The sequence below is a fragment of the Rhodococcus sp. IEGM 1241 genome, from assembly GCF_033142365.1.
Lineage (GTDB): Bacteria > Actinomycetota > Actinomycetes > Mycobacteriales > Mycobacteriaceae > Rhodococcus_F > Rhodococcus_F erythropolis.
In genome coordinates this window covers 57,672-115,342 of the sequence record NZ_JAWLSE010000009.1, presented here as the reverse complement: position 1 = coordinate 115,342, position 57,671 = coordinate 57,672, and the positions used below count along the sequence as shown (strand labels likewise).

Here is a 57,671-nt window from a genome sequence, read left to right as displayed (position 1 = left end):
GTGCCTCGAAGACTGGCTCCGGTAGCGCATGTCGATCTACCTTGCCTGTACTCCCCAGCGGCAGGGAGTCGAGCGTCATCAGCGTTGTCGGAATCATGTAGCCGGGCAGGGTGGCGCGCAGTCGTGCCAGAATCGCTGAGCTCTCGATGTCCGAGCCAGCTGCCGCGGTGACGTAGCCGACCAGGTTTTGCTCACCGGTGGCCGACGTCGTGACCGTGACCACCGCATCGCGGATCGGTCGTTCGGCGCGCAACGCTGTTTCGATCTCGCCGAGTTCGATGCGGAAACCTCGGACCTTGACCTGGAAATCTGCACGCTCGAGGTATTCGAGGCTGCCCGCGGCATTCCACCGAACCAGATCGCCGGTTCGATAGAGACGCTCTCCCGTTCCATTCGGGTCGGCGACGAAACGGCTCGAGTTCTGCCCCGCATCCCCGATGTACCCGCGCGCCAGCTGAACTCCAGCGAGATAGAGCTCACCTGCGACACCGACCGGAACCGGGTGAAGCCGCTCGTCGAGTACATGCAGGCGCGTGTTCCAGGCGGGGGTTCCGATCGGCACTACGGCAACGTCTGCATCGCTCGTTCGGTGCGCTGTGACGCTGACCGCTGCTTCCGTGGGTCCGTACAGGTTGTAGACCTGCGCCGAACTCTGCTCTCGCATGTGCTCGGCTGTCTGTATCGGGAGAGTCTCGCCGATGCACAGAATCCTGGTGAGCGAATTCGGCAGTCGGCGCTCGGACACACTGAGCAGCGACAACATCGAGGGGACGGCATGCAGTGTCGTGACGTGCTCACGCTCGATCAGCAGCGTGAGGTACTCGCCGTCCTGCTGTGCCCCTGACTCGGCGAGAATCATGCAGGCGCCGGTTTGCAACGCCCACCAGTATTCCCAAACGGACAGGTCGAAGGTAGATGCAGTTTTGACGAGTACGCGGTCGTGCGCGCCGAGCGGGAATTGATCCTGCTTCCACAAGAGTTGGTTCGTGATCGCTCGATGGGAAATCGCCACGCCCTTGGGCTTTCCGGTGGATCCCGAGGTATAGATCGCGTATGCGATGTTGTCCGGTCGCAGGCAGGCGAGGCGTTCGCTGTCCCGAATCGGTGCTGCGTCGTTTCCGTCCAGATCGAGAGTTTCGATGTCCACGACGTGGAACTGCCCGTCGAGCGAATCGCGGGAAGTGCTCAGAACAACTGCGGGCGCTGCAGATTCGAGGATGTGAGCCGTGCGTTCTGCCGGCTGATCCGGGTCGAGCGGAACGTAGGCCCCGCCTGCCTTCACCACCGCGTACATGGCAACGACCAGTTCGACGGAGCGCCGCAGATTGAGCGCGACAGTCACTTCCGGGCCGATCCCGATTCCGATCAAATACCGTGCCAGGCGGTTGCTTTCGGCGTCGAACTCGGTGTAGGTCAGGCGACGGTCACCGAGAACCAGCGCTTCGGCGCGCGGTGTTCTGCGCACCTGGGCGTCGAACAGATCCGCGAGGGTCGTCTCTGGAACGACAGTGTCGGTGTTGTTCCACGTGTTGACGGTGGCCGCGATCTCTTCGTCGCCGAGCAGAGCGACGTCGCCTACCGGGAGGTCCGGGTTTCGACCGATCGAATCGAGAACGCGAAGCAGACGGTTGGCGAATGTCGCCACTGTGGATTGGTCGAACAGATCCGTTGCATAGGTGAACGACGCCGACATCGACCCCGAGTCCCCAGGGGTGACGGTCAAGTGCAGGTCGAACTTCGCCGTCTCGACTGAGGCGCCAACTGCCGCGATCTGCAGTCCGGGTAGCTCGAACATTGTCGGCGTGAGGTTCTGGAAGGACAGTGCCACCTGGAACAACGGATGGCGGGCCGTCGATCTGACCGGATCGATGATCTCGACGAGCCGCTCGAACGGTAGGTCCGCGTGCGCGAAGGCAGCGAGATCCTGATCGCGGGTGTGGTTCAGCAGGTCCGTGAACGGTGCTGCCGTGTTCACCTGGGTTCGCAATGCCAAGGTGTTCACGAACATCCCCACGAGTGCATCGAGCGACTCGTGCCCTCGTCCCGCGATGGGCGAGCCGATGGTGATGTCAGCACTGTTGCCCAACCGGGCAAGCAGTGCGGCGAATGCCGCGTGGACCACCATGAACAGGCTCGCGCCTGATCCGACGGCAAGATCACGCAGTCGATCGGCGGTGTCCGAGCCGATCGTGAAGTGAATCTCCTTGCCGCGGTAGCTCTGACGGGGCGGACGTTGCCTGTCCGTCGGCAATTTCAACAGGTCCGGAATTCCGGCGAGCGCAGAGGTCCAGAACTGAATTTGTCTCTGAGCATCGACGGAGGGATTCGCATCCGCGCCGAGCAGATCATGTTGCCAGAGCGCGTAATCCGCATACTGCACGGGCAACGGTGTCCACTGTGGAGCTTCGCCGCGAGACCGCGAAACGTAGGCACCCATGACGTCGGCGGCCAGGGGTCCGAGCGATGATCCGTCCGATGCGATGTGATGCATGACGACGGCGAGCACATGTTCGGTCTCGGAGATTCGATACAGAGCGGTCCGCAGTGGTACGTCAGTTGTCACGTCGAATCCGGTGCCGGCAAGAGCAAAGAGCCGCTGCGACGCTTCGGCTTCGGTGACGTCATGCGGAACCAGATCGAGATCCACCGAAGACTCGGGCAGGATTTCCTGGCGAGGACCGTTCGGGGAATCCGGATAGTAGGTACGCAACGACTCGTGGCGTTGGACCACGTCACGAAGCGCGAGAGCCAACGCCGGCGCGTCCAGGGTTCCGCTCAGACGAAGCGCCAGGGGCAGGTTGTCCGTGGCAGCCGCGGTGTCGAATCGATTGAGGAACCACATCCGATTCTGCGCCGGTGAGAGCGGAATACGTTCAGGTCGCGGTCGTGCTTCCAATCGGGGCTGATCATCACGTTCTGCCGAGTCTGCCACCAGTGCAAGTTCTGCGACGGTCGGCGCCTCGAACAGCGCCCGAACCCCGAGTTTGATCCCGAACGTGGCGTTGACTCGGGCAATCGCCCGAGTCGCGCTGAGCGAGTTTCCACCCAGCTCGAAGAAACTGTCTTCTGCGCCGACGGTACCGGTACCGAGAACGTCGACAAAAGCGCTCGCGACACGAATCTCTGCGAGTGTGGTCGGCACCCGGAACATCGCCGAGGCGATGAACTCCGGAACGGGAAGTGCTGCGCGATCAAGCTTTCCGGCCGGAGTCAGGGGTAGCAGATCCAGCAGGATCACGGCACTGGGCACCGAGGCACGTGGCAGCACCGCGGATACGGCTTCGAGGACGGACTCCGCCGACACCGCATCTGTGGTGGTGACGTAACCGACGAGTTGATCGCCGAGAGAGTCATGTCGGTGAACAGTGGCGGCAGCAGCGCTCACTCCGCGAACGGAGGCGAGCGCTGATTCGATCTCCCCCAGTTCGATGCGGAGCCCGCGAAGCTGAACTTGGGCGTCGGATCGTCCGATGTACGCCAGTTCGCCCTGCTCGGTCCAGGCGACGACGTCGCCGGTCCGGTACATCCGCGCGCCCGATGCACCGAACGGGTTCGCCACGAAGCGTTCTGCGGTCAATGCCGCGCGCCGGTTGTACCCACGTGCCAGGCCGGGTCCCGACAGATACAGCTCGCCCCTGACACCGACGGGGACGGGATTGAGGGCGGAATCGAGGACCAGAACGTGTGCGCCTTCGAGCGGAATACCGATCGTGACGGGCGAGAGTGACGTGTGACGGTGTTGCTCGCCGTCACCGACCAGAGCTGCAGTGTCGTGGAGAGCCCCGGTCTTGGTGATGACGATGGTGCTCTCGGTCGGCCCGTAACTGTTGAAGAGTCTTGTCTGGCTGGGAAAACGGTCGAGTAGCTGCGGCGGAAAGACGTCGCCGCCGAGCACGACGACTTCGAGATCCGACAAAATGCCTGCGTCGACGGTGGTCATCGCAGCAGGAGCCGTCACCACATGGGTGACGCGATGACGCCGGATCACGTCGGTGAGTTCCTCGCCGGCAATGACCGACGGAGGTGTGATCACCATCGTGGCACCGGCGGTGAACGCAAGGATCATCTCGAACATGGACGCGTCGAAGCTGGCCGAGGACAGTCGCAGTACCCGAGAGTCGCGCGATACCGCCAGATCAGTGCGGGTCCGAGCGGAGAACACGGACAGTCCCCGGTGAGTGACAGCGACGCCCTTGGGGAGACCGGTCGAGCCTGACGTGTAGATCAGGTAGGCAACATGATCCGCGTGCAATGGGCGGATCCGATCGGCATCGTCGACCTGCGCTGCGAGGTAGCGATCGAGGTCGAGATAGTCGATCTCGATCGTATCGATTCCGTTCGGAAGTGTTGGCGCCGTCTCGGAGTCGGTGATCACGACCAGCGCTGCAGAGTCTGCCAGCATGTGTGCGATGCGCTCGTCGGGATACGTCGGATCCACCGGAACGTACGTTGCTCCGGACTTGGCAACAGCCCACAGTGCGAGGATGGACTGCGTCGAACGTGGAAGAGACACCGCAACAGCTGTTTCGGGGCCTATCCCACGTTCGATGAGGAGCCGAGCCAGCTGTGAGGATCGCACATCCAGCTCGCTGTACGTCATCTCACCGTACGACTCGGAAACGATTGCCACATTCGCGGATTCCGAGTGCAGGGTCAACAGATCTGCCAGGGTGCGAACCGTTGGCGTTGACGGACCGAATGCCGAAGTAAGTCTGGTGTATTCGTTCTCGTCCAGAACGGCGATATCCGCGATTGCCACTTCCGGAGTCTCGACAATCTGCGCGAGAATCCGGTGGAACCGCTGCGCAAATCCGTCCACGGACGTGCCGGTGAAGAGGTCTGTGGCGTATGTCCAGGTGAGATTCAACGAATCTGCGTGCTGGACCATCGTGATCTGGAGGTCGAACTTTGCCGCCGCGACTGCGTTGTCCACGGCTTCGATCTCGAGACCGGGCAGCGTGAACGCAGCGGTTCCCTCTTGCTCCTGAGACAGAGCCACCTGGAAGATCGGCGCGTGGGCCTGGGAGCGAGCGGGTTGCAGTATGTCGATCAGCCGCTCGAATGGTAGGTCGGCATTCTCGAACGCAGTGAGGTCAGTGGCTCGCACCTGCGCCAACAGATCGAGGAACGACATCGCCGGGGTGAGACGGCTGCGTAGTGCCACCGTGCCGACGAACATTCCGACCACGTCGTCCAGCGCTTGTTGGCCGCGTCCGGAAATCGGTGTCCCGATCACCACGTCGTCGGTCGCACCGAGGTTGGACAGGAGCACCGCGAGGGCCGCCTGGAGCACCATGAAGGTCGTGGCGCCCTGTGTGCGGCCCAACTGCCCGAGTGCAGTGACCATCGCGGGCGCCAACACCAGTTCGGTGTTCGCTCCGCGCAGCGACGCAATCGCCGGCCGCGGGAAATCGGCCGGAAGTTCGAGAAGCTCCGGCGCGCCGGCCAACTGGCCACGCCAATACTCGGCCTGCGCCGAAGCAAGACTGGTCTGATCACTTTCCGAACCGAGGACCTGGTGTTGCCACACGCTGTAATCCGGATACTGAACAACCAACGGGGCCGGTGACGGCTCCGTACCCGAACGGCGCGCCGAGTAGGCCAGAACGAGATCCCGTGCGAGCGGCGCCACTGACGCACCGTCCGCGGCTATGTGGTGAATCACGGCGACCAGGATGTGTTCGTCAGCCGAGAGCTCGAACAGGTTTACCCGCAACGGGATTGCTCTGGTGACGTCGAACCCCTCGTCCACAGCGCCGACAATCTGATCGGCAACCTGTTCGGGAGAAACCACCGTGTGACGAAAAGGAACGTCGACGTCGTCGAGAATCCGCTGGAAAGGCCCTTCGGCATCGTCAGGGAATATCGTCCGCAAGGATTCGTGGCGAAGAACGATGTCCGACAGAGATTCTCGGAGAGCCACTGAATCCAGCCGGCCGCGCAGGCGAAGGACGAGCGGGATGTTGTACGCGGGCGAGGCAGGATCGTATCGATTGAGAATCCACATTCGCGATTGCGCCGGCGAGAGCGGGATTCGCTCGGGCCGAGGCCCGGCGGCCAGAGCGGGCCGCGTTCCGCTCTGCGCTGCATCGACTGCCACAGCGAGGGCCGCGACTGTCCTGGCATCGAAGAGAACCCGAACCGGGAGGGTGACTGAGAGTTCGGTGCCGACCCGTCCCATCACTCGGGTAGCACTCAGAGAGTTTCCACCGATGTCGAAGAAGTCGTCCGTGATGCTGACCTGGTCGACTGCCAGGACGTCACCGAAGATCCGGCCGATCAACTCCTCCGTCTTCGTGACGGGTGCGACATACGCATTCCGGCGCATCGTCGGGGCAGGCAGCGCGCGGAAATCGACCTTTCCGGCCGGCGTCAACGGAATTTCCTCGAGAACGATCACCGAGGAAGGAACCATGTGTGCCGGCAGTCGACTGGAGACGAAGGTGCGCACTTCTTCCGGATCCAGATGACCACCGACCACGTACGAGTGCAGTCCGACGGTGTCGTCTGCTGTCGTCACCGCAGTTCGTACGCCAGAGTGCGCACCGAGCACCGCGTCGATCTCACCGAGTTCGATGCGGAAGCCGCGAATCTTGACCTGCGAGTCACTGCGGCCGAGATACTCGAGTTCCGTTCCACGACGTCGCACGAGGTCTCCGGTGCGGTACATCCGCAGCCCCGAACGTGAGGGGTCGGCAACAAATCGAGACGCTGTCAGGTCGCCGCGACGGTGGTAACCGCGGGCAAGTCCACGCCCGGTCAGATACAGCTCACCTGTCACTCCGTCCGGAACTGGACGGAGGCGAGAGTCGAGAACATGTGCGACGGTGCCGCGAACAGGACTACCGATGGTGATCCGATCAGTCGCCGACATGGGCCCCGCGAGGGTAGCCATGACGGTGGCCTCGGTGGGACCGTATGCGTTGAACATCTTTCGCGCCGATGCCCACTGCGCGACCAACGCGGCGTCGCACGCTTCACCGCCGACGATCACCGCACCGAGATCCGGAACCTCTGCCGGTTCGATCGTAGCCAGGGCAGCCGGGGTCACAAATGCGTGACTGATCTTCGACGCCCGCATGAGGGCTGCGAGTTCGCTTCCGCCGTAGATGCCGGTGGGAACAACAAGCATCGCGGCACCGGCACCGACAGCCATGGCCAGTTCGAGCACAGATGCGTCGAAGCTGGGGGAAGCGAAATGCATCGTGCGACTGAGGTTGTCGAGTTCGTATCGGCAAACCTGCTCGTCGACTAGCGCCGCGAGACCCGCATGGGAGACGGCGACGCCCTTCGGAGTGCCGGTCGATCCCGACGTGTAGATGACGTACGCGGTGTGGTCCGTGCGAATCGGTGACGTGCGCTCGGAATCGAGGATTCGCGTGTCACTGACGTCGTCGCGATCAAGCGACGCCACGACTTCTTCCGTCAGCGTCAGGATCGCGCCCGAATCAGTGAGCATGTGCTCGATTCGCTCGGCCGGGTAGCTCGGGTCGACGGGTACGAACGCCGCTCCGGTCTTGGCAACGGCCCAAGTGGCGAGTACAGAAGAGGCCGACCGCGGAATGGCGATCGCCACTACCGATTCAGGGCCGATCCCTCGAGCTACGAGTGCCCGCGCCCACCGATTGGTACGCCGGTCTACATCGTCGTAAGAGAGTTCGAGGTCGCCGCACAGTATGGCCGGACCACCGTTGGATTTGATGACCCCGGCCGTCAGGATCTCCGGCAGCGTCAACTCCGTCAAGGCGACCGAATGGGCAGTTCCCTGACGTTCGATCTCTGGCATCGTCCGCAGATCGAGGTCACCGACCACTGATTCGGGTTGGGCGACAACAGCATCGAGAATGGCGACGAACCGATCCGCGAGCTCGCGCACAGTCGATTCGTCGAAGATGTCGAGGGCATAGGTCCACGTCGTGGTCACCGACCCGTCCCGGCGCGGCGACGAGACATCCAGTTGGAGATCGAATTTCGAGATCGGAGCATCCAACGGGACCTGAGAAACTTCGAGGCCGGGAAGCTTCACGGATGGGGTCGGAATATCGCCGGTCGCGAGTACCACCTGGAAGAAGGGGTGGTGCGCCGTCGAGCGAGGCGGGTCGAGCACCTCGACGAGACGCTCGAACGGAATATCTGAGTGGGCAAATGCCGAGAGGTCGGCGTTGCGGGTCGATTCGAGCAATCCGCGGAACGAAGCCGTCGGATCCACCTGAGTCCGGAGAACCACGGTTCCGACGAACATGCCGACGAGGTTGTCGAGGGCCTGATCGCCGCGTCCGCTGACCGGGGTGCCGATCGCGATGTCGGACTCCCCCGCCATCCGAGACAGCAGTACCGACAACGCCGTGTGCAGCACCATGAACGGTGTGGACCGAGTGCTGCGAGCCAGGGATTCGACGGCGCGGTGCGTCTGCGCCGAGAGGGTCGACGACACCGTCGCACCTCGATAGGACGCGACTGTGGGATGCGGCCGATCCGTCGGGAAATCGAGACGGGTCGGGACGTGCGCCAATGCAGCGCGCCAGTATTCGATCTGGCGCGATGCCTCCGATTCCGGATCGTCCTCGTTGCCGAGAGAATCGATCTTCCAGAGCGTGTAGTCCGCGTAGTGAACGCTCAACGGCGACCACTGTGGCGCGGTTCCCGCGAGCCGTGACGCGTAGGCCGTCATCACATCCGCGGCCAGTGGTTGCATCGACCAACCGTCGCCACTGATGTGGTGGACGACGAGTACAAGAATATGCTCCCGACCAGACGTCCGGAGAAGCGAAGCCCGCACCGGAACCTCGGTGGTGACGTCGAACCCGGCACCGACCAATTCGCCGATAGCCACGACGGGGTCACTGACATCCGCGGGTTCGAGAGCAACTGGCGCGTCGTCGAGAATGCGCTGGTAAGGACCTTGATCCGAATCCGGATAGAGAGTGCGCAGCACCTCGTGCCGGTCGATGACATCGCTGATCGCCTGGCGCAAAACCTGAACGTTCAGGTCGCCGGACAACGAGAGTGCTGCCGCGATGTTGTACGCCCCGGATTCCGGATCGAATCGGTTGAGGAACCACATACGTTGCTGGGCCGGTGAGAGCGGAATCCGGTCCGGTCGAGGGCGCAGTCCGAGCTCGGTGAACCTGGACGGCGCGCTGCCGGCGACGAGTCCGGCCAGCGCACCAACTGTCGGAGCGTCGAACAGGTCTCGGACACCCAGAGTCGATCCCAGTGCCGAGTTGATCCGTGCCACCACCCGCGCAGCCGTCAGAGAGTTGCCACCGAGCGCGAAGTAGTCGGCGGTGAGGCCGATTTCGCTCACACCGAGGAGTTCGACAAAGATCGCGGCAATGGTCTTTTCGGGTTCGGTGACGGGAGCGACGTACTCAGCTGCCGCCGAATCCGGTTCCGGCAGCGCACGCCGGTCGAGTTTTCCGTTGGGGCCCAGCGGCATCGACGTCAAGAACACGAATGCGGAGGGAACCATGTAGGTAGGCAGCTTCGCCTGCGCGTGCGCGCTGAGAAGGGCACTGTCGATTGCCGAATCAGCTGTCACGTAGGCGATCAGACGATCCTGACGTACGACGGTGGCGGCCGAGAGAACTCCCGACAGTTCCAACAGGACCCCATCGATTTCTCCGAGTTCCAAGCGCTGCCCGCGAAGCTTCACCTGGAAGTCGGTACGACCCAGATACTCGATCTCACCGGTGGAGTTCCACATGACGAGGTCGCCGGTCCGATACATCCGGCCGGGACCGAAGGGGTTGGCTACGAAACGATCTGCTGTCAAGTCAGAGCGTTGCACGTAGCCGCGGGCGAGTTGGACTCCTGCGAGATAGAGTTCTCCCGCCACTCCGATCGGGCTCGGCGCGAGGCGGTGGTCCAGCACGTAGGTCTGCGTGTTCCAGACCGGAGCACCGATCGGCACCGGACCTGTTGCGGCGGCATGCGTCTGGTGGAAAGTGACGTCGACGGCAGCTTCGGTGGGACCGTAAAGATTGTGCAGACGTGCACCGAATCGTTCGTGGAAGCGAACGACCGTCGCACGCGGAAGTGCCTCGCCGCTGGCGAACACCTGACGAACGGATCGAAGTTGTGCGAGATCTCCGTCGACGAGGAAGACGTCGAGCATCGACGGGACGAAGTGCAAGGTGGTGACACCTTCGCGAGCGATCAGCTCGGAGAGGTACCGAGAATCGCGATGTCCATCGGGTTCTGCAACTACCAGTCGCGAGCCGGCGACGAATGGCCAGAACAACTCCCACACCGAGACGTCGAAGGTGGCGGGTGTCTTGTGCAGCACGACGTCGTGACGGCCGAGCGGATATTCATGTTGCATCCACAGCAGGCGATTGACTATCGCTCGATGCGACACTGCAACGCCCTTGGGCTTTCCGGTGGACCCGGATGTGAAGATCACATAAGCAACGTGATCCGGTGATACACGACCGAGACGCTCGACGTCTGTGAGCCGCTCGGTGGAGTACCCCGACAGATCGATCTCGTCGAGAAGTACGGGGTTGACCCCATCGGGCAGCGATGTGGCGTCGGCCGCGACCGACAGGACGACCGACGGTGCTCCGACGTCGAACAGGTACCGGATCCGCTCGTCCGGATGCTGCGGATCGATCGGAAGATACGCACCGCCGGCTGCGATGACGGCGTGCACTGCCACCACGTACTGCGCGCTCCGGTGCAGAGCGATCGCGACCAGTGACTCCGGCCCGACGCCGCGTTCTACGAGGTGACGAGCGAGAGAGTTGACCTGGGACCGGAATTCTCCGCGACTGATCGTCGTGCCCGCGAAGGTCAGTGCAGCATCGGCCAAGTCGGCGATACCCGAGTCGGCGATTTCCGAGTCGGCGATTTCCGAGTCGGCGATTTCCGAGTCGGCGATTTCCGAGTCGGCGCCGAGTAGGTCGAGCAGCGTCTTGTCAGCGATGACGTTGGCAGTGTCGTTCCACTCGTCGAGTACGAGCCGTCGTTCGGCCGCGTCGAGATAGTCGATGTCCCGGATGCGGATTTTCTCGCCAGTCATCGCGCCCAGTATCGATGCAAGGCGTCGGCCGACACGCTCTGTCGCGTCGTGGTCCATCGCATCGGGTGCGTACTCGATGGTGAGGTGAAGGCTCGGTTCGAGGACCGTGATCAGGGCGAGCGGGTAGTGAGTCGCGTCGGCGACCTCGATTCCCGTAACTCGCATCCCGGCGATATCCGTCGCGGATTCGAGCGCCGAACGGTTGACGGGGTATGACTCAAACACCGTCAACGTGTCGAACATCGCGCCGGCGCCCACGACCGACTGCACCTCGGCCAGGCCGACGTGGTGACTGTCGAGCAGCCGAACCTGCTCGGACTGAACGTGTTCGAGGAGTTCGGACACCGAACTGTCCGGGTTGACACGAACGCGAACAGGAACTGTGTTGATGAACAACCCGAGAATGTCTTCGACCCCGGTCAGCGACGCGGGTCGACCCGAGACGGTGGCTCCGAACACGACGTCGTCGCGTCCGAGCATTCCACTGAGCAGTAGACCCCACGCAGTCTGGACGACAGTGTTGACCGTGACGCCGCTGCGCCTGGCCAACTCGAAGATCGCCTCGGTCGACGAGGCTTCCAGCGGGACTTCGACATCCACGGGAACTGCGTGCACGGAGGACTCCGTACGGTGTGGTGCGATCAGCGTCGGTTCGTCTACTCCAGACAGTGCGCCGATCCACCTGTCCAATGCCGCGCCGTTGTCTTGTTCGGCGAGCCAGTGCAGATAGGTGCGATACGACCGAGCGGGAGCCGGCAGCGAGGTGTCGGCGGCGTAGAGCGACAGTAGATCGCGCACCAACAACGGCATGGACCAACCGTCGAAGAGAATGTGGTGATTGGTCACGATCAGGTGCGCCGAATCCGCACCCTGGCGTACCAGCACTGCACGAAGCAGTGGGGGCGCGCTCAGATCGAACGGTGCCGTGCGCTCGAGTTCCGCGACGACGTTCGGATCACCCCCGAGCACCTCCCGCCATGGAGTTGTCACGGAATCGAGAACGAGCTGTGCTGCAACGCCGTTCGAGTCGTACACGAAGGCAGTCCGAAGTGCGGTGTGGCGCTCGAACAGTCTCGAAAGCGACCGCTGTAGTCGATCGCTGTCGACGATCCCGGCGAGGGACAGAACGATCTGGCCGGTGTAGACGTCGACGGCATCGGCGGTGAGGCCGGCGTGAAACTGGAATCCGGCTTGCAGCGGCGAGAGCGACCAGATGTCCTCCAGGTGGCCGAACTGCTTCTCCCACAGTTCTATTTCGTCCTGCGAAGCCGAGACCAGGGGAACGTCTGACGGTGTGAGGCCGGCATGATCACCGACGGAGGCGGCAATCTTCTCCAGTTCGACGCGCCACGCCGTCCCGAGCTCCGCGACTGCAGCGGGTTCGAAGATACCTTCGGGGAAAGCAAATGACGCCGAAAGGAACTCGCCTTCCGGACCGTCCACGACGGCGGCATTGATGTCGATCGCGTAACTGACCGCGAGATCGCTTCCGCTGCCGTTGTTGAGATCGATTCCGGCGTCGGGAATCCAGCCCGCGGCCCGCAATTCGTCACCGAACTCCGCGGTGGACATCTTGCCCAAGTAGTTGAAACCGATCTGCGGTTCCGGGCCAGTCAGCATCCCTGCACGTCGGAGCAGCCCGTAACCGATACCGGACCCCGGCGTGGTTCTCAGCTGTTCCTTGACGGATTTCACGACCGCCGGCGTGTCCACTCCGAGTCCGGTGAGATCGATCCGAACCGGGTACACCGCCGTGAACCAGCCGACGGTCCTGGACAGGTCAGCGCCGGGCAGCACGTCTTCGTCTCGTCCGTGACTTTCGAGCGAGACGAGCATCCGCTGTGATCCGCTCCAGGTGCGCAATGCCAGGGCAAGGGCACTGAGCAAGCCGTCGTTGACACCGGTCCGATAGTGCGACGGTACCGCGCGCAACAGGTGATCTGTTGTGTCACGGTCGATGTCGACCCGGACCCGACGCAGTGACGACCCTCGGTCCCGTTCCGCATCGAGAGGACGCGAACCGATCGGCGCACCATCGGAGTCGACGACCTCACGCCAGTAATCGAGTTCCGCCGACGGTGACAGCTCGGTGAGTCCGTGCGACCAACGCCGCAGTGACGTTCCGACGGGCATCGGTACCGGCGTGCCACCGTGAACGATCTGTTGCCAGGCTACAGCGAAGTCCGGAAGGAGAATCCGCCACGAGACGCCGTCGACAACCAGATGGTGGATGACGACCACCAATCGGCCCGAATCGTGCGTCGAGTCGAGCCAGACGATCTGAGCAGTATCGCCGCGGTACGGATCGAGCCTCGACGCGGCGTCCGCGGTCGCCTGGGTGAGAGCTTCCTCGAACTCGGGGGTTCCGGGTAGCGCTTCGGTGACGGTCCGACGAACCCATGCATCGACAGCACAGCCAGGGGCAATGTCGAATCCGGAGTGGTCGGGCAGCAAACGCGCGCGAAGAGCGTCGTGTTGATCGACAACTACTTGAAGAGTTGCCGCGAGGCGCGAGAGATCAAGTCCGACAGGAACACTGACCGACACGGCTTGATAGAAGTTCTCGATGCTGCCGGCCGTGCCCAGTATCTTGGCTGCGATCGGGGTCAGCGGGACAAACCCCACTCCCTTACCCGGCAGTTCTTCGAGTACGACCGATTCATCTGCCGGGAGTGCGATTTCGGCCAATCGCGCCACCGTCTTGCGTTCGAACACGTCGCGAGGAGTGAAGACAACTCCGGCGGCTTTTGCTCGAGAGACGAGCGAGATCGCGACGATGCTGTCTCCACCCAGCGCGAAGAAGGAATCGTCGACGCCGACTCGCTCGACGCCGAGTACCGACGCAGCGGCGTCGGCGATGATGCGCTCGACCGGACCGCTCGGCGCCCGGTAGTTCTGAGCCGCCGAACGAAATTCCGGTTCGGGTAGCGCCTGGCGATCGAGCTTGCCTGCCGGGGTCAGTGGCACTTCGGCCAGCGGTATCAGCTGGGACGGCACCATGTGAGCGGGCAGGAATCGAGATGCGTGTGCGATCAACGCGTCTTCGTCGAGATCGTGTCCCGGCTTGATCTTCACATACGAGTACACGGTGCCGCCGGCAAGCGTCACCACGAAATCGACGGATTCATGGCGTGCGAGCACAGCGTCGATCTCACCGAGTTCGATGCGAAGTCCATTGACCTGCACCTGGAAATCGGAGCGGCCGACGTACTCGAGTTCGAGAGTCCGAGTCCAGCGGACCACGTCTCCGGTGCGGTACAACCGAGTTCCGCCGCCGAGAGGATCGGCGACAAAACTCGCAGCGGTGAGAGCTGAACGTGAGTGGTAGCCCTGCGCCAATCCGGGGCCACCGAGATACAGTTCACCGGCCACCCCGGCCGGCACAGGTCGCAACCAGCGGTCGAGAACCATCAGATGCGCGCCCTGAATCGGAGAACCGATCATGATGGCCTCGTCCGACGCCAGCGGGGGTGTCGTGGTGATGACGATGGTCGACTCGGTGGGGCCGTAACTGTTGTAGAACCGGCAGATCGGGCCGAAGCGTCGAACCAGGTCCGGCGGGCACACGTCACCTCCGACAACCACAGCTTCGAGATCCGGAAGATCGGTGGCGTCCACCGTGCCCAGAATTGCCGGCGCACTGATGATGTGGGTGACGCGCTCGCTGCGCAGCAGTTCTGTGAGCTCGCCGCCGCCGTAGACATCTGCCGGAGCGATGACCATCGTCGCCCCGGCACTGAACGCCTGAACCATTTCGAAGACGGAGGCGTCGAAACTCGCGGACGAGAATCGCAGAACTCGCGAATGCGCACCGACGCCGAGTTCGGGGCGACCCCACGCGGTGAAATCGACCAACGCATTGTGCGTGACGGCAACACCTTTCGGTGTACCGGTGGAACCGGACGTGTAGATCAGATAGGCGATGTGATCGCTTCGCAACGGCGCCGTGCGGTCGGAGTCGTCGACGACGGACTCGTCGCCGACAAAGCTGAAGGCGTCGATCGAGATGCAGTCCAGATCGACGGGCAGCATCTGATGGACAGTCGAATCAGTAATTCCCACAACAGCATTACTGTCCCCGACCATGTGACCGATTCGTTCGACCGGGTACGTCGGATCGACCGGAACTGATGCAGCGCCGGTTTTGGCAACCGACCACCACGCGATGACGGCGTCGATGGATCTCGGCAGCGCGATCACGACACTGGTGCCAGGACCCACTCCGCGCCGGATCAGCGTTCGAGCGAGTACGTTGGAGCGACGATCGAGTTCGCGGTAGCTGAGCTGCTGGGTACCGCAGCTCAGTGCGATCCCCTCCGACGATGCCGCGACGCCGTGGGCGAGAATCGTGGGCAAGGTCGTCGGTGCCAGTGCGTCAGGGCCGCGTGCCGGAACGAGCGACTTCCGCTCGGCTTCGCTAAGGATCTCGAGATCGTGAACACGAGTGTCCGGCAGCGCTTGCGTGTACCGGGACAGCAGTTCGACGTATCGGCGGACATGGTCGCTCAGGACATCTGCGGTGTACAGATGGGGATTGGCTTCGAAATCGATTCGCGGCGCCTCTCCCGAGGCACTCGGATAGATGTTGACCGACAGGTCTTCCACCGGCCCTGTCGACAAGACGTGGAATCGACCAGTCACCGACCCCAGGACCACTTCGGGGTGAAAGTTCATGATGTTGATCGCGGGACCGAAGAACCCACGCTCGGCACCGACGCCTCGATCGCGCCTCATGTCCTCGGTGCGGTACCGCTGATGTCTGAGCGCGCCGGTCAGTTCGAGCGAGGCAGCCGCGCTCAATTCGGCAACCGTGGTCGAAGCGGTCACCGCGAGGCGCAGCGGAACGACGTTGGAGATCATGCCACCCGAACCGCGCAGAACCCTGTTCGTTCGCGCGGTCACCGGCAAACTCAGCACTACGTCTTCGGTGCCGGTCACCCGGGCGAAGTAGAGCGCGAAGGCAGCCACCGCCGCCGCCGAAGAGAACTCGTCCGCCTTCGCCGTCGCGTTCGAACTGTCGAGTGTTCGGCCGACCACGACCGCACCCGGTGTGGCGTCCATCCGCTTCCCGGCCAGACTTGCCACGGCCGGAAGCTCTGCTGTCTTGGCTGCCCAGTAGTCCTGATCTCGGCGGAATCGCGGCGAGTGCCGATACTCGGCCTCGGCGTCGTGCACGGCCAGAAGATCGGTTGCCGACGATTCGGGGACTGAAAGGCCGGCGACCTCCGCTGAGTAGAGCTCGGCGATGCGTGTCATGAAGTTCATGGCGCCGTAGCCGTCGAGGACTAGATGATGGATCCGGCAGTACCAGAACTGGCGGTTCGCGCCGACGCTCAGGACGGCTGACTTCACCAATCGATCGGCGAGTAGATCAAAAGGTCGGGTGTACTCCTGCCGCATCCACTCGAGTGCGGCTGCCTCCGGCTCGCGCTCACCGCTCAGATCGACGACTTCGACGCTCTGACTGAGCTCGGAATCGATCTGCTGAAACGGTTCGCCGTCGATCTCGAGCAGTTTCAGCATCCCGGAGCCGAACTCATGCGCTGCTGTGACGCAGGCACTTTCGAGCACCGCCGCGTCGAGAGTCCCGTCGACTACGACATACTGCGCGATCGTGATCGGCACATCAGTGCGCAGTAGCTGGGCAAACCAGATTCCGCGTTGCGCGCTGGTCAGCGGAAAGGGCTCGAAACGTCGATCAGCATGCACAGCGTCGTTCTCTCATCTGCCGAAAAAAGTACCGACGGCCTGCATCGATTGCCGTGGACCTGCGGCGCGAGACGACCGTGCCGACTACCACTCGACACAGTCCGCCGATTGATCAAAGATAGGGTTGCATAACCTTTCCATCTCGTCAAATGGCAAAACAAGTTCCCATGCGATCACATAAAGGATTCCGCCAGGTCTGTTTCTGCAGATCAGACCTGGGATTCGAGTGCGGTCTCAATATTCGGTGCGTCATGCGCCGGGTACGCATGCACCAAGGCGGTAGCGAGTTTGGGTACCGCGTGAGTGAGCGAATGCTCGGCGCTGTGTGCAATCGCGTGAGCTTCGGCAAGCGTTGCCCGGGGATCGATGTCGAGTTCTGCATCGGCATGCAGTCGGTGTCCGATCCACCGCATCTTCAGATCACGAACACCGAGGACTCCGGGTTCGTGCATCAATGCATGCTCGGCGCCGTCCACCAACTCCGGTTCGACGCCGTCCATCAACCGCCGGAAGACGTCTCGCGCTGCAGTCCTCAGCACCGCCACGATGGCCACGGTGATGACAAGGCCGATGATCGGATCTGCCAACGGGAAACCCAGCGCAACTCCCCCGGCCCCCAGAAGGACTGCGAGCGAGGTGAATCCGTCTGTCCGAGCATGCAATCCATCGGCCACCAGGGCCGCTGAACCGATTTGCCTGCCGACCCTGATCCGATACAACGCCACCAATTCGTTTCCGATGAAACCGATCAAACCTGCCGCCGCTACCCAACCGAGGTGCTCGATCTCGACCGGGTTGATCAATCGCCTCACCGCCTCGACACCGGCGATCACTGCCGACAGTGCGATCATGGCGAGCACGAACAGTCCGGCCAAATCCTCCGCACGCCCGAAACCATAGGTATAGCGCCTGGTTGCAGCGCGCCGACCGAGCGCAAAGGCAATCCAGAGTGGGACTGCCGTGAGCGCGTCGGAGAAGTTGTGAATGGTGTCCGCCAGCAGCGCCACCGAACCCGAGATCGCCACGATCGCAACCTGAGCAACTGCGGTGACTCCGAGCGCGACAAGACTGATCTTGACCGCCCGGATGCCGATTGCGCTCGATTCCAACGCGTCGTCGACACTGTCGGCAGCGTCGTGAGTGTGCGGGGAGAACACTTCGCGAACTGCCGATCGAAACCCCTTCGGGCCGTGGACATGGCCGTGGCCGTGGGACGTCTTTGGTTCGTGCGTCATGACGCACCTTCTTCTTGATCGCTACGATCGACCTTCGCCGAGCGCTCCGGGTGTATCTCCCGAAGCTCACCTTCACTACGGTGATGCCCCGGCAATCCTGGTCCTGCATGCTCCGCATTGAAGACCGCATCCGTAACCAGTTGGCGCACATGGTCGTTCTCCAGACGATAGAACACCGTCGTACCATCGCGGCGCGTTCGTACCAACCTTGCCATGCGCAATTTCGCCAGGTGCTGCGACACCGACGGCGCCGGCTTGCCGACGCGTTCCGCCAGTTCGTTCACCGAGCACTCGCGATCTACCAATGCCCACAAAACCTGCACACGGGTTGCGTCGGCCAGCATGCGGAACACCTCGACGACGAGGTCGACTTGATCATCGGGAAGCTTACGGCGACAAACACCACTATCTGCGTTCATACGTAGATAGTAGATCATGCTGGACGCCGAAGATGACCTCTCGTCGATTCACCAGTTGTGCAAAGCTTGGCGGCAGAGCCCTTCGCCACTCGCAGACCGGGAGACAACGATGAGTACCGACGATTGGAACGCAGGAATCATTGCGGAATTTCGGGAGAACGAGGGCAAGGTAGGTGGCCCCTTCGAAGGTGCGCCCATGGTGTTGGTCCACCACACAGGACGCAAATCCGGACGCGATTCCGTGAGTCCCATGATGTATCTGGCAGACGAGCAGGATCCGAAGACCATCTACGTTTTTGCATCCAAGGCCGGTGCCCCGACCAACCCCGACTGGTACTACAACCTCGTTGCCACCGACCAGGCAGAGGTCGAGATCGGCACCGAAACATACCCGGTCTCCGTCAGCGAAGTAACCGGCGAGAAGCGTGACCGCATCTACGACGAGCAGGCCAGTCGATACCCGGGATTTGCCGAATATGCGGAGAAGACAGCTGGGATCCGCACAATCCCGGTGGTGGCACTGACTCGCGCGTAAATCCAGGTAGCGCTTCCCTGTCGTTTCCATTCGGAAACGGCAGGGATCGTTTGTACGGAATCACGACACTGAAGACGCTTTGACCTCAGCCTTCGAATGCCGTCCGAGCAGCACGTATCCGACCCAGGATCCGACAACCACTGTCGCCGCGAGCGCCTGTACCAGGCCTTCGATACTCGCCGGATAGAACACGCCGGTGATGTAGTGCGAGATGAATCCGGTGGACGGCAACTCCGCGATACCGGCCATTCGGCGGGCCCAGTTCTCGAGATTGGTCAGCGGGCAGTCATATCCGACCGCTATCGAACCGGCTCCCCAGACGACTGCAAGAAGGTGAAAACCGATGGTACGACGCCACTTCCACGCCACGAACCCACCCAGCACCACATAGAGGACAAACGCGAAGTGGACGAACACCGTCACTACTTCGATGAGCCGATACACCATCGTCGTCTCCGCTCGTGGCGCGGAAGTCCCGCAACAACCAGACTAATCCGATGTTAGTCCTCGTAGAGGTGATCTACCCGGCGTATGCAGCGGTCGTGCGAGCAGCGGCGGCTGCAGCCGCATCCGGGTCGTCGCCCGATGCGATCGCAGCTTCGGCCCACAGTTCACTGCTTCCCGCGATGAATGCCTTGGCCTCGTCGCTCGCCGACCACTCGGGTGTCTCGAGTGGCGTCGCGATCCCCAGTTCCACGTGTCGAGCCAGCCCGAGCAGTCCCATGTCCCACCCGACACCGACGGCACCTGGACCGTACTCGGCCCACCGATCCGGCGCCACGTCCGCGGCGTGTTCGAAGTCGAACAGCGTTGCACCACTGCCTTTTTCGGCGAGATTCACAGTCACATAGCTCACATCGCCGCCGTATTCCCAGGTGATGCGAAGTGTTCGAGGAGCATCGCACGCCAAAATTTCGCCGCCGGCGTTGCCCTCGAGCTGATAGTGGCCGCCGATCCTGGCTTCTCCCCCGACCGGCATGAACCATTGGGGAATGCGGTCGAACTCGGTGATCGCTGCCCAGACCGTGCCGATGGGCGCCGCGAGGGTCCGCGACATGCGCAACGTGCGTGTTTTCGACTCGTCACCGCCGAACGGGCTCAGCTCTCGCGCTACCACCTGCAACGAATCAACCGCTCTGTCGACCACGACGCTCCTTGGTTCGGGAAAACTTCAGCTCAGTCGCTGCTGTAGATGTACCGATACTTCTTCTCCAGCGGCACTCTTGCCGATCGCCTTGCAGAGCGCCACGCGCAGCGGAAGCCAGTGTGGACCGTCACCGGACGGCATCAGCGTCGCCTCGAAGGGATGTTCACCATCGAGAGTCCCGACCACCTTCACAGCGCGCCTGGTTCCCAGAAGTTCCGCCGAACCAGGCACCGTCAGAAATGTCGCGAACGCCCCGTCTTTCTCGATGGGAGCGGTGAAGGCGTAATCGAGCGGTTGTGGAGTCTTGTCAGCGGCCATCTCGTGTCACTGTTCCGAAGCGAGCAGGACGTCGGTGTCGAAACAGGTGTGAGTGCCGGTGTGGCACGCGGCGCCCTCCTGATCGACGATCAGCAAGACCGAATCGCCGTCACAGTCGAGTCGCACTTCGTGGACGTACTGGGTGTGCCCCGACGTCTCACCCTTGACCCAGTACTGCTGGCGCGAGCGCGAATAGTACGTCCCCTTACGGGTTTCCAGTGTTCGCGCGAGCGCTTCGTCGTCCATCCACGCGACCATCAGCACATCACCGGTCGACTTCTCCTGCGCAACCGCGCTGAACAGTCCGGCGTCATTTCGCTTCAGCTTCGCCGCGATTGCGGGATCAAGACTCATATGACGTTTATACCTTCCACCTGTGACTTCCGTGGAATTCCCCTGCTTGGTCGCCGTAGAATGGAAGTTTCTTCGCTTCTCGCTCTGGAAGAGGATCCGACATGAACCATCAACGTCATGACGGCCCACACCCGGAGTACACCTGCCACCTCGTGAACGCGAGCACCGATCGCGTCCCGACCCGCCACATCGTTGTCGGGATCGGCACAGGCCTGAGCAGCAAGAATGTCGTCAGCTACGGATTGACGCTTGCCGCCAAGGAGGATTCAGCACTCCACGTCGTTCACTGCATCACGTCCGAGGACTTGCCTGTCGAAACCGACTCACCACAGTTCGAAACGCGTCTGCACTACGAGATGGTGTCGCAACGCGAACAGACAACCTCGACACTTGCCTCGCACACGGACACCTGGACATACGACTGCACCTACGGCGACCCGGCCGGTGTCATCCTCGCGACCGCGGACAAGTACGACGCCTTCACCATCGTGATCGGCTCACCGCGAAAAGGCGCTGCCTCCGCGGTGAGCCAACTGATACACAGCTCGGTCTCTTCCCGACTGAACCGGCAGAACCGCTATCCCGTGATATCGGTTCCGAGCGGAGTCAGATCGGCGAGATAGCCGAACACGGGGCATGCCCGCCTAGCTGATCGAATAATCCTCGAGCGGAAAGCGTTTCGCTTCGACAAACGCATTGCGTGTAGACGTGGGCCGCAGGATCGCCGCCTCCCCGTGCTGATTGAAGTAGTAGCTCCGCGAAGTCTGGCAACTGCCGCCGTAAAAGACGGAGTCCGCGAGGTTCTCCGTCATCCGGTCCAGGAACTCGGCGTTGGCGGTTTCGGTGACCTCGAACGTCTCCGCGCCACGCCGCTTCACCTCGCCGAACAGTCGATCCATGTGCTGCATCTGGGATTCGATAGTCGTGAAGTAGGACAACCCGCTGTACGAGTACGGACTGGCGAGCGTGAGGAAATTGGGGAAGTAGGGAACCGCGACCCCCTCATAGGCCTGGAAACGGTTGTCGCGCCACCACTTACCGAGGTTTCGGCCCTCACGGCCGATAACCTCGATGGCCGGAAAGTTCACATCCCAGAGGTTGAATCCCGTTGCCAGCACCAGCGTGTCGATCTCGGTCTTGCGGCCGTCGGCCGTGACGATTCCGTCGGCAGCAATGTGGTCGATCGACGTGGTTTCGAGGTGCACGTTGTCTTTGGTGAAGGTACGGAAATAGCTGTTCGAGAACGTGGGTCGCTTGCACCCGAAGTCGTAGTCCGGTGTGAGTTGCTTGCGGAGATGCGCGTCACGGACCTGCGACCGCAGAAACGCTCGCGATGCGGCTGCAGCGCCCTTGTTCAACAGTTTGACCTGCTTGTAATGCAGGACCGCGCTGACCATGATCATTTCGAGTATCGACGAACTGACAGCGCGGGCGATTCGCTGGGTGAGCGGAATGCGCGAGAACAGCTTCTGCACTGCGCTCGGAATGGGGACGTCGATCTTGGGAACGACCCAGATCGGGGTGCGTTGGTAGACGGTCAACTCTGCGGCCTGCCGCGCCACCTCGGGGATCAACTGCACGGCGGTGGCGCCGGTTCCGATGATTGCAGTCTTGGTGCCCGACAAGTCGTAGGAATCGTCCCAGGCGGTGGTGTGGATGATCTTGCCCGCAAATTCATCGATACCGGAGATGTCCGGTCGATGGGGCTGCGAGAGGAAACCCGTCGCAGTCAGGAGGTACTTGGCAGTGATGTCCGGTGCCCCCTCCACGGATACGACCCAGTGCGAGGAATCTTCGTCCCAGCGGGCTCCGTTGACCACGGCACCGAACGTCATGTGCTTGCGCAGGTCGTACTTGTCCGCGACATGATCGGCGTACTTCTTGAGTTCGGCACCCGGTGCGAAGAGCCTGGACCAGTTCGGATTGGGCTCGAACGAATACGAGTAGGTGACCGACGCGATGTCGACAGCCAAACCGGGATAGCGGTTGACGTGCCAGGTTCCACCCAGATCGTCCTCGCGCTCGAGGATCGCCAGGTTGTCCAGGCCCATCCGCTTGAGTTGAATGGCCGCACCCATTCCGCCGAAGCCCGCCCCCACAACTACTGCGTCGTACTGCACTGCCATCGGAGAATCCCTCTCATGAACTGCACACCCATGAACCACGCACCCGTGAACTGCACATCAGAAACTGACACGTCATTCCGTTATTGAGAACGGTATCATTCCAGACGTGACGAAGGCCATGACCCGAGCGGAACGAAAAAAAGCGGAATTGCGCCGCGAGATCATCGACGCATCATTCGAGTGCTTCGCGGAACGCGGCTACCACGCGACCGGAATTGCCGATATCGCAACAACTCTCGGAATCGGTCACGGCACGTTCTACCGATACTTCGAGAACAAGCGCGACATCATCGACCACGTCATCGACGATCTGATCGCAAAGATCATCAGCGCACTCGCCGTCGAAAATGCCCCTGACGCAGCAAATACGTTGGACGAGTACCGCGCCCAGGTCGGTCGCATCGCCGAAGCGCTCCCCCGCATCTTCTTCGACGACCCGCGCATTCCGCGGGTTCTGCTCTTCGAGACGACAGGCGTCGACGCCGATCTCACTGGCCGGATGCTCGATCTACTCGACCAGTCGGCATCGTTGACCGCGGCGTACCTGCATCACGGAGTCGAATGCGGCTATCTACGCGCCGACCTCGACGTCGACAACACTGCGCAGGCTGTCAACGGCATGATGCTGGCAAGTGCGATTCAAGGATTGCGAGCCGATTCGTCCGTCGACTGCACCACGCTGAACCAAGCCATCAGCCGCCTCATGTTCGACGGAATCCGCGCCGAGAACGCCTAGCGAACGACGATTCCCTCGGCACGCATCGCATCCTTGACCTCCGGGATGCTCAGATCGCCGAAGTGGAAGACACTCGCTGCGAGAACTGCGTCTGCGCCCGCTTCGACTGCCGGGGCAAAGTGCTCGACCAGGCCGGCACCGCCACTGGCGATCACCGGTACGTGGACTGCTGCCCGGACAGCGCGGATCATCAGAAGGTCGAAGCCCGCTTTGGTGCCGTCGGCGTCCATGGAGTTGAGCAGGATCTCCCCCACTCCCAACTCGGCACCACGCTCGGCCCACTCGACAGCGTCGATGCCCGTGCCGCGCTTGCCCCCGTGCGTGGTGACCTCCCACCCCGACGGTGTGTCCGGCTGCCCCTGGGGAACGGTGCGGGCGTCGACCGAGAGGACGATGCACTGCGAGCCGAAACGCTCACTCAGTTCCTTGAGCAGTTCCGGGCGCGCAATCGCCGCGGTGTTGACGCTGACCTTGTCTGCACCGGCACGCAGCAGACGATCGACGTCCGCGACCGTGCGCACTCCACCGCCGACGGTCAGAGGAATGAAAACCTGCTCGGCAGTACGACTTACGACGTCGAGCATCGTGCCACGATCCGACGTCGAGGCGGTGACGTCCAGGAAGGTCAGTTCGTCGGCGCCCTGAGCGTCGTACGCTGCCGCGAGTTCCACGGGATCTCCGGCGTCGCGAAGATTCTCGAAGTTGACACCCTTGACCACTCGTCCGGCGTCGACGTCGAGGCACGGAATCACACGAACTGCGAGGGTCATGACTGTGGTCCTCCTGAGGACGAAGCGCGCGGATCACCGAGCGCGTTGAGGATATCGAGAATCTCACCGTGGATGCCCGGGGCGGCAGCGAGCACCGACTCCGATTCTACGGTCCACGGGTTGCCGGCCAGATCGGTGACCACCCCGCCCGCACCGCGAACGAGAGCGACCCCGGCCGCGTTGTCCCACGCGTTGCGGCCGTAGACGATCGCTCCGCCCAGGATGCCGGCCGCCGTGAAAGCGAGATCGACTCCGGTGGAGCCGTGTATCCGGATCCGCGAGGACACCTTGCTGATCTCGGCGAGGAGGTCGAGACGGAAACTGCCGGGGATCCGGCCGCGACTGTTGACGTTGAGGGCACCCAATCCGACGATCGACGACGCCAGATCGGTTGGCTCCAGCGGCGGTACGGCGATTCCGTTGACCAACAACGGACCGCCGGCACGAGTGGCGTACGTGTGACCGATCAACGGAAGCCAGGTCAATCCGAGTACCGGGACACCATCGTCGAGAAGCGCCAACAGTGTTCCGGCAGTGGGCAATCCGGCCGAGTAGTTGAAAGTACCGTCGACGGGGTCGAGAACCCAGACGAGCCCCGAACCGACGTCTGGGCCGCCGAATTCCTCGCCGTGCACCTCGATGCCGGTCTGCTCGAACAACTCCGCGGTCAACCGCTTCTCGAGCGCGAGATCGACCTCGGTGGCAAAATCACCCCAGCCCTTGCGGACCGCGCTGGGTGCACCGACGCCGGAGACGAACTGATCGTGGACGCCGTCGAGAAGCCGACCCGCAATCGCGAGAAGTTCGTCGAGGTCACGCGTCGGTGTCATCTGGAAAATCTATCCGGAAACTGCTGCCAGTGCTTCGGGGAGCGTGAAGCGACCGGCATACAGCGCCTTGCCGACAATCGCGCCCTCGACACCCTGATCAACCAGGCTGGAAATGGCGAGCAGATCCTCGATGGTCGACACACCACCGGAGGCGACGACGTGAGCGTCGGTGACAGCGCAGACCTGACTGAGAAGTTCGAGGTTGGGACCGGTGAGTGTGCCGTCTTTGGAGACGTCGGTGACGACGTAACGGGTGCAGCCGTCGCGATCGAGACGGGCCAGGGTCTCCCACAGATCGCCGCCGTCGGTGACCCAGCCGCGCCCACGGGTGCGGTACTGGCCGTCGACCAGACGAACGTCGAGTCCGACGGCGATCTTGTCGCCGTACTTGGCCAATGCACGGGCACACCACTCGGGATCTTCGATAGCGGCGGTTCCGAGATTGACGCGGGCACAGCCTGTGGCCAGTGCAGCTTCCAGGGAAGCGTCGTCGCGGATTCCTCCGGAGAGTTCCACCTTGACCGTCAGGTCGCCGATGACGCCTGCCAGCAGTTCGCTGTTGGACCCACGCCCGAAAGCGGCGTCGAGGTCGACAAGATGCACCCATTCGGCACCGTCGTTCTGCCACGCAAGAGCAGCGTCGCGGGGCGACCCGTAACCGGTCTCACTTCCCGCCTCTCCTTGCACGAGGCGAACAGCTTCACCGTTGACAACATCTACAGCAGGCAAAAGGACCAGGCTCACGTGCGGTAACCCTAGTAGGTCAGGACCTCGAACCGTCTTCCGGGTCACCGAACGCTTTTCGGGTCATCCGCTTGGATACGACGCCCATTGCCGCGATCGCAGCAACGACCCCCACGAGACCGATCGCGAGACCGACACCCGGCGAGGGTTTGAGCACGACGATGACGACGGTGGCGACCGCCAACGCAGCCACAGCGGCGCCGAGCGAGAACAACGCCAGACGAGCGAGGGAAAAGTCGTCGCCGCGGTTCGGGCCGGAAGTCCCGGTCACAAACTCTGCACCCAGTTGCTCAGCAACTCGGCGCCTGCGTCGCCGGATTTCTCGGGGTGGAACTGCGTTGCCGACAACGCACCGTTCTCGACGGCAGCGAGGAACTTTCCGCCGTGATCTGCCCACGTCAGCTTCGGAGGTGCGATGTGCTCGGACGGCGCGAGTTCCCAACTCTGCACACCGTACGAGTGAACGAAGTAGAAGCGGGTGTCGGCGTCGATACCCTTGAACAGCGTGCTCGACTCCGGAGCCTCCACGGTGTTCCAGCCCATGTGCGGCAAAACCTCTGCTTGCAGCCTCTCGACGGTGCCAGGCCATTCGCCGCAGCCCTCCGCCTCGACACCGAATTCGACTCCGCGGTCGAACAGAATCTGCATGCCGACGCAGATACCCAGCACCGGTCGGCCACCGGCTAAGCGTCTACCGATGATTCGGTCACCCTGGACTGCGCGCAGACCTTCCATGCAGGCCGCGAACGCACCGACGCCGGGCACCACCAGACCGTCGGCCGCCAATGCAACCTTCATATCGTTGGTCACCTCCACCTGCGCCCCGGTGCGCGCCAGTGCGCGAGTAGCCGAATGCAGGTTGCCGGAGCCGTAATCGAGTACAGCAATCGTGGAAGCGCTCATGCCCCAACTCTATCGGGCAACCCTGCTGCCGATCACTTTGCCGCCCGCGGCCAGTGCCGGGAGCAGAGCGACAACGACCGCGGAGACCGCGAAGACCCACGCATAGCCGGCAGTCGTGGCCACGAATCCCAACGCCAGTGCACCGATTCCGGTGCCGGCGTCGTAGCCGATGTTCCAGATCGCGCTGGCGGATCCGAGTTGCCTCGGGCCGGCAGCCTGAAACGCCATGACCAAGGATTCGTTCTGCACCGCCCCGAACCCGAGCCCGAAAAGGACCGCCGCGCAGAACAAGACCGGCGTCGACCCGCCGTCGACGTTGATCGCGAACAGCACCAATCCGATGGTCGACGACGCCAATGCCGGCGCGAGTGTCCGACCACTGCCGAGACGATCGGCGATCAGGCCCGCCGAGTACCGGCCGATCAACATCGATCCACTGGCGGTCGCCAACACCACACCTGCAACGGCCGCGCGCTCCGAGATTGCGATCGGCAGTAGAGACGACAGCCCGCCGAACGACGCGGATACACACGCCAGAGCGAGCACCGGGACCAAGACGACGAACACACTCAACCGGGCGGATTCGCCGGTGGGCTGGGCGAAGATCTTCGGCAACCCGGCAATGGCCACCAGCGCGAGTGCCGGGATCAGCGCACCGAGAACGAACACCGGTGTTGCCGACCACCGTTCCATGATCGCAAGCCCCAGCGGAAGCCCCGCCATTTGTGACGCTGCGATCGCGATTCCCTGAGCGCCGGTGGCACGGCCCAGAATTCGTTTGGGCGCCAACTCCGCCACGAGCGCACTGCCGGCAACAGTCAGCATGCCGAAACCGATTCCTCGCACCGCGGAAACCGCCAGGACGGGGCCGGCGTCGGCCGAGATCAACAGCACCAACGACGGTGGACCGAGGAGCAGACATCCGACCGCCAGCACGCGCCGGTAGCCCTGCGTCCGCAACAACCGAGGCACGAGCAGTTGCGTCACGACCGTGGCCGCCATGAAGACACCGGTCACCGATCCGGCGAGCGCATCCGATCCGCCGGAATGCGCAACCAGCAACGGCACCACCGGCAACAGCAACGACCAGCCACCGAAAGCTGCCGCCGCCATGATCAGGACACCGATCATGCCCGGAGTGCGAAGCAACCCCGGCGATGGAGCAGGATCTCGCGACTCAGACACAGTCACTTTTCGCGTCACAGACGCAGTGCGCCCGCTACCGCCGCCAGAACCGCCAACGCCAGAAGGATTCCCGACGCAAGCTTGTTGACCTTGAACATCGAGTAGGCGCCGCCCACGGCAATACCCGCGCCGATGAACAGCAAGTAGGTGAAGAGGACGCTCACAGTGTGCCCTTCGTCGACGGCACGCCACTCACGCGCGGATCCGGCTCGACCGCCTCACGCAGAGCGCGCGCAACGGCCTTGTACTCGGCTTCGGTGATGTGATGCTGATCGCGGCCGTACAGAACTCGAACGTGCAGTGCGATACGTGCATTCAATGCGATCGACTCGAACACGTGGCGGTTGATCACCGCGTGATACGGAACGCCCGGGTACCCGCCGATGACGGAATGCACCATGTAGTCGGGCTCACCGGTGTGCACGCAGTAAGGGCGACCGGAGACGTCGACCGACGCGTGCGCCAACGTTTCGTCCATCGGGATGAAAGCGTCGCCGAAACGACGGATGCCCTTCTTGTCGCCGAGTGCCTGGCCGAGCGCTTGGCCGAAAACGATCGCGGTGTCCTCGACGGTGTGGTGGGCGTCGATCTCGACGTCACCCTTCGCCTTGACGTCCAGATCGAAGCTGGCGTGCGTACCCAAGGCATTTAGCATGTGGTCGAAGAACGGAACGCCGGTGGAGACGTCGACGATGCCGGTCCCGTCCAGATTCAGTTCGACGACGATGCTTGATTCCCGAGTTGTTCGTTCGATCCGCGCGATGCGATCGCTCATGCCGTCTCTCCTGAATTCGTGTCGACCAGCTGGGTGCCTGCGATTTCGTCACTGACCTTGATGAACGCGTCGTTCTCGGCTTCGAGTCCCACGGTGGCCCGCAAATATCCGGGGATGCCGATGTCGCGGATGAGAACCCCGCGGTCGAGGTATTCCTTCCACGCCTGTGCGCTGTCGGTGAACTGACCGAACAAGATGAAGTTCGCGTCACTGGGAATCACTCGGAAACCGGTGTCCGCCAGTGCCTTCGACACCCGATCACGCTCGGCGGACAAGGCGTGGACACTGCCGAGGGTCTCGTCGGCGTGACGCAGGGCGGCACGTGCCGCCGCTTGCGTGACCACCGAGAGGTGATAGGGCAAGCGCACCAACAACAGTGCGTCGATGAACGCGGGAGCGGCGGCGAGGTAGCCGAGTCGGCCACCGGCAAACGCGAACGCCTTGCTCATGGTGCGGGTGACAACCAGCTTGGCCGGGAACTCGTCGATCAGCGTCATCGCGCTGGGGGCAGCGGAGAACTCCGCGTACGCCTCGTCGACGATCACGATGCCCGGCGCCGCGTCGAGAATGCGTCGCAGTTCCGCAATACCGACGCTGTGTCCGGTCGGGTTGTTGGGGCTGGTCACGAACACGACGTCCGGTCGACGCTCCTCGATCACTGTGACGGCAGCATCCACGTCGAGTGCGAAATCGTCCCGACGGAAGACCTCGACCCACTCGGTATCGGTACCGTCGGCGATGATCGGGTGCATCGAGTACGAGGGCACAAAACCCATCGCGCTGCGCCCCGGACCTGCGAACGCCTGCAACAACTGCTGCAGAATTTCGTTCGATCCGTTTGCCGCCCAGAGATTGTCGACGGTGACCGGCACCCCGGTCTGCTTCGACAGGTACGCAGCCAGATCCGTCCGCAACGCCACAGCGTCACGGTCGGGATAGCGGTGCAGTTCCTTCGCGGCTTCGCGCACGGATTCGGCGACATCGTCGATGAGCGCCTGCGTCGGCGGATGCGGGTTCTCGTTCGTGTTGAGCTGAACCGGAACCGTCAACTGCGGTGCGCCGTACGCCGACTTTCCACGCAGGTTCTCGCGAATCGGAAGGGCGTCGACCGAAATCGATCCTCCGGGAACACTACTCATCGCAGCGCTACTCATCGCAAAGCCTCGAATCGCAGACGCACAGCCTCGCCGTGAGCCGGCAGGTCCTCCGCGTTGGCGAGCGTGATGACGTGTCCGGCAACGTCTTTCAGAGCCGACTCGGAGTAGTCGATCACGTGGATCCCACGCAGGAAGGTCTGCACGCTCAGACCGGAGGAGTGACGTGCACACCCGGCCGTCGGCAGAACGTGGTTGGAGCCGGCGCAGTAGTCGCCGAGGCTGACCGGCGCCCATGGGCCGACGAACACGGCACCAGCGCTCGTGACCTGAGCTGCGACACCGGTTGCGTCCTCGGTCTGAATCTCGAGGTGCTCGGCCGCATAAGCGTTGACGACGCGCAGACCAGCGGAAACATCGGAGACCAGCACGGTGCCCGACTGGCTGCCGGTCAGCGCCGTGGTGACGCGCTCGCGGTGCTTGGTGATCTCGAGCTGCGCGGCCAGAGCCGCATCGACGGCGTCGGCCAATTCGACGCTGGTCGTGACGAGGACGCTGGCGGCCATCACGTCGTGCTCGGCCTGGCTGATGAGGTCGGCAGCAACGTGGACCGGGTCAGCGGTGTGGTCGGCGAGGATCGCGATCTCGGTGGGACCGGCCTCCGCATCGATGCCGACCAGTCCGCGGCACAGACGCTTGGCGGCAGTGACGTAGATGTTACCGGGGCCGGTGATGAGGTCGACCGGTACAAGTTCGGTTCCGTCGGTGTCGGTTCCGCCGTACGTCAGCAAGGCAACGCCCTGTCCGCCGCCGACGGCCCACACCTCGTCGACACCGAGCATGGCTGCGGCGGCAAGGATCGTGGGGTGCGGCAATCCGCCGAACTCGGCTTGCGGAGGCGAGGCGACTACGAGCGATCCGACGCCGGCCGTCTGAGCCGGCACGACGTTCATGACAACACTCGACGGGTACACAGCGTTGCCACCGGGGACGTACAGTCCGACGCGCTCGACGGGAACCCAACGCTCGGTGACCGTGCCACCCGGGACCACCTCGGTGACGGTGTCCTTGCGACGCTGATCTGCGTGCACCTTGCGGGTGCGCTCGATCGCGACCTCGAGCGCTTCCTTGACGGCCGGGTCGAGTTCACGAAGTGCGCGCTCGAGCTCCGCCGCTGGAACCCGGACCGAGGACGGACGAACGCCGTCGAACTTCTCGCCGAACTCGAGCGCGGCTTCGGCCCCACGATCACGAACGGCTTCGACCATCGGGCGAACCTGATGCAGCACCGCGTCCACATCCACTCCACCTCGGGGAAGCGCGGCGCGAAGTTCGGCCGTGGATGGGGTACGACCACGCAGGTCGGTGCGGGCAAGCATGAGAGTTCCTCTCGTACGCAAACGGGGTGCCTGTGCAAGCGGCTGCAAACCGGTCCGGCATTTCGGGCCCGATCAATGGGTCCGAAACACAGAACTGACGTCAATTATCCAGGATAGGCGCACCCCATTTTTCACCGGTCCACCTGCGACGCTCACTGCAGGTCCGGCGCTCGCCGCCGGGCAAGTTCGATCAGCTCGTCCCTTCGGTCGGTCGCCACCGAGATTTCGCGGCCGTCGTGGAGACGAAAGCGGACCCCGTCGCCGGGTGAGGCGAGAATTACCCGCATACCTGGGCCGGTCATCCGATAGCCGATTCCGGAGCCCATCCCGATATGGACCGCAGTTGCCGACACAACTTCGTCCCACCGAAAAACCTGACGCAACCCCGGAGACAGTGCGATTGTCACTCGTTCGGCGTCTGTGGTGATGATCACGCACACCTTCCACATGTACGCGGCCAACCCGAAGGACAGGATCGCGGACAACACGGCGCCGACGTAGCCCGCCGGGTCGCGTTCCACGATCGCCGCGAACCCACAGACAATCACCATGACAATTCCGAGGACGACGCACAATGCAGCCGTCGATCGCCGCAGTAGTGGGCTCAGCGGAATGGACTCGTGAACTTCGTGCACCGCACCCCCGCCTCGATCGCCGACAACCCCCGCGCAGTGGAACGGCACCGGGAACACGACCATCCCATTACTCGCGCTTTTATAACAAACACGTCACGCACAGCTAGGGTCCAAAGTCGTGACAGACAGTGACGTGGCCACGACCGCACCTCCGGCATTGCCGACCCCTCAGCGATCCAGCGGACCGAACCGAGCACGGATCGTTGCGATTGTCGCATCGATCCTCGGCATCATTTTGTGCGGATCAGTGCCGTTCCTGCCGATCGAGCAGGACACCGCCACCGTCAACTGGCCGCAGGCCGGATCGACGACAAGCGTCGAAGCACCATTGGTCTCGTACACGCCGCTTCGTATGGAGGCATCCATTCCGTGCGCGTCGATCAACGAGTTGACCGCCGACGGCGGAACACTCGTCTCGACTGCTCCCCCCGGTGCCGCAGACGCCCGGCGATACGGATTCGTCGCGACGGTCTCCCCCGAGTCCGCCGACGCCCCCGCTCGGGTCGAGGCGGTCCTGCGCGATCAAGTGTTGCTCTCGGCGCCCGTCGCTGATCTGCAGACTGGCTGCGCGCTCACACTCGTCGCCGAGCCGACTCGAACCACCTTCAGCGCCACCGGTTCCGAACCGCGCGTCATCGAGGGCGACAGCCGGCCACAGGTGGTCGGTGTCTTCAGCGACCTCGATTCGGCGGCAGCCGGTTTGAACGTCTCGATCGAGGCGGACTCTCGCTTCACGTCGAGCCCGTCGGTGATCAAGACTCTCGCCATGATTCTCGGGGCACTCACGGCGGTCGTGTCCCTCTTCGCGCTGCACCGCCTCGACAACCGCGACGGCCGGGGAACACGCAAATTTCTGCCCGCTCGATGGTGGAAGTTCACCGTCCTCGACGGTGTCGTCGTCGGAACTCTGGTGCTGTGGCACTTCATCGGCGCTACCACCACCGATGACGGCTACCAGTTCACGATGGCCAGGGCCTCGGAGCAATCGGGCTATATGTCCAACTACTTCCGGTGGTTCGCGGTTCCCGAAACCCCGTTCGGAACGCCGTACTACAACATTCTCGGACTCCTGGCACACGTCAGCACCGCAAGCCCGTGGGTCCGCCTGCCTGCTCTGTTGGCGGGCATCATCACCTGGCTCGTCATCAGCCGAGAGGTTGCGCCTCGGCTGGGCGCCGCCATTCGCGGAAATCGACTCGCCCTGTGGACCGGCGCGCTCGTCTTCCTCGCATTCTGGCTTCCGTTCAACAACGGACTGCGCCCCGAACCGATCGTTGCTCTCGGTGTCCTGCTGACGTGGTGCTCGATCGAACGCGCGGTCGCGACGAGACGACTTCTACCGGTCGCAATCGCGATATTGATCGCCGGATTCACCTTGACTGCCGGCCCTTCCGGACTTATCTGCTTCGCCGCTCTCATCGCCGGAATACGCCCGATCATGCGCATCATCATCGAACGTGCCCGCACCACCGGTTACGTCGCGGCTGTCGGGCCACTGCTGGCTGCCGGACTGTCGATCCTCATCCCCGCGTTCGGTGATCAGAGTCTGGCCGCCGTCATCGAGATGCAGCGTGTCCACTCGATCTCACCGAATCAACCCTGGTTCGACGAGTATCTCCGCTATCAGTACCTCTTCAACATCTCCGTCGACGGTTCCCTGACCCGCAGGTTCGGTGTGTTCGTCATGGTTCTGTGCCTTGGCGTCTGCACCGCGATGATGCTGCGCAAGGGGGGCCGGATCCCCGGTTTGGCCGCCGGTCCGTCACGCCGCGTCGTGGGGCTGACGATCGGCGCGCTGCCACTGCTGATGTTCTCGCCGACCAAGTGGACGCACCACTTCGGGATCTTTGCCGGGCTCACTGCAGTTCTGGCGATGATGACGGCCGTCGCCGTGGGAACGAAACTCCTGCGCTCGCCGCGCAATCGGGCCCTCTTCGCGGCAGCCGTCCTGTTCCTCCTGGCGGTCGCATTCACCGGCAGCAACAGCTATTACTACGTGTCCAGCTACAGCGTTCCGTGGTGGGACAAGCCGGTGTCGATCAGCGGACTCGGCGCGAGCACCGTCCTCCTCGGGCTGACCGTGCTGATGCTCGGCGTCGCTGCGTGGTACTTCTTCCGTGAGCCGTACACCGCCGGAAAGGAACTGTCCGCGAGGCACGCTCGACTGCTTGCCATCTCGCCGCTGACCATCGCCGCGGGCGCGATGGTCCTCTTCGAGGTGCTGTCCATGGCCAAGGGCGCGATCACCCAGTACCCGGCATATTCGGTGGGCCGCGCGAACGTCGACGCCGTTCTCGGCCAACACTGCGGACTCGCCAACGACGTCCTGATCGAGACCGATCCGAACGCGTCGATGCTGACCCCTCTCTCCGGCAACGTGGCCACAGCTCTCTCCGCCGGTGGGGCGACGGGATTCGATCCCAATGGCGTGGCCTCCGACCTTCGAGCCGACAAGGAGGCCACCGCTACCGGTGGCGCGAACACCGTCGACACCGCGGAGGACACCGCCGGCAACTCGGCCGGAACCGGCGGTGGCGCCGGACAGACCGGCGTCAACGGCAGTTCGGTCGCGTTGCCGTTCGGCCTCGACCCGGCGACGACACCCGTTATGGGTAGCTACGGTCAGCCCTCCCCGGGCACTCTGACCAGTGACTGGTACCAACTCCCCGACGTGGGTGAGAACGCCACACGCGGAGACATCATCTCGATTGCCACGGCGGGTCGTGTTCGATCCGTCGACAAGGACGGGATCGTCACCTACGGCCAGAACGTCGAGGTCGAGTACGGCACAGCGCGCGGGGTCGACGATGCCGAAACAGACGCTGTGGAAACACTCGGAAAGATCGCACCCCTCGACATCGGGCCGGCACCGTCATGGCGGAACCTGAGAGTGCCGCTGGACCAGATTCCCGTCGAAGCCAACAGCATTCGACTTGTGGTCAGCGACTACGACAGCAAGGCCGACCAATGGGTGGCCGTTACGCCGCCACGGGTTCCGAAGACCCAGAAGCTCAACGACGTCGTCGGTTCGCAGGCGCCCGTCATGCTGGATTGGGCTGTCGGACTGGCATTCCCGTGCCAACGCCCCTTCGACCATCGGGTCGGAATTGCCGAGGTCCCCGAGTACCGGATCCTTCCCGACCATTCCGGCGCACTCGTGACCAGCGCATGGCAGGACCACTACGGCGGCGGACCGTTGGGGTGGATCGACCTGCTTCTGAGCGCTCAGACCATTCCGTCGTATCTCGACAACGACTGGGCTCGCGACTGGGGGTCGATCGAGAAGTACACACCGATCGATCCGAGTGCCGTGCCTGCCCAGGTCGACGAAGCGACCGTTCAGCGCTCCGGGACGTGGAACCCCGGATCGATGACCATGGTTTTCTGAGCGGCAGGGTGACTGAGTGACGCGGTCCAGTGGCAGGCGGATCGGACGAAACGCCTGCGACTGGACACTTGTATGACTTAGTCTCCCTGGCATGGGAGCCCTGTCACGGTCTATTGCGCCTGCGCTGATGGCACTGACGTGTCTGTTCGGGGCGCTGACCCTTCCCGCTCGCGCCTCGGCGGAGGCACCGGATGACTTCCTCTGGGGTGTTGCCACCTCCGGATTCCAATCGGAAGGTTCGTCACCGGACAGCAACTGGTCTCGATACTCCGATTCCGGACGAACCCACGACAAGATCGGTGACTCGGTCGACTTTCGCCATCGCTACGCCGAGGACATCGACCGGGCGGCCGATCTGGGATCGAAGGTTTTCCGATTCGGCGTCGAGTGGGCGCGAGTTCAGCCCGCCGCCGGGAGCTGGAACGAGACCGAATTCGCGTACTACGACGACGTGGTGGCTCACATCCGCGCGCGGGGCATGACTCCGATGATCACGCTCGACCACTGGGTGTATCCGGGATGGGTTGTCGATCAAGGCGGCTGGACAAATCCGAAGACGGAAGCCGATTGGCTGGTCAACGCAGAGAAGGTAGTCGAGCGGTACTCGGGAATCGGGGCGCTGTGGATCACGATCAACGAGCCGACTGTGTACGTTCAGCGTGAATTGACCTACGGCGGAATCGCACTCACCCAGGCGCCGTCGATGTTCGACTCATTGGTCCGAGTCCACCGGGCGATCTACGACCGCATCCATGTTCTCGATCCCGGTGCTCGCGTGAGCAGTAATTTCTCCTTCATTCCCGGCGTGTCCGAGGCGATCGATTCGGTATTCACGGATCGGGTGCGCGACAAGCTCGACTTTCTCGGGATCGACTACTACTACGGTGTGGCCCTGAACAATCCGACTGCCGCGTACGCCGCACTCGACGAGTTCTACAACGTCACGCCACAACCCGAAGGCCTGTACGACGCATTGATGCGGTACTCCGGCAAGTATCCAGAACTCCCCCTCTACATCGTCGAGAACGGCATGCCCACTGACAACGGAGCGCCGCGCGCCGACGGATACACACGCTCGAATCACCTACGCGATCACATCTATTGGATGGAACGCGCCCGAGAAGACGGCGCCGACGTGATCGGCTACAACTACTGGTCGATTACCGACAACTACGAATGGGGTTCTTACCGACCTCGATTCGGGCTCTACACGGTCGATGTTCTCGGCGATCCCACTGCGGTTCGAATCCCGACCGACGGCGTCGACACCTACCGCCGAATCATTCACGACAACGGCGTCGGCGCCGACTACGTGCCCGTCATGGCTCCGGCTTTCTGCTCGCTCGTCGATCCTCCCCGCAGCTGTACGGCTACTCGATGAAGGCCGTTTTCCGAATTTCCTGCCCTCTCCGTCGTTAGGATGCCTCATGCGAACACTGCGAAATATCGCCGGAACTGCCGCTGCCACCGCTGCCCTGATCCTGGTCGCCGGAGGCGCTGCGACCGCAGCCCCCAACCCGGCTGATTCACCCCGCGAGGCGCAGGCACGTGCCTACATCGACGCCCTGGTCTCCCATGACGTCTCCGATGTCCACTTCGCCCCGGATGCGACGCGCGTCGAAGCCGGAATCAAGACCGGCTTCTCGGGACCACAGATGTCCGCAGACCTCGAAAACGGCATCCAATACCGCGTCATCCAGGGTGTTCGCGACCTCGAGATGTCGGAAGCCGGGGACATCGTCTCGACCACCTACCTGCTGGACGCGGGAATCGGTGGCACGCGCCTGATGACCGTGGAGATTCGTGAAACCTTCGAAGTCCGTGACGGTCTCATCCACGACGTCGTCGCCGACATCATTCCGGTGTCTGTGTCGTGACGCGCGCCCGATAGCTACTGGGCGGTGCACCCGAGACTCGGGTGCACATCGCTGCGAAGGCAGCCGGCGTCGAGTATCCGAGTTCAGACGCAACGGCTGTCACACTGGCACCGGCAGAGAGTTTCGGCAGCGCGTGAAGAATGCAGGCACGCTGCATCCACGACGACGCGCTCATCCCCGTTTCCGAGATCAGCAAGCGGTGCAGTGTTCGTTCACTGATGTGGAGTTGCTCGGCCCACCGCGTGGGCGAGTCGTGGATCGACGGGCCGGCGAGATACCGCGTGCACAACGCCCGCAATCGCGGGTGCCGAGGCAGCGGGAGTTCCACAGGTAGGGGCGCAAGATCGCGAAGTTCGTGCAGGATCAGCTGAAATACCGCGGCGCCGCGTCCGTGTGCGGGGAAGTCGTCCTCCACGTTCAGCTCGACATCCATGTCGACTGCAGCGACGAGCAGCTCACGCAGGAGCGACGACACCGCGACGACTCGGCACCTGACCGGGAACCACGGCGCTGCGGACGGTTCGATGTAGAGGCTTCGCGTGCTGACACCGTCCATCGTCACTGCATGAGCGACACCGGCGGGAATCATGACCGCATTGGACGGCAGAACCGTCCACTCACCGTCATCGGTTTCGACGTTCATCGCACCGTTCACAGCGAAGAGAAACTGGGCTCGTCGATGTTCGTGGGCGGCCAGCACGTGACCTGGTGGGTAGTCGGTTCCGATTGCGAGAACACCGCGAGGTGAGTGATCGACGTCGTTGATCGAGATGTTGCGCACCGGAGGAACCTACCGAGTCCGTGTCTGATTGACAATGGAACGTGGCGAACCTTCGAATGTGCGCCAGCGGAGAAATCGCTACCGTTCATCAAGTGCTTCACTACGCCCTCATCCTTCTCGCTTTCGGCGCCTTGACCGGAGTCACTACCGTTCTGTTCGGATTCGGTGGCGGGTTTGTCACCGTCCCAGTCGTTTACGCTGCATCCACACTTCGGGCGGACGTCATCGATCCGATGCATGTCGCCGTCGCATCCTCGGCGGCAGTGATGGTGGTCAATTCACTCAGTGCCACAATCGCATTCAGGAAGTCAGGACGGCTTCGGGCGGAGTACATCAGACCACTGATCGGCCCCGTCGCAGCCGGAGCAGGCCTCGGAGCGGTTGCGGCAGGTCACGTCGACGACGGCGCCGTTCGGATTCTGTTCGTCCTCTACCTCGTGGTCACAATCCTCGACAGCCTTCTGCGACAAGGGTTTCTGACACCACCTGAACCTCGAGAACATCTTGACCGTCACGGCGTCCGCGCTGTCGGGATAGGCATCGGCGCCGTCGCAAGTTTCCTCGGAGTCGGCGGGAGCGTCATGACGGTTCCGATGATGCGTCGCGGCGGAGTTCCGATGGCCGACGCCGCCGCGAGCGCCAACCCGTTGAGCTTGCCTGTCGCCGTCGTCGCGACTGCGGTGTACGCGGCCTCATCAGGGCACAGCACCGCCTCGGATCTGTCAGCGGGCAGAGTCGGCGCAATCGACCTTCTCGCCGTTTGCGCGTTACTGGCCGGCTCTCTACCTGCGATTGCACTGAGCCGGCGAATTGTCGGCGCCATCCCGGACCGGATCCACGCCGCCGCCTACATCGCTTTACTCGGCGTAGTCACGGCGGTGATGATCGCGGCTTAGCGGACGGCGTACCGCAGATAGATGACGCCACTGTCGAAGGTTTTCTGTTCCAGCAGCCGCAGGTCCAGTCGCCCGCGCGGGAGAGCAGGCAATCCGCCTCCCACGCTGACCGGGCAGACGAACAGTCGGCATTCGTCGACCAACCCCGCCGCGAATGCACTTGCAGCGATCGTCGGCCCGCCGATCGAGATATCTTGTACCGCTTCGCTCTCGAGCGCACGAACGGCGTCGGCGTCGAAGTCCCGGGCAATCGTTGTGCGCGCCGTCGACACCTCGTTCAGCGTCGTGGAGTACACGATTTTATCGATGCCACCCCAGATCTGAGCGAACTCGACTGTCGCCGCCTCGATTCCGGCAAACTCGTCCGGCACCGAAGAACCTACCGATGCGGAAGTACCTTGAAGGTCCTCGTGTGCCGTTGTCTCCCAGGGAATCATCGTCTCCCAGGGAATCATCGTCTCGTACATCCGGCGCCCGAGCAGGTACGTGCCGACTCCCCTCTCGAGCTCGTTGACGAACGAATGGACCTGCGCGTCGGGAACCGCCCAGTCGAAGTTCCCCTGCTCATCAGCCACATACCCGTCGATCGAGCAGATCGCCGAGTAGATCAGGCTCACCATCGGTCCACGTGCAGCACGTTGTCGACCGGTTCACGGGCGGCGGGTTTGAACGTCTCGCCGGTGAAGTACGCCGTCGGGATAAGCGCCGCCTGATGGAATCCGGCCGGAATACCCAGCAGCTCGGCAACTTCCGCTTCACGCTGCAGGTGCAATGTCGTCCACGCCGTACCGAGTCCACGTGCCCGTGCGGCCAGAGCGTAACTCCACGCGGCCGGGAGTAGAGAACCCCACAGAGCGGCCTGGTTCCCCTCCGGCAACGTCTTACCCGCCTTGATGCACGGAATGAGAAGAACCGGCACCTCGCCCATGTGCTCACCGAGCCACGCGACGCTGGTGCCTACTCGCTGTTGGATCGGCGCGCGATCGGGATCATCGGCGAAGAGTTTTGCCGCCGAACCGTGAGAAGCAAGGTACTCGTCGGTGACTTCCTTGTAGATCTGCCCGACTGCTGCACGCAGTGCCGGATCGGTCACCACCATCCACTGCCACCCCTGGCGATTCGAACCGGAGGGCGCCTGCAGGGCGATCTGGAGGCATTCCTTCACCAGGTCCAACGGCACGGGACGGGTCAGATCCAGACGCTTTCGAACCGTCCGCGTTGTGGTCAGTAATTCGTCGGGTGTCAGGTCGAGTACGGGATACGACGTCATCTCCCGATCATTGCACTGTCGCGAGCAGTGAGCAGGACAGTCCGTCTACACTTTTCTGATCCCGTGCGTGCTGGTTGTCGGGAGTATTTCCCGATCAAAGGACTTTCGACATGAGTTGGCACGTCTGGTTGGCGTTCTTCGGAGCAAGTTGGGTGATCAGCCTGTCACCGGGGGCCGGCGCCATTGCGTCGATGTCGTCAGGGCTTGCCTACGGCTTGCGGCGCGGATACTGGAACATCTTCGGGCTGCAGTTGGGATTGCTGCTGCAGATCGGAATTGTCGCGGCCGGGGTCGGTGCAATTCTCGCCAGTTCGACCGTGGCCTTTTCCTTGATCAAGTGGTTCGGTGTGGCATACCTCGTCTACCTGGGAATCAGGCAGTGGCGATCGGCGCCCACCGAGGTGGAGACCGACGAGGCAACCGCGAGCAGTTCCGGCCCGATGATGATGCTTCGCGGTTTTCTCGTGAACGCGAGCAACCCGAAGGCTGTCGTTTTCATGCTCGCAGTGCTCCCACAATTCCTGGACCCGTCGGCACCGCTGCTTCCGCAGTATCTGATCATCGCCGCCACGATGTGCGCAGTCGACGTGATCGTGATGACCGGATACACCGGGCTGGCCGCACGGGTGCTCACCTTGATGCGATCCCCCAAACAGCAGAGAACCACCAATCGAGTGTTCGCCGGCCTGTTCTTCGGAGCCGCCGGCTTCCTCTCGAGCATCGGACGTGCAGCGGCTTGATCGGTCACAGGCCTGCAATCAAGTTTACGACGGACGCCACGATCACCGAACCGAACAGGTACGAGAGCAATGCGTGGCCGAGCGCCATCGCGCGCATGTCCGACGACTTCAAGTTGGTGTCGGAAATCGCGAAGCTCATCCCGACTGTGTAGGCCACGTAGGCGAAATCGCTGTACCGCGGCGGTTCTTCCTGATTGAAATCGATTCCGCCGTCGGGGCCCGAGTAGTACAGCCGCGCATAGCCGAGGGCGAAGAGCGTGTGGACCGCCAGCCACGAGATCACGACACTACCGACTGCAACCGATGCCGCCACGACTTGGTAGTGATGTCCGTCGGGTGCCGCCAAGAGCAGGAACGCGATACCGACGAGGCTCGCGACGGCAGCGCCGAGAATCAGCAGGTGTGCGACGTTGCGAGCCGGTTCTTCCCGCGTTGCGTGGCTCGCGGTGAGCGTCGCATCGAAGGGCCAGACCAGAATCCACGTCCACACCGTGAACACCATCGCCGCGACATCCCAGCCGATCAGGAAAGCGAACCGGGGGTAGCCGACCAACGCCGTGACGACGCCTGCAGCGACACCGAGCACCAGACCTGTCGACACTCTCAGCGCTGGCCCGGCACCCAGCTCACTCCGCGGAACCGGGTTGATCGGAAGGTCGTGCGATCGATCGTTCACGGGCTCAGTCAACCACCGTTCGCAATGAGACGGTGGTTACGCCGCAAGGTAATCGAGAAGCAGGCGTGTCAGGCGTTGCAGGTGTCGACCAAAGGCTTGCCGTTGAATCTGTCCAGCACGTACTGCAATCCGACACCGAAGTCCGCTACGGCCGGCGCGAGGTGATTGTTACCGCTCCCCGGATTCACTGCAGGCAGGGTGTCGGTGAACAACGTCGCCTCGGCCCCGCGCGCGCACCAGTCCTGAACCAGGCGCCGGGTTTGCTCGTACGGGATGAAATCGTCGTTGAGCGCTCCGTTGACCAGAATCGGCGAGGCCGGGGTTCGCCGCCCGATGCGTTGTTCCTCGATCACCTGCTGGATCTCCGGTACCGATTCCACCACGTCGGCAAGTGGCCGGCCGTCCGTGGTCCACGACGCCGTCGACTGCTTCCCGTACTTGGTTCGGGAATCGATGAGGCATTGCCCGGCGACGTCGGCGAGCACGGACCGGCCGTAGTCGTTGAGTCGAGATTCGATCGGCTCTCGGGCGGCGGGATATCGGTCGAGGACGCCGTTGATCGTGTAGCCGATCGCGGCCATCAGGCCGGTACCGTCGATATGACGCAGAACGCTTGCCAGGTCTGCCGGGGGCGCGCTCGCGTAACTCCCGACCAGATTCAACTCAGGCGCGTATTCGGGTGCCAGTTCGGTTGCAGCGGCAGTGGCGCCGCCGCCCTGCGAATGGCCCCACAGCGCTATCGGATCGTCCTCTCCTGCCTTCGCCAAGGCTCGGGCAGCGCGTGCACCGTCCAACATCGCATGGGCTTCCTCGGCGCGATTGACGTAGGTATGGATGCCGGGTGTTCCGAGTCCGATGTAGTCGGTGACAAACACGCGAACGCCCTGGGCTAGGAATGCGAAAGCAAATGCGGACTCGTAGTTGACACCGACACTGTCCACACCGGCACCGTAGTTCGACGGATTCCCGGGTTCCGCCAGGCGGAGTTGACCGGCAGTGGGGAACATCCTCGACGGCGCGCACTGATCACCTTGGCCCTGAGTGCCCGGACCGATCACGACCGTCGGGCGCGGGCCCGCGCCTGACCACGGGGCGGCCGGCTCCAGGTACGAGCCCGACACAGCAACATTGGATCCGTGGGTGTCGGTACTCGAATACAGGATCCGGGTCCCTACACCAGGCACTCCGCCAACGGCACCGGCCAGCGGCAGCGGTTCCGTCCGAATCACCGAGCCCGGATCACCGACGTCGCCCGGAATCGCGTCGTAGAAGTCGTTCACAGGTTGGGCGTTCGCTATCGGTGTGAACAGTAGCGAGGTCGACAACAGCGCCGATACCGCAACGGCCGAAACCTTCAGTGCCGCGAGGACAACCTTCCGGGTGCTCATGGAAATCCAACGTATAGGCCTCAGTCGACGCGCGGACCGGTTTCGATCTGCGGGACTTCAATCGATCGATACCAACTGCTACGCGAGCGGGCCATGCCACTGGCCCCCCGATCGCCTGGTTTCACGGCCAGGACCTGATGAATCGTAAGCCTGTGCGGCTCCTCGAAACCCAGGGCACTGGCAGCGAGATACAGCAACCAGGTTCGCACGCGGGGAGCACCGACCTGTAGGACCGATGCGTCCCAGTTCTCGCGAAGGTTCTGTACCCACGCGCGCAGTGTCAAGGCGTAATGCTCGCGCAACGCCTCGCTGTCACGCGTCTCGAAACCTGAAAGTTCGAGCGCATCAATGGTTTTGCTCAGCGGAAGGATCTCACCGTCCGGGAAGATGTACCTGTCGATGAAACTGCGTCCGTCATCGACGTTGTCCGACAAAGACTTCACCGCCGCGATGGCGTGATTGAGCAGACGGCCCTGCGGCACGAGCAGGTCGTAGAGTTTTGCCGTGTACACCGGCAAATTGGCCAGGCCCACATGCTCGGACATGCCGATGCTCGAAATCGCGTCGTACGGGCCGTCGTCGACGTCGCGATAGTCCTGCACCCGAATCTCGATACGATCGGCCAAACCCGCGTCGGCAACTCGTCCCTTGGCGTACTCGACCTGCTCGTTGCTCAGTGACACTCCGACGACGTCGACGCCGTAGTTCTGGGCAGCGTGCAGTGCCATCGATCCCCAGCCACAACCGACGTCGAGCAGTCGCATTCCCGGCTTCAGATCGAGCTTGCGGCAAATCAGATCCAGCTTCGCGTACTGAGCAGCTTCGAGGGATTCGACCCCTTCCGGCCAGTACCCGCACGAATAGACCATGCTCGGCCCGAGAAACATTTCGTAGAAGCGGTTCCCGACGTCGTAGTGATGGGAGACCGTGGCCGAATCGCGTGATTTACTGTGCCGCTTGCCTCGCTTACGACGCATCTCGATCGACGGAGGCGATGGCGGTGGACCCACCGCCCCCAAGCCGGCGAAAGTACCGGCGGCGCGCACCAGCGAGCGCAACGGCAACGCCGACAAACGATTCTCACCGAGCCGCGTGACCAGATCCGGGACATCGAGGAGCGCAAAGATATCGCCGTCTACGTCCAGATCGCCGGACACGTATGCCCTCGCCAGCCCCAATTCGTTGGGAGAGTACAGGACTCGACGTAGGGCACGCCGATTCCGGAAATGTACCCGCGCAGCGGCGTCCGGCGGACCTGCCTCCGAACCGTCCCAACATCGCACGCGAACCGGAAGCGGAACCCCGATCACTTCCTCGAAAACCGTCAAAATTTTGGTCGCGGCACCAGTCACAGATCAACCCCTCCGACAAAGATGGTTAGCCGATGACAGAAAACTTACGCCCGATTCGCGAATCTTTCGCGCCATTTGTCCGAGTTTTGGGCAGTGTTCACCGCAGTTTCGGTATTCATCGAGGTTTCGGTATTCATAGCGGTGTCAGGGCTCCACCAGCCCGGCGAGGAATTCCACCAGCAGTCTCTTAGTCACCTCACGTGGCAGCGATTCCACTGCCGCGAGGACGGCCGCCATGTCCAAGGGAGAATCAGCAGAACCCCGAGGATCCAGCCCCGCCGACCTCAAAGCTGCCGCGACAGCGTCACTTGGCAACGCAAGAACATCGGCGACGGTGACATCGCCACGTTCGAATGCTCCGGCCAACTCTGCCAGTGCCGGCGGCGCCTCGGCTGCCGCCAAGCCGCGAACGTCGTCGGCACCGAGGACGAGCGCATTGGTCAACTCGCCGAGCACCGACTCGGTCACCGGGGTGACGGTGAGGTGGGTTGTTCGAGGCAATACAGTTCCGTCAGGTTGCGTCGACGCCGGCTGCCCTTGAAGGACGAAGCCGCGGGCACCGACAGCGCTGACCCAGCGATGCGGATCGACTCGACGTTCGAGGGGCACCGAACCATCGGTGGCGACCGCGAACAGCGGCCCCACCGGCGAGCCCACGACGCGAAGCCCGTCGATGCTCTGGACCGTTTCGATCAGCGCTCGGGTGGCCCGCTGCGCCCGGGACACCAGTTCGGCGTACCCGGATTGCCCGAGAACTTGCGAAATCGCCCACGCTCCGGCCAGTGCAGCAACGGATTTGGAACCGAGAAGAGTGGGATTGACCACCGGATACCCCGGCCAGTCCGTGAGCCCGAAATACTGCTTGCGATGCAGGTCACGCCCTCGGTGCAGCAAGACCGAGACGCCCTTGGGCGAGTATCCGTACTTGTGGAAGTCGACCGACATGCTGGTGACACCGGGCACCTGGAAATCCCAGGGCGGCAGATCACCCCACCACGGCAACGCAAGCCCGCCGATGCAGGCGTCGACATGTAGTGGAATCGAATGCGCACGAGCAACTTCCGCGACGTCGGCGATCGGGTCGAGCGCCGCGAACGGGTAATTGGGCGCCGAGACGACGATCAGAACCGTGTCCTTCCGAACTGCCGTCGCAATATCGTGTGCGCCCACGCGCCCCGACGTGGGATCTACGGGTACCAGGACGAGTTCCAGTCCGAGTAGGTGCGCTGCCTTGTGGAAAGCGGCGTGCGCGGTGGACGGAAGAACCAGCGAACCCTCACCCGGCGGGAGGCCGCGGAAGTCGCGAGCTGCCTTGACGGCCAACACACAACTCTCCGTTCCGCCGCTGGTGACATTTCCGACGACTATGCCTCCGGTGTCTGTGTCTGTATCTGCGGCTGGGTCTGAAGCTCCATGGAGGAACTCGCGAGCGAACGCAACCAACTCACGCTCCATCACCGCCGTGGACGGGAACACCGTCGGGTCGAGACCGTTGACCGGCTGAACCAATCGAGCTGCGTCCGCTGCCAACTCGTCGAGGGCTGCGAGACCGCTGTCGTACACGTACGACAGAACCCGGCCTCCGTGCGTCGGGGCGTCCTGCTCACGAAGCGAACGCAGCCGAGTCAAGATGTCGGCCGCCCTCTTCTCGAGGTTCGTGCTCTCGACGATCTTGCCCTTAAGTTCCTCGCCCTGAGTGGAACTCATCGTTCACCTACGTTCTCGTGAGTGGATTCTTGTTCGGTGCGGTAATTCCGCAGTACGACCAGGCTGATCGCAACCAGGATCGCCGGGACGACCGAGAAGCCAAAGGCTATTCCGGTCAGCGCTGATTCCGGTTGCACGACAGTCTCGCCCGCAGTTTTCGAAACGAAGCCGGTCACCGCGAGTACACCCAAGAACACCGCGGGCCCCAGAGCAAGGCCTGCGGTTTCCGAGGCTGTCCAGATACCACTGAGCGAACCACCACGTTGGCGTCCACCGATTCGCGCGTCGTCCTCGATGACGTCAGGAAGCATCGCCAACGGGAACACCTGCATGCCGGCATATCCGACGCCGGCAAGGGCGACTGCACCGTAGATCCACCAACCGGCGTCGACAGCCGCAAGGGTCAACAACGCCGTCGCGACGACAAACAGAACCGAGGACACGACGTAGCCGCGAAGCTTTCCGTACCGATGCGAGAACCGGTACCACAGCGGCATGACGACGAGAGCTGGTCCGACGAGTGCAACGAACAGACCGGTGAGCGCGCCTTCGCTGCCCATCACATAGGTCGCCAGATATTGCGCACCCGCCAACATCACAGCGGTGGCAAGTGCTTGGAGCACAAAGACGATGACCAGCAATCGGAACGCGCGGGTACGTCGTATCGCGTCGAACCCGTCCCGGTACTGCGAGAGCAACGAGCCGACCGGCGCGTCCGCGTGAGTCACCGTGTGGCGCGCCGCTCCGCGAACTGCCCAGATCATTGCCCCACACATCAGCGCCGACACCCCGATGGCCATGACCAGATAACCGCGTGCTCCGCCCCCGGCAGCGTCGCGAAGTTCCGGTCCACCAGCGCCGATGACCAGAATTGTCAGGGCCAACACCGCAATTCGAACCGATACCAAACGAGTGCGTTCGTGGTAATCGCCGGTCAACTCGGTCGGCAACGCGATATATGGAACCTGAAAGAGGCTGTACGCACTCGCCGCGAGCAGGAAGAAGACGAGCACCCACAACGCCCCGACTCCGGGGCCCGCAGACACGGGGGCTGAGAACGTGAGAATGAAGAGCAACGGCAGTCCCAAAGCGCCTGCGAGCATGAGTGGCACTCGCGTACCAGTTCGATGAGAGCTTCGATCGCTGATCGACCCGATCAGCGGATCGATCAGAACGTCGGCGATTTTCGGGACAATGACCACAAGCGACGCGAGCGCCGCGGCCACGCCGAGCGTATCGGTCAGGTAGTACGCCAGTACCAGACCTGGAAGCACACCGAATCCACCCGTGCCGACACTTCCCGCTGCGTATCCGGCCACCACGCCGCGCGAAAGCCTGTCAGGCGATCTACCTTCACGAAGACGTACCGGTTTGTCTGTAGTCACCGTCCACACACTAATGTCACGACTCCGTACCGCGAGGGCAAAAGAATCTCGATGACCAGAAGTCGCTCACTCGGACGGGCCGGGCATGCCAGACTGTGAACCGATTCGTACACGAACGAAAGCCTGAAGACGATGGTTGGTCCACTGACAGAGATCTGGCCTCCGTACGGAGTCACGATCACGTGTGGGCCCGTCACCTTGGTCCCTGTGCGCGACGACCATTTCCCCGAACTCGCTGCGCTGGTCCGAGCCGGCATTCACCCTGCCGAACAGATGCCGTTTCTCGTCCCCTGGACGGTGGGCACTCCCGACGAAGTGTCGCGAAGATTCATCCAATACCACTGGTCGGTCCGCGGAGCGATGACCACGGCCGACTGGAAATTCGAAACAGCCATTGTCGTCGACGGAGAAATTGTCGGCTGCCAGGCGTTCGCCGCGACGGATTTTCCCAAAAGTCGTACCGGTGAAACCGGCTCCTGGATCGGGCGCGGGTTCCAAGGCCGGGGCATCGGCACTCTTGCCCGACAGGCAATCTGCGCATTCGCATTCGACTCTTTGGGCGCACGAAGCGTCGTGTCGTCGGCGTTCACGGACAACCCCGCCTCGATCACGGTGTCGACCAAAGTCGGCTACCGCGCCGACGGCACAGTAGAGGAGTTGGCTGCCGACGGCCGAATGACCGTGCGTCGACTCTTCACCCTCAGGCGCGAAGATTTTGTCGCACCGCCGTACCCCGTCGAAGTGACCGGCGCAGACGCGCTCAGGGCGATGCTGGGTATCGACTGAGCGAGCTACCCGTGCACCGTGACAGCCGGTAGAACAGACGCATGGAACCCTCCGACATGATGGCCGCAGTCACCTCGTCCATGCGCGACCGTACCGGACGCACTCTCGAAGAATGGGTTGAGGCTGTACGGACGTCGGGGGTCGACCCGCTCGATCAGAACGAAGTCCGCAAGTGGCTGAAAGCAGAGCACGGTGTACCGCAGAACTCGCAGTGGGCAATTGCATTCGAGACTGCCAAACAGTCCGGATGGGTGGAGCCGACCGTCGAGCAATACATCGACCAGCAGTACAGCGGCCCGAAGGCAGCACTGCGACCCATCTTCGATGCAGCCCGACGTCTGATCGAAGAGCTCGGAACCGATGTTCGAGTCGAAGGCCGCGGAACATACACGCCCTTTGTTCGCGCTCGCCAATTTGCTGCCATCGCAGCGGCCACCAAAGCCCGAGTCGACCTCGGACTACGTTTTGTCGAGGCCCCCGGTTCCGAACTTCTGGTGCCGGCCAAAGCTCCCGGGCAGTCGACTCACAAGATCGGGCTCACCAGCACCGAGGACGTGAACGACGAAGTCGGATCGCTGATAGCCATCGCGTATCAACAGAACGGCCGGTAGGACACTAACTCGCCGCCACGCAACCACTCACCGGCACGCTGCACGAAAGTCCCTGTTCTCCTTATCGGAGAACAGGGACTTTCTTCACCGCGGGGGAAGGTCGCTGCGACGTGTCAGCTCAGGCCGAAGATCGCGCCGATGATGGTCCGAGCAGCCTCGAAGAGCGCATCAACGGACGGGACACCGATTTCAGAGCTGATGGAAAAAAGGGAACCCAACATACGATCCTCCGGAGATAGTTTCTGAATGGCTTACTGCCACAAGGGAAAGACTACAGACTTTGCTTGCAGAACTGAAGCAAGGGGACCACGGGGGTGACAATTCCGGACCAAAGTCCCGGCCTAGCAGATCTGCTGCACCCCAATATGATTGAGTTGCTTCGATGAGAATTAGACGCTTTCGACACCGTCGACGAGGGCTTTCGCAACACTCGCCAAAGCCTCCGTGCTCGACATTTCCGAGTGAGAGCAGTCGACCAGGTATGCCCGTAGCGGCCCCACCAGTTCGGACCATTCTTCGACCAGGTGACGATGTTCAGGCAGATCACGCTGCGCCACAAACAATTCCACTGACCCGAAATAGCGCCGCGGCGTGTGGTCCCGAACGATTCGCGACAGTTTTTCCACCCGCCCCACTACGGATTCGAGAACCGTATCGGAAAGGAAATCCAAACCGGTCTGCCTTCGGATCTCTGCCGCAACGTCTACGAAAGTCATTGCTGCAGTTTCAGTTTCAACCTCAGCTAGTCCGATCTGCGCAAACAGTTCGGAAGGTTTCGGAGCCGCTTGTACCGATGGCATCATCTCCGGCAACAGCGCGTCGAGCATGACAACCGAACCGACCAGATCGCCCGTCTCTTCGAGTTGGCTCGCCATCTCGAGCGCGATCGTTCCACCGGCCGACCAACCCAGTAGATGGTATTCACCCGACGGCTGCACATTCCGTACGGCATCGACATACCCCGACGCCAACTCCGCCACCGTGCCGGGTAGCTCACCGGCACCCGTTGCCTGGATGCCGTATACCCGTCGACCTTCGAGCTGACCGACGAGTCCGACGTAGCACCAGGCAATTCCGCTGACCGGATGCACACAGAACAACGGCGGCCTTACGTCATCAGGATTGCCGCCCAACATGACGATCGTGTCCAGCGGATCCGAATGGAACGAATCACCCTCCACGACGTCGGCCTGAACGAGATCCATCCGAGAGGCAAGCTCCGCCACAGTTCGATCGGTGAAAATCCATTGAACCGGGAAATCCCTGTTCAGGGTCTCACGCAAGCGCGAAGCCACTCGAACTGCACCCATGGATGTCCCGCCGAGCTCGAAGAAGTCGTCGTAGCGGCCCACCGATTTCGCGCCGGTCACGCCCTCGAATGCCTGTGCCACTTGACGTTCGGTATCCGAGACGGGTCGATCCACACTCGACCCTACCTGCGGCGAAGGAGCAGGAAGTGCCGCTACGTCTATCTTCCCCGAAGCGAGCAACGGGACCACTCCCATCACCGTCACCGAAGAAGGCAGCAGGTGCTTCGGCAGCAGGCCGGAGACAAACCCGCGAAGCTCCGATTCCGTCACCGAACCGTTTTCCGCCAGCGTTACGTACGACCGGAGTTCAGCGGATCCGTGCCCGTCGTCAGAGACGACGGTAACCGAGAAGATCACTGCTCCATGGCTTGACAGAGCCACGTCGACCTCCGCCGGTTCCACGCGGACACCCCGCACCTTCACCTGTGCGTCGTTGCGCCCCAGGTACTCGAGCGCTCGGTCGTGACGCCTACGACGCACGAGGTCACCCGTGCGATACATCCGAGTCCCCACCGCATAAGGATTGGCGACAAAACGCTCGGAAGTCAGACCCGGAGAGGCGACGTACCCCCGTGCCACATTCTCGCCGGCGAGGAATAGTTCTCCCGCAACGCCATCCGGAACCGGTCGGAGCCTCTGATCGAGAACAAACGCCGTCGTGCCAGGTACCGGGGTGCCGACGGTGACGTCCCCGTCAGTGATCCGCGCGGAAATCGATGCCGCGATCGTTGATTCGGTCGGTCCGTATCCGTTGACGATGCGATGTCGGGGTGACCACGCCGACGCAAGGCGGGCAGATAGCGGCTCCCCCATCGATTCGACGATCAACGGTTGCACTGCATCCGGATCGACTGTGGCCAGGACCGTTGGCGTCACGATCAGATGTGTGACGTCGGCAGCGACCAGCAGATTCGTGAGTTCCTCTCCCCCGTAGACGAAGTCAGGAGCCAGAATCAACGTTCCACACCCTGCCGCCGCCAGAAGAATCTCGATCACCGACGCGTCGAAGGTCGACGACGCCAATTGCAGGACTCGGGGGCCACGATCGAGCTCGGCGATCTCGACGTGCGCGGTGTAGACGTTCATGATTCCGCGGTGTGAAACCTCGACACCCTTGGGTCTTCCCGTGGAACCCGACGTGTAGATGACGTAGGCGAGGTTGTCGGGATGAGCCGGCGTTGCCGATACCTCGACAGCCCCACCAGCAGTGCAGGATTCATCCATCGCCACCCACTCGACGGAGTCAGGCAAACTCTCGGATGCACCTCGCGCTGTCAAACCGACAACCGAACCACACTCCTCGACCATCGTCTGCCGGCGCGCTGTCGGCAGAGCCGGATCGAGCGACAGCCACGCTGCGCCTGCCCGCGCTACCGCCCACAGCGCAACGATCCACAGATGCCCGCGACCGAGCGCAACGGCCACCACGTCATCGGGTCCGATTCCTCGGACCACCAACTCGCGAGTCCAGTGCGACGACTCCTCGTGCAGGTCGCGATAAGACCAGCGCCTGCCGTTCTCTTCCAGCGCGATGCCGTCGGGTGCCTGCCGCAGCGTGCGTTCGAAAATGTCCGCAATCGTCAGCGGTTCGACGTGTCGAGGATTCGCAGCCGTCAGCGCCGAGCGTTCGAGACCGGACAGCAATTCGATCTCCCCGACCACGATCTCGGGTTCACCTGTCACTGCTTCGGCGATACGTGTCACCCGCTGCATGAACAGTTCCGCCGTCGACGCGCGGAATCTGTCTGTGGCATAAAGCAATCGAATCGTCAGACTGTCACCGGTGTCGACCAGGTCCCACGTCAAGTCGTAACCGGTCGACGACCCTGCCTTGTCGATGTCGAAGACGGTGATGCCGTCGATCTGCGGCACGTCGAGCGCTCGCCGATATGCCAGCATGACCGTGAACAGGGGATGCTCGTTCATCCTGCGCGGCGGATCGACCTTCGCAACTACATCGTCGAACGAGACGTCCGCGTTCGCCATTGCTTCCAGATCGACACGGCGAACCTCGTCCAGGACAGCAGCGAAGCGGTCGGAGGAGTTGATCCTCGTGCGCAATGCGACAGTACCCACCATCATGCCGGCCACGCTCAGCAGCGCCGGATCGTTCCGCAGACTCACAGCTGCTCCCACCACGACGTCGTCTGTGACGCACTCGCGAGCGAGCAGCACGGCAATCACGCTGTGGACAACCATGAATACCGTGACGCCATGCGAACGAGCCAACGCCGACAACGCGTCGTAGGTGGCGCCGTCGAGGACTTCCGTCACCATCTCGTCGGATCGTGAAGACACCGGACTCCGGGGGTTGTCGACGGGTAGAGCCAACACATCCTCGACGCCACCAAGTGCGTTCGACCAGTAGTCGAGTTGCCGATGCGCCACGCTGAGAAGATCCTCCGGATCGCCCAAGCTCTCTCTCGCCCAGAGACTGTAGTCGCCGTAGCTGATCCCCTCAGCGGAGCGATCCCATTCCCTTCCGAGCACCCTCGCCTCGAAGGCTGCCGCGAAATCGGCAAGGATCGGGCCCATCGACGCACCGTCGATTGCGATGTGGTGAACAACCAGTACCAGGACAGTCAATCCTGCAGAATCGGCTCCTGCATTTTCGCTGAACACACGCACACGGAACGGAACATCTCGTTCGAGATCGAACGGCACAGTCGCGAAGGCCGAAGCGCTCGCACGGATATCGTCGACGCACTCAGCGGTGAGATCGACTGCAACAGAGTCTATTTCAACCTGTTGTGGACCGAACTCACCCGGAACAAACACAGTTCGCAACACGGCATGGTGATCGACGACGTCACCGAGGGCGCTACTCAAGACCGAACGATCGATGTCGTCTGCCAGGACCGCTGCAAACGTCAGATTGTACGCAGTCGATTCCGGCTGAAGTTGATTGATCAGCCAAAGTCGTTGTTGCGAGGGCGCCAGCGGGGCCGGCATGCCGGGATCACGTCGAATCAGTTCGCGGCGCTTGCCATCGGACGCGCTCGCCGACAGCCACTGAGACATCGCTCGCGGCGACGGATTGTCGAAGACGGCGCGAACAGGCACATCCCGCGCGAAGATCGAGGCAAGTCGACCTGCCACCGCTGCCGCGGCCAACGAATCACCACCTGATTCGAACAGGTTGTGCAGAGCGCCGAAACTTCCGGACACGTGTTCCGACATCACAGCGGTGACGAGTTCCTCCGAAACCGTCACTGCTGCATCGGGCGCCTGGCTCTCGAACACATGGCGCCGCAACGCATCTGCGTCCAGTTTTCCGTTCGTCGTCAGCGGGATCGACTCCAATACGACCACGCGGCCGGGCATCAGATACGCAGGCAACATCGCGGCCAACTCGATTGTCAGCTGATCCGCCTCCACACCATCGCCAACCGCGCACGCAACGGCGATCTCGTCGACGAGGACAACCGCCGCAGCCTCGACACCCGTGCATCGACGCAGAGCTGATTCGATTTCGGCGGGCTCGACACGGATTCCTCGCACGCTCATCTGACGGTCGGAGCGTCCGACGAATCCGAGCGTGTCATCGGTGCGGCGGTGAACCAGATCACCGGTCCGATAACGGCGGCGTCCACCTGGTGCTGCGACGAACGAGCTGGCGGTGCCGGCGGGATCTCCGGCATAGCCCATCGCAAGCCCGGGCCCGCTGACGTACAACTCACCGATCCCGGCCCACGGCACCGGACGCAGTCGCGTATCCAGTACCTCTGCACCGATTCCGGCGAGCGGAACTCCGATGGTGACCCGATGATCCACCTCGGCGACCGTCGTGACCACCGTGCATTCCGTCGGTCCGTACGCATTGAGCATTCGCGCGCGGCGACTCCACGCACGCGCGGTGGAAGGTGAGAGCACATCGCCACCGACTGCAACCACCTCCAACGAGTCGAACCGCTCCGGAGCCATGGTGTCGAGTACGGCCGGAGTGGACAACATGTGAGTGACGCCGCGTTCTGCGACAAACTCTTCGAGTGCCCTTCCGCCGAAAGCCTCCCGAGGAGCGACCGCCAAGGTAGCCCCGGCGCCGATCGCCAACATCATCTCGAGAATCGCCGCATCGAACGTCGGTTTGTAACCGTGCAGCACAACCGAGTCCGAAGTCACGCCGTACTTCCGGATTGCGTCGTCGGTAAGAAGGCCCAGACCTCGGTGGGTGACTGCAACGCCTTTCGGTTCACCAGTCGACCCGGACGTGTGAACGACGTACGCGACTGAATCCGGATACTGCCGACCGGGAACGGGGCTGCGGTCGGAGAGCACTGTGCGCAGCTGCTTCAGCCGTGCCGGCGGCAGGTCGGGGTCGATCGGCACGAATGCCGCGCCCGTTTTCGAGATCGCCAACATTCGGACCAGGTACGCGATAGTCCGTACCGCCGGAATCTCGTACACGGCACCCGGTCCTGCGCCCCGAGCCACCAGTTCCCAGGCTTGGGCATCCGAGGCAGAGTCGAGTTCGGCATACGTCACCGTGCGCTGTCCGTCGTCGAGAGCAATGTTGTCAGGGAATTGCGCCGCTGTGGCGGCGAAGATCTGGGTCAGTGTCCGGGACGAATCGACCTCGACAGCAGTCCAACTGGGCGCCGCGCCCACCGCGAGATCCGAAACGAGTACTGGCACATCCTCGGCCATCGAGGTGAGCACTCTCGACAGTTGTCGAGCAACCGCGTCGGCGCTCGAAGGATCGAACGCGCTCGCGGCATAGATGAGCGCTCCGGTCAATGATCCGTCGACAGCGGGTGCGAGCGAGACGTACATGGGGAACTTCGTTGTCGCGGTCTCGATTTCGCGAGCCTCGATCGTGAGACCGGCCACCTCCACGGCAGGGATCGCGAAGTTCTGCAGACCCAGCGCAATCTGGGGAGTTCGTCCGCCGAGCAGCTCACCAACCAATTCGGCAGGAACAAAGCTGTTTTCGAATGCTGCCACATCCGCATCGAAAGCTGCACCCAACAGAAGGTCGACCGGCACGTCCCCGTCGATCCGAAGGCGAAGAGGCACCGTATCCACGAACATGCCGACCACGCCGTCGAGCTCAGGCGTACGCCGTCCGTCGACAGCTGTCGCGATCACGACATCGGGATTTCCACTCAGCTTGGCAAGCACCACGGACAACGCCGCATGAACTACCGCAAACAGCGAGACCTTCAATCGATCGGCTCGCGCCTGCAGTGCCGAGGTGATGACGGCTGGAATCACGAAGTTCACTCGCTGCGCTACGGAATCCGGCCCGCCATCAGAGTGATCCACCGTCAGCGGCGACACAGATGTCACAGCGTCCAGCGTTCGGCGCCAGAACTCCTCGACGACAGGGGAAACGTCACGTGCTGCCTCCCACGCGGCAAAATCCCCGTACTGGATCGGCAGCGGAGACCATTGCGGATCCAGTCCAGCTCGTCGCTTGCCGTAAGCGGTCAGCAGGTCGCCGACCACCGTTCGCATCGACACCCCGTCGACTGCGATGTGATGAAAGCTCACTGCCAGAATGTGCCTGACCGGTGACACCTGGAGCAGCATCCAGCGCACCGGCAGGTCTGCCGCTACATCGAAACCGCGCGAGCCGAACTCTCGCAGCAGCACCTCGACCTCGATGTCGGCGACCAGTCGCGTTTCCATTGTCAGGGGGGTCGGAGGATCCACGACCTGAACCGGTGGAGTGCCCGGATACCGGGTTCTGAGGACGTCATGACGGCCGACAAGATCCGTCGCTGCGTGACGCAGCGCGGGCACGTCGAGTTCACCGTCGATCTCGATGCAGATCGGCAGGTTGTACGCACCGCTCGACGTGTTCCGCTGGTTAAGTACCCACATCGCACGCTGGTTCCGTGACAGAGGTGCGGGCGTGGGGTCGCGCCGCGGTTCCAGTCTGACAACATCGGTCGCCGGGCCACTCTGCTCGAGCGAATCGATCCGGGCCGCCAACGCCGCAACTGTTGGATGCTCGAATACGGTCCGGAGCGGAACAACCAGCCCAAGGGAACTACTCAAGAGCGAGGTAACCTCCGCGGCCGACAGCGAGTTGCCGCCGAGCGAGAAGAAGTCTGCGTCGCGGTCGTCCTCATTCCCGCCGAGCACCGAAGTAAAAGCTTCGGCAACAAGGCGTTCTGTGGCGGTGGCCGGCCCCTGTGCACGGGAAGCATCCAGTGTCGGCGCCGGGAGACGGGCGAAGTCGACCTTGCCGTTCCGCATCGGAAGCGCGCCCTCGATTTCGACGATGACATGCGGAACCATGTACGTCGGAAGGACTTCTGCGACAGCGGCGCGAAGTTGACTCGTGTCAACTCTTTCGGCACCTGAACTTCGCACGTAGGCAACCAACAGGGGACTTCCACCTTTGGCCGACCGAACCCCGGCGACGCAGAAATCGACGTTCGCGACAGACTGAATGACTGCCTCGATCTCACCCGGTTCGATCCGGACACCGTTGACCTTCACCTGCACGTCGGTTCGCCCGAGATAATGCAGGCGATGCGTATTGCCCTCAGATTTGGGGCTTTCCGGCTTCCAGATCACCAGATCGCCGGTCCGGTACATCCGGACTCCTGAACTCGTTGCCACGAATCGCTCCGCGGTTCGGGCCGGTTGGCCGGCGTAACCGCGCGCGAGCATTCGACCGGAGAGATACAGTTCGCCGGCGACTCCCGGCGGCACCGGTTCGAGTCGATCATCGAGCACGACGGCGTCGACCCCGGCCAGTGGATACCCGACGGATCCGTCGTGAGTGTCAGCTGACCGATGTTCGATCGACAGTGGTTCGGTAGCAAGCGAATACATCGCGGACTCGGCCGGTCCGTATCCGTTGATCACTCTGCGTCCGGCTTGCCAGCGCTTCGCCAACGCACCGCCAAGTCGCTCGCCCCCGAACATCACCGTTGCAAGGTCCGGCAGCGAAGGATCGCCGATCGAGGCGACGACAGTAGGTGTGGCGCACAGATGAGTAATTCGCTCGCGCCTCAGTGCTGATGCAAGTCCCGAGCCGAACAGTTGGTCGTCCTTCGCCAGAACGAGCGTCGCCCCGGACGCACTCGCGATGAGCACCTCGAGCAACGTCATGTCGAACCCTGGCGCTCCGCGATGGAATACGCGCGAACGTGGACCAGCCGAGAATCGACGGGGCAGGTCTTCGGCAATTACACCGAGCCCGCCGTTGGTCACCACCACGGCCTTCGGAGTTCCAGTCGTTCCTGACGTGAAAACTACGTAGGCCGCGAGGTTCTCGGAATGCTGTCGCACCCCGTCTGCGTCCTGCCCACCACCGGCGTCGAGGCCGCAGACCGCGCCGTCGCCCAGTGCTTCGAGGACATCGCGTACTCGCGCCTGCGGCTGTTCCGGGTCCACCAATGCCGGAGCTGCACCGACCTTCGCAATCGCCCACAATCGCACGATCGACGCAATGGACCGATCGGCAGTCCAGGCAACGACGTGGTCCACTCCGACTCCCCCGGAACGTAACTCGTCGGCCGCGACGTCCGACTGTGCATCGAGGTCTCGGTAAGTGAGTGTGTTGCCCTCAGCTTCGACCGCCACGGCATCCGGAGCGAATTCGACGCCGTATCGCAGCATCGATGCAAG

38 protein-coding genes (2 of these 38 cut by a window edge) are annotated in these 57,671 nt (G+C 62.8%); 10 read left to right on the top strand and 28 right to left on the bottom strand.

The window, feature by feature from the left end:
• The 3 genes from R4P70_RS28505 to R4P70_RS28495 form a co-directional block, all read right to left on the bottom strand.
• Positions 1–16,732 carry part of the coding region annotated (locus R4P70_RS28505; RefSeq protein WP_317832953.1) for a non-ribosomal peptide synthase/polyketide synthase on the bottom strand (this coding region is incomplete at its 3' end). 2,082 nt of the annotated region lie to the left of the window's left edge, so 16,732 of the 18,814 annotated nt are shown.
• Between the two features lie 209 nt (positions 16,733–16,941).
• Positions 16,942–17,967: a cation diffusion facilitator family transporter gene (locus R4P70_RS28500; RefSeq protein ID WP_317832951.1), complete on the bottom strand. Its 1,026-nt coding sequence runs from the start codon at positions 17,965–17,967 to the stop codon at positions 16,942–16,944.
• Positions 17,964–18,386, bottom strand: a complete 423-nt coding sequence (locus R4P70_RS28495; protein ID WP_020907992.1) for an ArsR/SmtB family transcription factor — start codon at positions 18,384–18,386, stop codon at positions 17,964–17,966. Before R4P70_RS28495 ends, R4P70_RS28500 begins: the two co-directional genes overlap by 4 nt.
• Positions 18,387–18,495: 109 nt before the next feature.
• On the opposite strand from R4P70_RS28495, the gene R4P70_RS28490 reads away from it, so the two are divergent.
• Entirely contained in the window at positions 18,496–18,921 is a 426-nt protein-coding gene (locus R4P70_RS28490; protein ID WP_047889955.1) for a nitroreductase/quinone reductase family protein, read from the top strand.
• A gap of 60 nt (positions 18,922–18,981) precedes the next feature.
• Here R4P70_RS28490 and R4P70_RS28485 read toward each other — a convergent pair whose 3' ends face one another.
• From R4P70_RS28485 to hisI, 4 genes are all read right to left on the bottom strand, one after another.
• Positions 18,982–19,368: a DUF2784 domain-containing protein gene (locus R4P70_RS28485; protein WP_020907994.1), complete on the bottom strand. Its 387-nt coding sequence runs from the start codon at positions 19,366–19,368 to the stop codon at positions 18,982–18,984.
• Between the two features lie 73 nt (positions 19,369–19,441).
• Positions 19,442–20,068, bottom strand: coding sequence for an SRPBCC family protein (locus R4P70_RS28480; protein WP_021333655.1), 627 nt, complete (start codon positions 20,066–20,068; stop codon positions 19,442–19,444).
• Positions 20,069–20,092: 24 nt separating this feature from the next.
• Positions 20,093–20,386, bottom strand: coding sequence for a DUF1905 domain-containing protein (locus R4P70_RS28475; RefSeq protein WP_019748768.1), 294 nt, complete (start codon positions 20,384–20,386; stop codon positions 20,093–20,095).
• A gap of 6 nt (positions 20,387–20,392) precedes the next feature.
• Positions 20,393–20,740, bottom strand: a complete 348-nt coding sequence (gene hisI, locus R4P70_RS28470; RefSeq protein WP_172932046.1) for a phosphoribosyl-AMP cyclohydrolase — start codon at positions 20,738–20,740, stop codon at positions 20,393–20,395.
• Between the two features lie 101 nt (positions 20,741–20,841).
• Between hisI and R4P70_RS28465 the strand changes: the two genes are divergently transcribed.
• A complete protein-coding gene (locus R4P70_RS28465; protein WP_317832944.1) occupies positions 20,842–21,363 on the top strand; it encodes a universal stress protein in 522 nt (173 codons plus the stop codon).
• 21 nt (positions 21,364–21,384) lie between these two features.
• Here R4P70_RS28465 and R4P70_RS28460 read toward each other — a convergent pair whose 3' ends face one another.
• Positions 21,385–22,866 carry a flavin-containing monooxygenase gene (locus R4P70_RS28460; RefSeq protein WP_113684120.1) on the bottom strand — a complete coding sequence of 494 codons (1,482 nt, stop codon included), beginning with the start codon at positions 22,864–22,866 and terminating at the stop codon, positions 21,385–21,387.
• A gap of 118 nt (positions 22,867–22,984) precedes the next feature.
• Here R4P70_RS28460 and R4P70_RS28455 point away from each other — a divergent pair, with 118 nt between their 5' ends.
• Complete coding sequence (locus tag R4P70_RS28455; RefSeq protein ID WP_029255504.1) at positions 22,985–23,602, top strand: TetR/AcrR family transcriptional regulator; 618 nt, start codon at positions 22,985–22,987, stop codon at positions 23,600–23,602.
• Here the strand turns inward: R4P70_RS28455 and hisF are convergent.
• From hisF to R4P70_RS28400, 11 genes are all read right to left on the bottom strand, one after another.
• Positions 23,599–24,372: an imidazole glycerol phosphate synthase subunit HisF gene (gene hisF / locus R4P70_RS28450; RefSeq protein WP_003942380.1), complete on the bottom strand. Its 774-nt coding sequence runs from the start codon at positions 24,370–24,372 to the stop codon at positions 23,599–23,601. The genes R4P70_RS28455 and hisF overlap by 4 nt on opposite strands.
• The gene (locus R4P70_RS28445) at positions 24,369–25,202 is read right to left on the bottom strand and encodes an inositol monophosphatase family protein (protein WP_317832940.1); all 834 of its coding nucleotides are present in this window, start codon (positions 25,200–25,202) and stop codon (positions 24,369–24,371) included. Before R4P70_RS28445 ends, hisF begins: the two co-directional genes overlap by 4 nt.
• A 9-nt stretch (positions 25,203–25,211) precedes the next feature.
• Entirely contained in the window at positions 25,212–25,946 is a 735-nt protein-coding gene (priA, locus tag R4P70_RS28440) for a bifunctional 1-(5-phosphoribosyl)-5-((5-phosphoribosylamino)methylideneamino)imidazole-4-carboxamide isomerase/phosphoribosylanthranilate isomerase PriA (RefSeq protein ID WP_003942371.1), read from the bottom strand.
• Positions 25,947–25,965: 19 nt separating this feature from the next.
• A complete protein-coding gene (locus R4P70_RS28435) occupies positions 25,966–26,217 on the bottom strand; it encodes a hypothetical protein (protein WP_046378664.1) in 252 nt (83 codons plus the stop codon).
• Positions 26,214–26,849 carry an imidazole glycerol phosphate synthase subunit HisH gene (gene hisH, locus R4P70_RS28430; protein ID WP_003942389.1) on the bottom strand — a complete coding sequence of 212 codons (636 nt, stop codon included), beginning with the start codon at positions 26,847–26,849 and terminating at the stop codon, positions 26,214–26,216. Before hisH ends, R4P70_RS28435 begins: the two co-directional genes overlap by 4 nt.
• 9 nt (positions 26,850–26,858) lie before the next feature.
• Positions 26,859–27,980: an MFS transporter gene (locus R4P70_RS28425; RefSeq protein WP_024487482.1), complete on the bottom strand. Its 1,122-nt coding sequence runs from the start codon at positions 27,978–27,980 to the stop codon at positions 26,859–26,861.
• Positions 27,981–28,048: 68 nt separating this feature from the next.
• Complete coding sequence (locus R4P70_RS28420) at positions 28,049–28,198, bottom strand: hypothetical protein (RefSeq protein ID WP_007732248.1); 150 nt, start codon at positions 28,196–28,198, stop codon at positions 28,049–28,051.
• Positions 28,195–28,809, bottom strand: coding sequence for an imidazoleglycerol-phosphate dehydratase HisB (gene hisB, locus R4P70_RS28415; RefSeq protein ID WP_003942383.1), 615 nt, complete (start codon positions 28,807–28,809; stop codon positions 28,195–28,197). Before hisB ends, R4P70_RS28420 begins: the two co-directional genes overlap by 4 nt.
• Complete coding sequence (locus R4P70_RS28410) at positions 28,806–29,948, bottom strand: histidinol-phosphate transaminase (RefSeq protein ID WP_317832937.1); 1,143 nt, start codon at positions 29,946–29,948, stop codon at positions 28,806–28,808. The genes hisB and R4P70_RS28410 overlap by 4 nt, the downstream gene beginning before the upstream one ends.
• Positions 29,949–29,959: 11 nt before the next feature.
• On the bottom strand, positions 29,960–31,282 hold the full coding sequence (hisD, locus tag R4P70_RS28405) for a histidinol dehydrogenase (RefSeq protein ID WP_095969958.1): 1,323 nt from the start codon (positions 31,280–31,282) through the stop codon (positions 29,960–29,962).
• A gap of 152 nt (positions 31,283–31,434) precedes the next feature.
• Positions 31,435–31,980, bottom strand: a complete 546-nt coding sequence (locus R4P70_RS28400; protein WP_200313440.1) for a hypothetical protein — start codon at positions 31,978–31,980, stop codon at positions 31,435–31,437.
• Positions 31,981–32,050: 70 nt separating this feature from the next.
• On the opposite strand from R4P70_RS28400, the gene R4P70_RS28395 reads away from it, so the two are divergent.
• The 3 genes from R4P70_RS28395 (at position 32,051) to R4P70_RS28385 (ending at position 37,182) form a co-directional block, all read left to right on the top strand.
• On the top strand, positions 32,051–35,305 hold the full coding sequence (locus tag R4P70_RS28395) for an arabinosyltransferase domain-containing protein (protein ID WP_317832956.1): 3,255 nt from the start codon (positions 32,051–32,053) through the stop codon (positions 35,303–35,305).
• Positions 35,306–35,432: 127 nt separating this feature from the next.
• The gene (locus tag R4P70_RS28390) at positions 35,433–36,686 is read left to right on the top strand and encodes a glycoside hydrolase family 1 protein (protein ID WP_317832954.1); all 1,254 of its coding nucleotides are present in this window, start codon (positions 35,433–35,435) and stop codon (positions 36,684–36,686) included.
• Between the two features lie 46 nt (positions 36,687–36,732).
• Positions 36,733–37,182 carry a hypothetical protein gene (locus R4P70_RS28385; protein ID WP_200313438.1) on the top strand — a complete coding sequence of 150 codons (450 nt, stop codon included), beginning with the start codon at positions 36,733–36,735 and terminating at the stop codon, positions 37,180–37,182.
• Here the strand turns inward: R4P70_RS28385 and R4P70_RS28380 are convergent.
• Complete coding sequence (locus R4P70_RS28380; protein WP_317832932.1) at positions 37,160–37,963, bottom strand: helix-turn-helix transcriptional regulator; 804 nt, start codon at positions 37,961–37,963, stop codon at positions 37,160–37,162. The two genes, R4P70_RS28385 and R4P70_RS28380, sit on opposite strands and share 23 nt — an antisense overlap.
• 92 nt (positions 37,964–38,055) lie before the next feature.
• Between R4P70_RS28380 and R4P70_RS28375 the strand changes: the two genes are divergently transcribed.
• Positions 38,056–38,859 (top strand): sulfite exporter TauE/SafE family protein, encoded by an 804-nt coding sequence (locus R4P70_RS28375; protein WP_223258000.1) that lies wholly within the window; start codon positions 38,056–38,058, stop codon positions 38,857–38,859.
• Here the strand turns inward: R4P70_RS28375 and R4P70_RS28370 are convergent.
• Both R4P70_RS28370 and R4P70_RS28365 read right to left on the bottom strand, forming a co-directional pair.
• Positions 38,856–39,479, bottom strand: a complete 624-nt coding sequence (locus R4P70_RS28370; RefSeq protein ID WP_317832929.1) for a dihydrofolate reductase family protein — start codon at positions 39,477–39,479, stop codon at positions 38,856–38,858. The two genes, R4P70_RS28375 and R4P70_RS28370, sit on opposite strands and share 4 nt — an antisense overlap.
• The gene (locus tag R4P70_RS28365; RefSeq protein WP_317832927.1) at positions 39,473–40,129 is read right to left on the bottom strand and encodes a nitroreductase family protein; all 657 of its coding nucleotides are present in this window, start codon (positions 40,127–40,129) and stop codon (positions 39,473–39,475) included. Before R4P70_RS28365 ends, R4P70_RS28370 begins: the two co-directional genes overlap by 7 nt.
• A 110-nt stretch (positions 40,130–40,239) precedes the next feature.
• Between R4P70_RS28365 and R4P70_RS28360 the strand changes: the two genes are divergently transcribed.
• Entirely contained in the window at positions 40,240–40,869 is a 630-nt protein-coding gene (locus R4P70_RS28360; RefSeq protein WP_020908008.1) for a LysE family transporter, read from the top strand.
• 4 nt (positions 40,870–40,873) lie between these two features.
• Here R4P70_RS28360 and R4P70_RS28355 read toward each other — a convergent pair whose 3' ends face one another.
• The 5 genes from R4P70_RS28355 to R4P70_RS28335 all read right to left on the bottom strand — a co-directional run bounded on the left by R4P70_RS28355 (position 40,874) and on the right by R4P70_RS28335 (position 47,386).
• A complete protein-coding gene (locus R4P70_RS28355; protein WP_020908009.1) occupies positions 40,874–41,545 on the bottom strand; it encodes a DUF1345 domain-containing protein in 672 nt (223 codons plus the stop codon).
• 68 nt (positions 41,546–41,613) lie between these two features.
• Positions 41,614–42,933, bottom strand: a complete 1,320-nt coding sequence (locus R4P70_RS28350) for a lipase family protein (RefSeq protein ID WP_317832924.1) — start codon at positions 42,931–42,933, stop codon at positions 41,614–41,616.
• Positions 42,934–42,953: 20 nt separating this feature from the next.
• Positions 42,954–44,285 carry a class I SAM-dependent methyltransferase gene (locus tag R4P70_RS28345; protein ID WP_019748788.1) on the bottom strand — a complete coding sequence of 444 codons (1,332 nt, stop codon included), beginning with the start codon at positions 44,283–44,285 and terminating at the stop codon, positions 42,954–42,956.
• A 144-nt stretch (positions 44,286–44,429) separates the two neighbouring features.
• Positions 44,430–45,992 (bottom strand): pyridoxal phosphate-dependent decarboxylase family protein, encoded by a 1,563-nt coding sequence (locus R4P70_RS28340; RefSeq protein WP_317832921.1) that lies wholly within the window; start codon positions 45,990–45,992, stop codon positions 44,430–44,432.
• Entirely contained in the window at positions 45,989–47,386 is a 1,398-nt protein-coding gene (locus R4P70_RS28335; RefSeq protein ID WP_317832919.1) for an MFS transporter, read from the bottom strand. Before R4P70_RS28335 ends, R4P70_RS28340 begins: the two co-directional genes overlap by 4 nt.
• A 123-nt stretch (positions 47,387–47,509) precedes the next feature.
• On the opposite strand from R4P70_RS28335, the gene R4P70_RS28330 reads away from it, so the two are divergent.
• Entirely contained in the window at positions 47,510–48,163 is a 654-nt protein-coding gene (locus tag R4P70_RS28330) for a GNAT family N-acetyltransferase (protein ID WP_021333672.1), read from the top strand.
• A gap of 41 nt (positions 48,164–48,204) precedes the next feature.
• Positions 48,205–48,774 carry a DUF5655 domain-containing protein gene (locus tag R4P70_RS28325; RefSeq protein ID WP_021344503.1) on the top strand — a complete coding sequence of 190 codons (570 nt, stop codon included), beginning with the start codon at positions 48,205–48,207 and terminating at the stop codon, positions 48,772–48,774.
• A gap of 389 nt (positions 48,775–49,163) precedes the next feature.
• On the opposite strand, the gene R4P70_RS28320 is transcribed toward R4P70_RS28325, so the two are convergent.
• On the bottom strand, positions 49,164–57,671 hold the 3' portion of the coding sequence (locus tag R4P70_RS28320) for a non-ribosomal peptide synthetase (RefSeq protein WP_317832917.1). The gene runs 7,647 nt beyond the window's last position; the window shows 8,508 of its 16,155 coding nt (coding positions 7,648–16,155); its start codon lies off the right edge, out of view; the stop codon is at positions 49,164–49,166.

What these genes read in the sequence shown, in the direction of transcription:
- R4P70_RS28500 (WP_317832951.1), bottom strand. Translation starts at nt 17,967, where the DNA reads ATGACGCACGAACCAAAGACGTCCCACGGCCACGGCCATGTCCACGGC.
- R4P70_RS28495 (WP_020907992.1), bottom strand. Translation starts at nt 18,386, where the DNA reads ATGAACGCAGATAGTGGTGTTTGTCGCCGTAAGCTTCCCGATGATCAA.
- R4P70_RS28490 (WP_047889955.1), top strand. Translation starts at nt 18,496, where the DNA reads ATGAGTACCGACGATTGGAACGCAGGAATCATTGCGGAATTTCGGGAG.
- R4P70_RS28485 (WP_020907994.1), bottom strand. Translation starts at nt 19,368, where the DNA reads ATGGTGTATCGGCTCATCGAAGTAGTGACGGTGTTCGTCCACTTCGCG.
- R4P70_RS28475 (WP_019748768.1), bottom strand. Translation starts at nt 20,386, where the DNA reads ATGGCCGCTGACAAGACTCCACAACCGCTCGATTACGCCTTCACCGCT.
- hisI (WP_172932046.1), bottom strand. Translation starts at nt 20,740, where the DNA reads ATGAGTCTTGATCCCGCAATCGCGGCGAAGCTGAAGCGAAATGACGCC.
- R4P70_RS28465 (WP_317832944.1), top strand. Translation starts at nt 20,842, where the DNA reads ATGAACCATCAACGTCATGACGGCCCACACCCGGAGTACACCTGCCAC.
- R4P70_RS28460 (WP_113684120.1), bottom strand. Translation starts at nt 22,866, where the DNA reads ATGGCAGTGCAGTACGACGCAGTAGTTGTGGGGGCGGGCTTCGGCGGA.
- R4P70_RS28455 (WP_029255504.1), top strand. Translation starts at nt 22,985, where the DNA reads ATGACCCGAGCGGAACGAAAAAAAGCGGAATTGCGCCGCGAGATCATC.
- hisF (WP_003942380.1), bottom strand. Translation starts at nt 24,372, where the DNA reads ATGACCCTCGCAGTTCGTGTGATTCCGTGCCTCGACGTCGACGCCGGA.
- R4P70_RS28445 (WP_317832940.1), bottom strand. Translation starts at nt 25,202, where the DNA reads ATGACACCGACGCGTGACCTCGACGAACTTCTCGCGATTGCGGGTCGG.
- hisH (WP_003942389.1), bottom strand. Translation starts at nt 26,849, where the DNA reads ATGAGCGCTTCCACGATTGCTGTACTCGATTACGGCTCCGGCAACCTG.
- R4P70_RS28425 (WP_024487482.1), bottom strand. Translation starts at nt 27,980, where the DNA reads ATGATCGGTGTCCTGATCATGGCGGCGGCAGCTTTCGGTGGCTGGTCG.
- hisB (WP_003942383.1), bottom strand. Translation starts at nt 28,809, where the DNA reads ATGAGCGATCGCATCGCGCGGATCGAACGAACAACTCGGGAATCAAGC.
- R4P70_RS28410 (WP_317832937.1), bottom strand. Translation starts at nt 29,948, where the DNA reads ATGAGTAGTGTTCCCGGAGGATCGATTTCGGTCGACGCCCTTCCGATT.
- hisD (WP_095969958.1), bottom strand. Translation starts at nt 31,282, where the DNA reads ATGCTTGCCCGCACCGACCTGCGTGGTCGTACCCCATCCACGGCCGAA.
- R4P70_RS28400 (WP_200313440.1), bottom strand. Translation starts at nt 31,980, where the DNA reads ATGGTCGTGTTCCCGGTGCCGTTCCACTGCGCGGGGGTTGTCGGCGAT.
- R4P70_RS28390 (WP_317832954.1), top strand. Translation starts at nt 35,433, where the DNA reads ATGGCACTGACGTGTCTGTTCGGGGCGCTGACCCTTCCCGCTCGCGCC.
- R4P70_RS28385 (WP_200313438.1), top strand. Translation starts at nt 36,733, where the DNA reads ATGCGAACACTGCGAAATATCGCCGGAACTGCCGCTGCCACCGCTGCC.
- R4P70_RS28370 (WP_317832929.1), bottom strand. Translation starts at nt 39,479, where the DNA reads ATGGTGAGCCTGATCTACTCGGCGATCTGCTCGATCGACGGGTATGTG.
- R4P70_RS28365 (WP_317832927.1), bottom strand. Translation starts at nt 40,129, where the DNA reads ATGACGTCGTATCCCGTACTCGACCTGACACCCGACGAATTACTGACC.
- R4P70_RS28360 (WP_020908008.1), top strand. Translation starts at nt 40,240, where the DNA reads ATGAGTTGGCACGTCTGGTTGGCGTTCTTCGGAGCAAGTTGGGTGATC.
- R4P70_RS28350 (WP_317832924.1), bottom strand. Translation starts at nt 42,933, where the DNA reads ATGAGCACCCGGAAGGTTGTCCTCGCGGCACTGAAGGTTTCGGCCGTT.
- R4P70_RS28340 (WP_317832921.1), bottom strand. Translation starts at nt 45,992, where the DNA reads ATGAGTTCCACTCAGGGCGAGGAACTTAAGGGCAAGATCGTCGAGAGC.
- R4P70_RS28330 (WP_021333672.1), top strand. Translation starts at nt 47,510, where the DNA reads ATGGTTGGTCCACTGACAGAGATCTGGCCTCCGTACGGAGTCACGATC.
- R4P70_RS28325 (WP_021344503.1), top strand. Translation starts at nt 48,205, where the DNA reads ATGGAACCCTCCGACATGATGGCCGCAGTCACCTCGTCCATGCGCGAC.